General features: G+C 59.1%; 58 protein-coding genes and 1 pseudogene (2 of these 59 cut by a window edge). 13 read left to right on the top strand and 46 right to left on the bottom strand.

Annotated features, from left to right (window positions below; genetic code table 11):
• The 27 genes from ACTG2U_RS14320 to rpsJ form a co-directional block, all read right to left on the bottom strand.
• Positions 1–817: the 5' portion of a DNA-directed RNA polymerase subunit alpha gene (locus ACTG2U_RS14320; RefSeq protein WP_439974645.1), read on the bottom strand. Its footprint begins 173 nt before the window's first position; the window shows 817 of its 990 coding nt (coding positions 1–817); it begins with the start codon at positions 815–817; its stop codon lies beyond the left edge, outside the window.
• Between the two features lie 25 nt (positions 818–842).
• Positions 843–1,463, bottom strand: coding sequence for a 30S ribosomal protein S4 (rpsD, locus tag ACTG2U_RS14315; RefSeq protein ID WP_005340600.1), 621 nt, complete (start codon positions 1,461–1,463; stop codon positions 843–845).
• Positions 1,464–1,502: 39 nt separating this feature from the next.
• A complete protein-coding gene (gene rpsK / locus ACTG2U_RS14310) occupies positions 1,503–1,892 on the bottom strand; it encodes a 30S ribosomal protein S11 (protein WP_005307993.1) in 390 nt (129 codons plus the stop codon).
• A 14-nt stretch (positions 1,893–1,906) separates the two neighbouring features.
• Positions 1,907–2,263 carry a 30S ribosomal protein S13 gene (rpsM, locus tag ACTG2U_RS14305; protein WP_005307991.1) on the bottom strand — a complete coding sequence of 119 codons (357 nt, stop codon included), beginning with the start codon at positions 2,261–2,263 and terminating at the stop codon, positions 1,907–1,909.
• A gap of 139 nt (positions 2,264–2,402) precedes the next feature.
• On the bottom strand, positions 2,403–2,516 hold the full coding sequence (rpmJ, locus tag ACTG2U_RS14300) for a 50S ribosomal protein L36 (protein ID WP_005319705.1): 114 nt from the start codon (positions 2,514–2,516) through the stop codon (positions 2,403–2,405).
• Positions 2,517–2,543: 27 nt separating this feature from the next.
• Positions 2,544–3,872, bottom strand: coding sequence for a preprotein translocase subunit SecY (gene secY, locus ACTG2U_RS14295; protein WP_005340602.1), 1,329 nt, complete (start codon positions 3,870–3,872; stop codon positions 2,544–2,546).
• An 8-nt stretch (positions 3,873–3,880) separates the two neighbouring features.
• Positions 3,881–4,318 (bottom strand): 50S ribosomal protein L15, encoded by a 438-nt coding sequence (rplO, locus tag ACTG2U_RS14290; RefSeq protein ID WP_005340604.1) that lies wholly within the window; start codon positions 4,316–4,318, stop codon positions 3,881–3,883.
• Between the two features lie 2 nt (positions 4,319–4,320).
• Positions 4,321–4,500, bottom strand: a complete 180-nt coding sequence (gene rpmD, locus ACTG2U_RS14285; protein WP_005307985.1) for a 50S ribosomal protein L30 — start codon at positions 4,498–4,500, stop codon at positions 4,321–4,323.
• A gap of 6 nt (positions 4,501–4,506) precedes the next feature.
• Complete coding sequence (gene rpsE, locus ACTG2U_RS14280) at positions 4,507–5,007, bottom strand: 30S ribosomal protein S5 (RefSeq protein WP_005340605.1); 501 nt, start codon at positions 5,005–5,007, stop codon at positions 4,507–4,509.
• 14 nt (positions 5,008–5,021) lie between these two features.
• The gene (rplR, locus tag ACTG2U_RS14275; RefSeq protein ID WP_005340606.1) at positions 5,022–5,375 is read right to left on the bottom strand and encodes a 50S ribosomal protein L18; all 354 of its coding nucleotides are present in this window, start codon (positions 5,373–5,375) and stop codon (positions 5,022–5,024) included.
• Positions 5,376–5,384: 9 nt separating this feature from the next.
• Complete coding sequence (gene rplF, locus ACTG2U_RS14270; RefSeq protein ID WP_005340607.1) at positions 5,385–5,918, bottom strand: 50S ribosomal protein L6; 534 nt, start codon at positions 5,916–5,918, stop codon at positions 5,385–5,387.
• Positions 5,919–5,931: 13 nt separating this feature from the next.
• A complete protein-coding gene (rpsH, locus tag ACTG2U_RS14265; protein ID WP_005307980.1) occupies positions 5,932–6,324 on the bottom strand; it encodes a 30S ribosomal protein S8 in 393 nt (130 codons plus the stop codon).
• A gap of 21 nt (positions 6,325–6,345) precedes the next feature.
• Positions 6,346–6,651, bottom strand: a complete 306-nt coding sequence (gene rpsN, locus ACTG2U_RS14260) for a 30S ribosomal protein S14 (RefSeq protein WP_005340609.1) — start codon at positions 6,649–6,651, stop codon at positions 6,346–6,348.
• Positions 6,652–6,661: 10 nt separating this feature from the next.
• Positions 6,662–7,201, bottom strand: a complete 540-nt coding sequence (gene rplE / locus ACTG2U_RS14255; protein WP_005331162.1) for a 50S ribosomal protein L5 — start codon at positions 7,199–7,201, stop codon at positions 6,662–6,664.
• Between the two features lie 13 nt (positions 7,202–7,214).
• Positions 7,215–7,532 carry a 50S ribosomal protein L24 gene (rplX, locus tag ACTG2U_RS14250; protein WP_005307977.1) on the bottom strand — a complete coding sequence of 106 codons (318 nt, stop codon included), beginning with the start codon at positions 7,530–7,532 and terminating at the stop codon, positions 7,215–7,217.
• An 11-nt stretch (positions 7,533–7,543) separates the two neighbouring features.
• Entirely contained in the window at positions 7,544–7,912 is a 369-nt protein-coding gene (rplN, locus tag ACTG2U_RS14245) for a 50S ribosomal protein L14 (RefSeq protein WP_005307975.1), read from the bottom strand.
• Positions 7,913–8,059: 147 nt separating this feature from the next.
• Positions 8,060–8,308 (bottom strand): 30S ribosomal protein S17, encoded by a 249-nt coding sequence (rpsQ, locus tag ACTG2U_RS14240; protein ID WP_005307966.1) that lies wholly within the window; start codon positions 8,306–8,308, stop codon positions 8,060–8,062.
• Positions 8,308–8,499 carry a 50S ribosomal protein L29 gene (gene rpmC, locus ACTG2U_RS14235; RefSeq protein WP_005307965.1) on the bottom strand — a complete coding sequence of 64 codons (192 nt, stop codon included), beginning with the start codon at positions 8,497–8,499 and terminating at the stop codon, positions 8,308–8,310. The genes rpsQ and rpmC overlap by 1 nt, the downstream gene beginning before the upstream one ends.
• Positions 8,499–8,912, bottom strand: a complete 414-nt coding sequence (rplP, locus tag ACTG2U_RS14230; RefSeq protein WP_005340612.1) for a 50S ribosomal protein L16 — start codon at positions 8,910–8,912, stop codon at positions 8,499–8,501. The genes rpmC and rplP overlap by 1 nt, the downstream gene beginning before the upstream one ends.
• 13 nt (positions 8,913–8,925) lie before the next feature.
• The gene (gene rpsC / locus ACTG2U_RS14225; RefSeq protein ID WP_005307962.1) at positions 8,926–9,639 is read right to left on the bottom strand and encodes a 30S ribosomal protein S3; all 714 of its coding nucleotides are present in this window, start codon (positions 9,637–9,639) and stop codon (positions 8,926–8,928) included.
• Between the two features lie 3 nt (positions 9,640–9,642).
• A complete protein-coding gene (gene rplV, locus ACTG2U_RS14220) occupies positions 9,643–9,987 on the bottom strand; it encodes a 50S ribosomal protein L22 (RefSeq protein ID WP_005319741.1) in 345 nt (114 codons plus the stop codon).
• 10 nt (positions 9,988–9,997) lie between these two features.
• Positions 9,998–10,276 (bottom strand): 30S ribosomal protein S19, encoded by a 279-nt coding sequence (gene rpsS, locus ACTG2U_RS14215; protein ID WP_005307960.1) that lies wholly within the window; start codon positions 10,274–10,276, stop codon positions 9,998–10,000.
• A gap of 22 nt (positions 10,277–10,298) precedes the next feature.
• On the bottom strand, positions 10,299–11,120 hold the full coding sequence (rplB, locus tag ACTG2U_RS14210; RefSeq protein WP_005340614.1) for a 50S ribosomal protein L2: 822 nt from the start codon (positions 11,118–11,120) through the stop codon (positions 10,299–10,301).
• 15 nt (positions 11,121–11,135) lie between these two features.
• Positions 11,136–11,438 carry a 50S ribosomal protein L23 gene (gene rplW / locus ACTG2U_RS14205; RefSeq protein ID WP_005307955.1) on the bottom strand — a complete coding sequence of 101 codons (303 nt, stop codon included), beginning with the start codon at positions 11,436–11,438 and terminating at the stop codon, positions 11,136–11,138.
• Positions 11,435–12,040: a 50S ribosomal protein L4 gene (gene rplD, locus ACTG2U_RS14200; protein WP_005340616.1), complete on the bottom strand. Its 606-nt coding sequence runs from the start codon at positions 12,038–12,040 to the stop codon at positions 11,435–11,437. Before rplD ends, rplW begins: the two co-directional genes overlap by 4 nt.
• A gap of 17 nt (positions 12,041–12,057) precedes the next feature.
• Positions 12,058–12,690: a 50S ribosomal protein L3 gene (gene rplC / locus ACTG2U_RS14195; RefSeq protein ID WP_005340620.1), complete on the bottom strand. Its 633-nt coding sequence runs from the start codon at positions 12,688–12,690 to the stop codon at positions 12,058–12,060.
• 22 nt (positions 12,691–12,712) lie between these two features.
• Entirely contained in the window at positions 12,713–13,024 is a 312-nt protein-coding gene (rpsJ, locus tag ACTG2U_RS14190; protein ID WP_005307944.1) for a 30S ribosomal protein S10, read from the bottom strand.
• 356 nt (positions 13,025–13,380) lie between these two features.
• On the opposite strand from rpsJ, the gene ACTG2U_RS14185 reads away from it, so the two are divergent.
• On the top strand, positions 13,381–14,295 hold the full coding sequence (locus ACTG2U_RS14185) for a DMT family transporter (RefSeq protein WP_106844201.1): 915 nt from the start codon (positions 13,381–13,383) through the stop codon (positions 14,293–14,295).
• Positions 14,296–14,332: 37 nt separating this feature from the next.
• Here the strand turns inward: ACTG2U_RS14185 and envZ are convergent, their stop codons facing one another.
• Together envZ and ompR are read right to left on the bottom strand one after the other, a co-directional pair.
• Complete coding sequence (envZ, locus tag ACTG2U_RS14180) at positions 14,333–15,643, bottom strand: two-component system sensor histidine kinase EnvZ (protein WP_139747017.1); 1,311 nt, start codon at positions 15,641–15,643, stop codon at positions 14,333–14,335.
• Positions 15,640–16,362, bottom strand: coding sequence for an osmolarity response regulator transcription factor OmpR (gene ompR / locus ACTG2U_RS14175; RefSeq protein ID WP_005340625.1), 723 nt, complete (start codon positions 16,360–16,362; stop codon positions 15,640–15,642). Before ompR ends, envZ begins: the two co-directional genes overlap by 4 nt.
• 249 nt (positions 16,363–16,611) lie before the next feature.
• On the opposite strand from ompR, the gene greB reads away from it, so the two are divergent.
• Both greB and ACTG2U_RS14165 read left to right on the top strand, forming a co-directional pair.
• Complete coding sequence (greB, locus tag ACTG2U_RS14170; RefSeq protein WP_005342682.1) at positions 16,612–17,085, top strand: transcription elongation factor GreB; 474 nt, start codon at positions 16,612–16,614, stop codon at positions 17,083–17,085.
• Positions 17,086–17,286: 201 nt separating this feature from the next.
• Entirely contained in the window at positions 17,287–19,596 is a 2,310-nt protein-coding gene (locus tag ACTG2U_RS14165; RefSeq protein WP_439974644.1) for a Tex family protein, read from the top strand.
• A 70-nt stretch (positions 19,597–19,666) separates the two neighbouring features.
• Here the strand turns inward: ACTG2U_RS14165 and ACTG2U_RS14160 are convergent, their stop codons facing one another.
• The 4 genes from ACTG2U_RS14160 to bioH all read right to left on the bottom strand — a co-directional run bounded on the left by ACTG2U_RS14160 (position 19,667) and on the right by bioH (position 21,869).
• Entirely contained in the window at positions 19,667–19,945 is a 279-nt protein-coding gene (locus tag ACTG2U_RS14160) for a hypothetical protein (RefSeq protein ID WP_005355353.1), read from the bottom strand.
• A gap of 85 nt (positions 19,946–20,030) precedes the next feature.
• A complete protein-coding gene (locus tag ACTG2U_RS14155) occupies positions 20,031–20,798 on the bottom strand; it encodes a putative metalloprotease CJM1_0395 family protein (RefSeq protein ID WP_167557245.1) in 768 nt (255 codons plus the stop codon).
• 1 nt (position 20,799) lies between these two features.
• The gene (locus ACTG2U_RS14150) at positions 20,800–21,033 is read right to left on the bottom strand and encodes a flagellar basal body rod C-terminal domain-containing protein (RefSeq protein ID WP_075113715.1); all 234 of its coding nucleotides are present in this window, start codon (positions 21,031–21,033) and stop codon (positions 20,800–20,802) included.
• 71 nt (positions 21,034–21,104) lie between these two features.
• The gene (gene bioH / locus ACTG2U_RS14145) at positions 21,105–21,869 is read right to left on the bottom strand and encodes a pimeloyl-ACP methyl ester esterase BioH (RefSeq protein WP_439974643.1); all 765 of its coding nucleotides are present in this window, start codon (positions 21,867–21,869) and stop codon (positions 21,105–21,107) included.
• Positions 21,870–21,907: 38 nt separating this feature from the next.
• Here bioH and ACTG2U_RS14140 point away from each other — a divergent pair.
• Positions 21,908–22,635, top strand: a pseudogene (locus ACTG2U_RS14140) (ComF family protein).
• 80 nt (positions 22,636–22,715) lie between these two features.
• On the top strand, positions 22,716–23,294 hold the full coding sequence (gene nfuA, locus ACTG2U_RS14135; RefSeq protein ID WP_005340636.1) for a Fe-S biogenesis protein NfuA: 579 nt from the start codon (positions 22,716–22,718) through the stop codon (positions 23,292–23,294).
• A 69-nt stretch (positions 23,295–23,363) separates the two neighbouring features.
• On the opposite strand, the gene gpsA is transcribed toward nfuA, so the two are convergent.
• The 3 genes from gpsA to ACTG2U_RS14120 are packed head-to-tail and all read right to left on the bottom strand — an operon-like array spanning position 23,364 to position 25,323.
• Positions 23,364–24,368, bottom strand: coding sequence for an NAD(P)H-dependent glycerol-3-phosphate dehydrogenase (gene gpsA, locus ACTG2U_RS14130; protein WP_019445045.1), 1,005 nt, complete (start codon positions 24,366–24,368; stop codon positions 23,364–23,366).
• Positions 24,369–24,370: 2 nt separating this feature from the next.
• The gene (gene secB, locus ACTG2U_RS14125; protein ID WP_042054222.1) at positions 24,371–24,841 is read right to left on the bottom strand and encodes a protein-export chaperone SecB; all 471 of its coding nucleotides are present in this window, start codon (positions 24,839–24,841) and stop codon (positions 24,371–24,373) included.
• A 50-nt stretch (positions 24,842–24,891) separates the two neighbouring features.
• Positions 24,892–25,323 (bottom strand): rhodanese-like domain-containing protein, encoded by a 432-nt coding sequence (locus tag ACTG2U_RS14120; protein ID WP_005340640.1) that lies wholly within the window; start codon positions 25,321–25,323, stop codon positions 24,892–24,894.
• A gap of 246 nt (positions 25,324–25,569) precedes the next feature.
• Between ACTG2U_RS14120 and gpmM the strand changes: the two genes are divergently transcribed.
• Complete coding sequence (gene gpmM / locus ACTG2U_RS14115; protein WP_005342668.1) at positions 25,570–27,099, top strand: 2,3-bisphosphoglycerate-independent phosphoglycerate mutase; 1,530 nt, start codon at positions 25,570–25,572, stop codon at positions 27,097–27,099.
• A gap of 9 nt (positions 27,100–27,108) precedes the next feature.
• Positions 27,109–28,461: a murein hydrolase activator EnvC gene (gene envC / locus ACTG2U_RS14110; protein WP_139408821.1), complete on the top strand. Its 1,353-nt coding sequence runs from the start codon at positions 27,109–27,111 to the stop codon at positions 28,459–28,461.
• A gap of 133 nt (positions 28,462–28,594) precedes the next feature.
• Here the strand turns inward: envC and ACTG2U_RS14105 are convergent, their stop codons facing one another.
• The gene (locus ACTG2U_RS14105) at positions 28,595–29,245 is read right to left on the bottom strand and encodes a Qnr family pentapeptide repeat protein (protein ID WP_236374710.1); all 651 of its coding nucleotides are present in this window, start codon (positions 29,243–29,245) and stop codon (positions 28,595–28,597) included.
• A gap of 89 nt (positions 29,246–29,334) precedes the next feature.
• Here ACTG2U_RS14105 and ACTG2U_RS14100 point away from each other — a divergent pair, with 89 nt between their 5' ends.
• Positions 29,335–30,342, top strand: a complete 1,008-nt coding sequence (locus ACTG2U_RS14100) for a substrate-binding domain-containing protein (protein WP_005355407.1) — start codon at positions 29,335–29,337, stop codon at positions 30,340–30,342.
• 84 nt (positions 30,343–30,426) lie between these two features.
• Here the strand turns inward: ACTG2U_RS14100 and ACTG2U_RS14095 are convergent, their stop codons facing one another.
• From ACTG2U_RS14095 to ACTG2U_RS14085, 3 genes are read right to left on the bottom strand one after another with little or no spacing between them, the layout of a single operon-like run.
• On the bottom strand, positions 30,427–31,068 hold the full coding sequence (locus ACTG2U_RS14095; protein WP_005342660.1) for a bifunctional 4-hydroxy-2-oxoglutarate aldolase/2-dehydro-3-deoxy-phosphogluconate aldolase: 642 nt from the start codon (positions 31,066–31,068) through the stop codon (positions 30,427–30,429).
• A 9-nt stretch (positions 31,069–31,077) separates the two neighbouring features.
• Positions 31,078–32,874 carry a phosphogluconate dehydratase gene (gene edd, locus ACTG2U_RS14090; RefSeq protein ID WP_064339166.1) on the bottom strand — a complete coding sequence of 599 codons (1,797 nt, stop codon included), beginning with the start codon at positions 32,872–32,874 and terminating at the stop codon, positions 31,078–31,080.
• A complete protein-coding gene (locus ACTG2U_RS14085) occupies positions 32,871–33,380 on the bottom strand; it encodes a gluconokinase (protein ID WP_005340649.1) in 510 nt (169 codons plus the stop codon). Before ACTG2U_RS14085 ends, edd begins: the two co-directional genes overlap by 4 nt.
• Positions 33,381–33,625: 245 nt before the next feature.
• Between ACTG2U_RS14085 and gntU the strand changes: the two genes are divergently transcribed.
• From gntU to ACTG2U_RS14065, 4 genes are all read left to right on the top strand, one after another.
• A complete protein-coding gene (gntU, locus tag ACTG2U_RS14080; protein WP_069527617.1) occupies positions 33,626–34,966 on the top strand; it encodes a gluconate transporter in 1,341 nt (446 codons plus the stop codon).
• Between the two features lie 150 nt (positions 34,967–35,116).
• On the top strand, positions 35,117–36,466 hold the full coding sequence (gene pssA, locus ACTG2U_RS14075) for a CDP-diacylglycerol--serine O-phosphatidyltransferase (protein ID WP_005342654.1): 1,350 nt from the start codon (positions 35,117–35,119) through the stop codon (positions 36,464–36,466).
• Between the two features lie 190 nt (positions 36,467–36,656).
• Complete coding sequence (recG, locus tag ACTG2U_RS14070; protein ID WP_439974642.1) at positions 36,657–38,726, top strand: ATP-dependent DNA helicase RecG; 2,070 nt, start codon at positions 36,657–36,659, stop codon at positions 38,724–38,726.
• 143 nt (positions 38,727–38,869) lie between these two features.
• Positions 38,870–40,999 carry an AsmA family protein gene (locus ACTG2U_RS14065; protein ID WP_439974641.1) on the top strand — a complete coding sequence of 710 codons (2,130 nt, stop codon included), beginning with the start codon at positions 38,870–38,872 and terminating at the stop codon, positions 40,997–40,999.
• Positions 41,000–41,053: 54 nt separating this feature from the next.
• Here ACTG2U_RS14065 and ACTG2U_RS14060 read toward each other — a convergent pair whose 3' ends face one another.
• Entirely contained in the window at positions 41,054–41,962 is a 909-nt protein-coding gene (locus ACTG2U_RS14060) for a bifunctional GNAT family N-acetyltransferase/hotdog fold thioesterase (protein ID WP_139733571.1), read from the bottom strand.
• Positions 41,963–42,013: 51 nt separating this feature from the next.
• On the opposite strand from ACTG2U_RS14060, the gene ACTG2U_RS14055 reads away from it, so the two are divergent.
• Positions 42,014–42,694, top strand: coding sequence for a spermidine synthase (locus ACTG2U_RS14055; RefSeq protein WP_439975124.1), 681 nt, complete (start codon positions 42,014–42,016; stop codon positions 42,692–42,694).
• Here the strand turns inward: ACTG2U_RS14055 and dtd are convergent.
• From dtd to ACTG2U_RS14030, 5 genes are all read right to left on the bottom strand, one after another.
• Positions 42,683–43,120 (bottom strand): D-aminoacyl-tRNA deacylase, encoded by a 438-nt coding sequence (gene dtd, locus ACTG2U_RS14050; protein WP_439974640.1) that lies wholly within the window; start codon positions 43,118–43,120, stop codon positions 42,683–42,685. The genes ACTG2U_RS14055 and dtd overlap by 12 nt on opposite strands.
• A 92-nt stretch (positions 43,121–43,212) precedes the next feature.
• The gene (locus ACTG2U_RS14045) at positions 43,213–44,085 is read right to left on the bottom strand and encodes a virulence factor BrkB family protein (protein ID WP_005340664.1); all 873 of its coding nucleotides are present in this window, start codon (positions 44,083–44,085) and stop codon (positions 43,213–43,215) included.
• Positions 44,086–44,261: 176 nt separating this feature from the next.
• Positions 44,262–45,503, bottom strand: coding sequence for a malic enzyme-like NAD(P)-binding protein (locus ACTG2U_RS14040; RefSeq protein ID WP_439974639.1), 1,242 nt, complete (start codon positions 45,501–45,503; stop codon positions 44,262–44,264).
• A 254-nt stretch (positions 45,504–45,757) separates the two neighbouring features.
• The gene (locus ACTG2U_RS14035; protein ID WP_151287328.1) at positions 45,758–46,984 is read right to left on the bottom strand and encodes an aromatic amino acid transporter; all 1,227 of its coding nucleotides are present in this window, start codon (positions 46,982–46,984) and stop codon (positions 45,758–45,760) included.
• 168 nt (positions 46,985–47,152) lie between these two features.
• Positions 47,153–47,157, bottom strand: the 3' end of a protein-coding gene (locus ACTG2U_RS14030; RefSeq protein ID WP_439974638.1) for a DUF2867 domain-containing protein. The gene runs 1,429 nt beyond the window's last position; the window shows 5 of its 1,434 coding nt (coding positions 1,430–1,434); its start codon lies off the right edge, out of view; it ends in the stop codon at positions 47,153–47,155.

The following is a 47,157-nucleotide window of genomic DNA, read 5'->3' as shown; positions in this document are numbered from 1 at the left end:
CTGCCTTCAGACAGTTCGCAGAACGAACTGTCAGCTCCAAATCATCGACAGGACGCAGCAGAATCGGATCAAACTCGGGTTTCTCTTCTTTCTTCTCGGGCACGCTGACATCGCGCAGATCCACGAAGGCTTCCAGTTGCTCGGCCAGAATAGTGGCAGAACGACGGATAGCTTCCTCAGGATCCAGGGTACCATTGGTCTCCATGTCGATGACCAGCTTGTCCAAGTCGGTACGCTGTTCCACACGTGCTGCCTCAACATTGTAGGCAATACGAACGATGGGGCTGAACGCGGAGTCCAGCAGCAGGCGACCGATAGGACGCTCTTCGTCATCGTTGTGAACACGAGCAGAAGCAGGCACATAACCACGACCGCGCTGAACTTTCAGGCGCATGCTGATTTCAGCATTGGCACCAGTCAGGTGGCAGATTACGTGCTCCGGGTTTACGATCTCGACTTCATCACCGTGAGTGATATCACCTGCGGTAACGGGGCCTGTTCCAGACTTGGTCAGGGACAGAGTTACCTCGTCCTTGCCTTCCAGCTTCACAGCGATACCTTTCAGGTTGAGCAGGATTTCAAGAATGTCTTCCTGTACACCTTCTTTGCTGCTGTACTCATGCAGTACCCCGTCAATTTCGACTTCAGTAACTGCACAACCGGGCATAGATGACAGCAAAATACGACGCAGGGCGTTGCCCAGCGTGTGACCAAAGCCACGCTCGAGTGGCTCAAGAGTCACTCTCGCATGAGTCGGGCTAACTTGCTCGATGTCAACTAGCCGCGGTTTAAGAAAATCTGTTACAGAACCCAGCATTGTGTCCTCTCTTTAGAAGCTAGCTTTACTTGGAGTAAAGCTCGACGATCAGCTGTTCGTTAATGTCGGCAGACAGGTCGGAACGCTCTGGCAGACGCTTGAAAGCACCTTCCATTTTAGCGGCGTCAACCTCTACCCAAGTCGGCTTCTCACGCTGACCAGCAACTTCCAGGGAAGCTTTGATACGCGCTTGCTTCTTAGCCTTCTCACGAACGCAGATCACGTCCTCAGGGGAAACCTGGAAAGAAGGAATGTTCACAACGCGACCGTTAACCATGATTGCCTTGTGGCTCACCAGCTGACGAGATTCAGCACGGGTAGCGCCGAAGCCCATACGGTAAACAACGTTGTCCAAACGACCTTCCAGCAGCTGCAACAGGTTTTCACCGGTGTTACCCTTTTGACGGGCAGCGTCGCGGTAGTAGTTGCGGAACTGTTTTTCCAATACGCCGTAGATACGACGAACTTTTTGTTTCTCGCGCAGCTGAACACCGTAGTCGGACAGACGCGCTTTACGCGCACCGTGCTGACCAGGGGCGGTGTCAATCTTGCACTTAGAATCAATCGCACGAACACCTGACTTCAGGAAGAGGTCGGTGCCCTCACGACGGCTAAGCTTAAGCTTAGGACCGATATATCTTGCCATCTTCTTTCTCCAACAATCCTAGACCAAGTAGCTACAGCGTTATACGCGGCGCTTCTTGGGAGGACGACAACCGTTGTGCGGGATCGGAGTCACATCAGTAATGTTAGTGATGCGGAAACCAGCCGCGTTCAGGGCGCGGATGGAAGACTCACGACCGGGACCCGGACCTTTGACCATGACTTCCAGGTTCTTGACGCCATATTCTTTGGCCATCTCACCAGCGCGCTCTGCAGCTACCTGAGCAGCGAACGGGGTGGACTTACGAGAACCACGGAAACCGGAACCACCAGAAGTAGCCCAAGACAGAGCATTGCCCTGACGGTCAGTAATGGTCACGATTGTGTTGTTGAAAGATGCATGAACGTGCGCAATACCGTCGCTCACTTGCTTTTTAACGCGCTTGCGAGCACGAGTCGGAGTTTTAGCCATTTTCTACCTTCCCGTTACTTCTTGATAGCCTTGCGCGGACCCTTACGGGTACGAGCGTTGGTCTTGGTACGTTGACCACGAACAGGCAGGCTACGACGGTGACGCAAACCACGGTAGCAACCCAGATCCATCAATCGCTTGATGTTCATGGAAATCTGACGACGCAGGTCACCTTCAACGGTGAATTTACCTACTTGTTCACGCAGACTCTCGATCTGAGCTTCGTCCAGGTCTTTAATTTTCACATTCTCAGCGATACCGGCTGCGGCACAGATGGCCTTGGAGCGGGTACGACCGACGCCATAAATAGCAGTCAAAGCGATGACTGCATGCTTATGGTCAGGAATGTTAATGCCAGCGATACGGGCCACTATTCACTCCTACATATAGTAGATTACGACCACCACAAAGCCCGTGAGCGGATACGTGGCGGTCAACCAATACACAACAAAAGTTGGCTGGCTATATTAGCCAGCACAACTATTTGTTGCAAGTACTAACCGTAAAAAATTAGCCTTGGCGCTGTTTATGCTTTGGCTCGCTGCAAATCACACGCACCACACCGTGACGCTTGATGATTTTGCAGTTACGGCAGATTGCCTTAACGGAAGCACGAACTTTCATTGCTTAACTCCGTAACTACGCCGACCTTTAGCGGCCGTAGCCCTTCAGGTTGGCCTTCCTCAGGACGTCGCCATATTGATGAGACATCATATGGGTTTGTACCTGAGCCATGAAGTCCATGATAACTACCACGATAATCAGCAGCGAAGTGCCACCGAAGTAGAACTGTACGTTCCAGGCAGTCATCAAGAACTGGGGTACCAGACAGATAAAGGTTATATAGAGCGCACCTGCCAATGTCAGGCGAGTCATAACCTTATCGATGTAACGTGCTGTCTGCTCGCCCGGGCGAATCCCCGGGATAAAGGCTCCACTCTTCTTCAGATTATCTGCTGTCTCGCGGGGGTTGAACACCAGCGCGGTATAGAAGAAGCAGAAGAAGATAATGGCTGCTGCATACAGCATCTCGTAAAGCGGTTGACCCGGCTGCAGGACCATAGAGACCTGTTGCAGGATATCAGCTACTTTACCCTCGCCCTGACCAAACCAAGAGGTAATGGTCCCCGGGAAGAGGATGATACTGGATGCGAAAATCGCAGGAATCACACCAGCCATATTCACTTTCAACGGCAGGTGTGTGCTTTGCGCGGCAAATACCTGGCGGCCTTGTTGACGCTTGGCATAGTTAACGACGATACGACGCTGACCACGCTCCACGAACACCACAAAGTAAGTCACTGCGAAAACAATCAAGCCCAGCAACAACAACAGCAGGATGTGCAATTCCCCTTGACGTGCCTGTTCGGCCGTAGCGCCAATGGCATGCGGCAGACCAGCAACGATACCTGTGAAAATAATCAACGAGATACCATTACCAATCCCACGCTCGGTAATCTGTTCACCCAACCACATCAAAAACATGGTACCGGTGACCAGACTCACAACCGCTGTGAAATAGAAGCCCAGACCCGGATTAGTCACGAGTCCATGCATCATATTCGGCAGACCGGTTGCAATACCAATGGCCTGGAAAGTTCCCAAAACCAGCGTGCCCCAACGGGTATATTGGCTAATCTTGCGACGGCCGGATTCACCTTCTTTCTTGAGTTCAGCAAGAGCGGGGTGAACCACTGTCAGCAGCTGGATAATGATCGACGCCGAAATGTACGGCATGATCCCCAACGCAAGAATAGAAGCACGCGAGAGTGCACCACCACTGAACATGTTGAACATCTCAATGATGGTGCCCTTCTGTTGCTGGAACAACTCGGCCAGTACGGCGGCGTCAATACCAGGAATCGGCACATAAGAGCCTGCACGGAAAACGATAATCGCCCCGAGAACGAAGAGCAGACGGCTCTTCAGTTCACTCAGACCACCCTGTGCTTTAACATCCAATCCTGGTTTCTTAGCCATTGTACTGATTATTCCTCGATTTTACCGCCAGCGGCCTCGATGGCTGCGCGTGCACCTTTGGTGACGGACAGACCACGAACGGTCACAGCACGGTCAATGTTGCCTGACAGAACAACTTTAGCGAACACGATGTTCTTAGTAACAACACCGGCTTGCTTCAGAGTGCTCAGGTCGACCACATCACCTTCTACCAGGGCGATTTCGTTCAGACGCACTTCGGCAGAAACCAAAGATTTGCGAGAGAAGAAACCGAACTTCGGCAGACGGATTTTCAAAGGCATCTGGCCGCCTTCGAAACCGTTGCGGACTTTACCGCCACCGGAACGAGAGGTCTGGCCTTTAACACCACGACCACCAGTCTTGCCCAGGCCGGAGCCGATACCACGACCACGACGTTGTTTTTCAGGCTTGGAACCAGCGGCCGGAGACAGAGTGTTCAGACGCATGCTTAGCCCTCCACCTTAACCATGTAATAAACCTGGTTGATCATGCCGCGTACGCAAGGAGTATCTTCCAGCTCAACGGTGTGACCAATGCGACGCAGACCCAGACCACGCAGAGTCGCCTTGTGCTTTGGCAGACGGCCGATAGAGCTGCGAGTTTGAGTTACTTTTACAGTGTTAGCCATGTCGCATTACCCCAGAATTTCTTCAACGCGCAGACCACGCTTGGCAGCGATCTGTTCCGGTGATTGACCGTGAACCAGAGCGTCTACAGTAGCGCGAACAACGTTGATTGGGTTGGTGGAACCGTAGGTCTTGGCCAGCACGTTGTGGATACCGGCAACTTCCAGAACAGCACGCATAGCGCCGCCTGCAATGATACCAGTACCTTGGGAGGCCGGCTTCATGAACACGGTGGAGCCAGAGTGAACACCACGCACCGGGTGGTGCAGAGTGCCGTTGTTCAGCTCAACCTTGTTCAGGTTACGCTTAGCCTGTTCCATTGCTTTTTGAATAGCAGCCGGAACTTCACGGGCTTTACCGTAACCGTAACCTACACGGCCGTTACCATCACCCACCACGGTCAACGCGGTGAAGGACATGATACGACCACCTTTAACAGTTTTCGAAACACGGTTTACTGCAATGAGCTTTTCTTGCAGTTCGCCGGCTTGAGATTCGACTTTAGCCATCTTCGACTCCTAGCTTAGAACTGAAGACCAGCGTCACGTGCGGCAGCTGCTAGGGCAGCGATGCGACCGTGATACTTGAAACCGGAACGATCGAAAGATACGTTCTGAACGCCTTTGGCAATAGCACGCTCAGCGATAGCCTTACCTACAGCGGTAGCAGCATCTGCGTTACCGGTGTATTTCAGAGCTTCACTGATGGCTTTCTCTACTGTGGAAGCAGAGGCCAGAACTTCGGAACCGTTGGCTGCAATAACCTGCGCATAGATATGACGCGGGGTACGGTGAACAACCAGACGGGTAGCTCCCAGTTCCTGCATCTTTTTCCGAGCACGAGTAGCACGACGGAGACGAGCTGCTTTCTTGTCCATAGTGTTACCTTACTTCTTCTTAGCTTCTTTAGTACGCACTTGCTCGTTGGCATAGCGTACACCCTTGCCCTTGTAGGGCTCCGGAGCGCGGTAAGCACGGATATCGGCGGCGACTTGGCCAACCAGCTGCTTGTCGACGCCACGCAGAACGATTTCTGTAGCAGTCGGGCACTCAGCGGTCACACCAGCCGGCAGCGCATGCTCTACCGGGTGAGAGAAGCCCAGAGCCAGCGCAACAGCATTGCCCTTGATGGAGGCTTTATAACCTACACCAACCAGCTGCAGCTTGCGCTCGAAGCCTTGGGTAACACCGATTACCATGTTGTTGACCAATGCACGGGCAGTACCGGCCTGAGCGTCAGCACCAGCGATGCTGCCGCGCGGGGCGAACTTCAGTACATTGTCTTCTTTGGTCACTTCTACACCGGCGTGAATAGAGCGAACCAGAGAACCTTTACCACCTTTGATGGTCAGTTCCTGGCCGTTCAGAGTCACCTCTACGCCAGCAGGAATAGTGACGGGTGCCTTAGCAACACGAGACATTTCCTACCTCCTATTAAGCGACGTAGCAGATGATCTCACCGCCCATGCTTGCTTTGCGAGCAGCACGGTCAGTCATCACACCTTTAGACGTGGACACGATAGCAACACCGAGACCGCCCATAACTTTCGGCAGATCAGTAGTGCGCTTGTAAATACGCAGGCCTGGACGGCTTACGCGTTGGATCAGTTCTACAACTGGCTTGCCCTGGAAATATTTCAGTTCAATTTCCAGTTCCGGCTTCACGTCACCAGCTACGGAGTAGCCAGCGATGTAACCTTCTTCTTTCAGCACTTTGGCAATAGCCACTTTCAGCTTGGAAGAAGGCATGGAAACCGCAACTTTGCTCGCCGCCTGACCGTTACGGATGCGGGTCAGCATATCCGCGATCGGATCTTGCATGCTCATAAGTCTAACTCCCGAGATTCGTTACCAAGAAGCCTTCTTCAGGCCCGGAATTTCGCCCTTCATGGCATGCTCACGCACCTTGATGCGAGACAGGCCAAACTTGCGCAGGAAACCGTGCGGACGACCAGTAATATTGCAACGGTTACGCTGGCGGGACGGACTGGAATCACGGGGCAGCTGTTGCAGTTGCAGTACAGCATCCCAACGCGCTTCTTCAGAAGCGTTCATGTCAACGATGATAGCTTTCAGCTCGGCACGCTTGGTCGCGTACTTGGCTACCAGCTTGGCACGCTTTGCTTCGCGCGCTTTCATGGATGTTTTAGCCATAACCCTAACCTTACTTGCGGAATGGGAAGTTAAAGGCAGCCAGCAGAGCACGGCCTTCTTCATCGGTATTCGCGGAAGTGGTGATGGTGATATCCAGACCACGGACGCGATCGACTTTGTCATAGTCGATTTCCGGGAAGATGATCTGCTCACGCACGCCCATGGAGTAGTTACCACGACCATCGAACGCTTTAGCGTTCAGGCCACGGAAGTCACGGATACGCGGTACGGAGATGCAGATCAGCCGTTCCAGGAACTCCCACATACGCTCGCCACGCAGGGTTACTTTACAACCTATCGGGTAGCCTTCACGAATCTTGAAGCCCGCAACAGATTTGCGAGCTTTGGTGATCAGCGGCTTCTGACCGGAAATGGCAGCCATATCGGCAGCAGCATTTTCCAGCAACTTCTTGTCAGAGATCGCTTCACCAACACCCATGTTCAGGGTGATTTTCTCGATCCGAGGGACTTGCATGATAGTCTTGTAACCGAACTGCTTGGACAGTTCATTTACTACATCGGATTTGTAGTAATCATGCAGTTTCGCCATCGTTAAACTCCAATTACTTCACAAGTTCGCCGGTGGATTTGAAGAAACGGACTTTTTTGCCGTCTTCAATCCGGAAACCAACGCGGTCAGCTTTGCCAGTGGCAGAGTTGAACAGCGCTACGTTTGATACATCGATGGGGGCTTCTTTGGTGACGATACCGCCAGCCTGACCCAGTGCGGGTACCGGCTTCTGGTGTTTCTTCACCTGGTTGATGCCTTCCACGATTACCTTACCTTTTGCAATCAGGACTTGAGTGACTTTGCCACGCTTGCCCTTGTCTTTGCCGGTAAGAACAATCACTTCGTCTTCGCGACGGATTTTAGCTGCCATCGTTCGACTCCTTACAGTACTTCGGGTGCCAGGGACACAATCTTCATGAACTTCTCATTACGCAGTTCACGGGTCACCGGGCCAAAAATACGAGTACCGATTGGCTGTTGGTTGTTGTTAAGCAACACAGCCGCATTGTTGTCGAAACGGATGACAGAGCCGTCCGGACGACGAACGCCTTTACGGGTGCGTACGACCACCGCGTTATACACATCACCTTTCTTCACTTTACCGCGAGGAATGGCTTCCTTGATGGAAACCTTGATGATGTCGCCGATGCCGGCGTAACGGCGGTGCGAGCCACCCAGAACCTTAATACACATTACACTGCGAGCGCCGGAGTTGTCGGCAACACCCAGCATACTTTGCATCTGGATCATCTTAGTGCTCCGCTTTGTTTACTTCTTATCCCTAATGGGATCTGGCTGCCTTCAAAAGGCGCGAAACTATAACACAGGATTTTCAGAAAAGGTAGCCTAAAAAACAAACGGCCCCTGAAAGGGGCCGCTTGGACTACAAAGTACCGATTAGGCCTTTTCTACAACGGCAACCAGAGTCCAGGACTTGGTCTTGGACAGCGGGCGGCATTCGCGGATTTCCACGAGGTCGCCAGCTTTGCACTCGTTGTTTTCGTCATGTACGTGCAGCTTGGTAGTGCGCTTGATGATCTTACCGTAGATCGGGTGCTTTACCTTGCGCTCGATAGCAACAGTGATGGACTTGTCCATCTTGTCGCTGATTACACGACCTTGCAGAGTACGGATCTTGTCAGTCATTACGCACCTGCCTTCTCAGTCAGTACAGTCTTGATACGTGCGACGTCACGACGCACTTGTTTCAGAGTGTGAGTCTGAGCCAGCTGGCCGGTGGACGCTTGCATGCGCATGTTGAATTGCTCACGCAGCAGGCCCAGCAGCTCCTGGTTCAGTTCTTCGACGCTCTTTTGACGCAGATCTTGGGCTTTCATCACATCACCGTCTTAATTACGAAAGTGGTCTGAACAGACAGCTTAGCTGCGGCCAGGGCAAACGCTTCACGCGCCAGAGCCTCAGGTACACCGTCCATCTCGTACAGAACCTTGCCAGGCTGGATCGGGCAAACCCAGTATTCCACGTTACCCTTACCTTTACCCATACGAACTTCGAGGGGCTTTTCGGTGATGGGCTTGTCCGGGAACACACGGATCCAGATCTTACCTTGACGCTTAACGTGACGGGTCATGGCACGACGGGCTGCTTCGATTTGACGAGCAGTCAGTTGACCACGGGATGTCGCCTTCAGGCCAAAGGTACCGAAGGATACTTCGTTACCAGAGGTGGCCAGACCGCGGTTACGACCCTTGTGGGTCTTGCGGAATTTAGTACGCTTAGGTTGCAACATTTACCGAATCTCCTTACTTAGCAGCGCGGCGCTTGTTGTCACGCTTGGGCTTCGCAGGAGCCTGCTCTTGAGCAGCGGCAGCGTTGACAGCAGCCAGACCGCCCAGAACTTCACCCTTGAAGATCCAAACTTTAACGCCGATCACACCGTAAGTGGTGTGGGCTTCAGAAGTTGCGTAGTCGATGTCGGCACGCAGGGTGTGCAACGGCACACGACCTTCACGGTACCATTCGGTACGCGCGATTTCAGCACCGCCCAGACGACCGGAAACTTCCACTTTGATGCCCTTGGCACCCAGGCGCATTGCGTTCTGTACGGCGCGCTTCATAGCACGACGGAACATAACACGACGCTCCAGCTGGGAAGTGATGCTGTCGGCAACCAGTTTGCCATCCAGCTCCGGCTTGCGGACTTCGGAAATGTTGATCTGAGCAGGCACGCCAGCAATAGTGGCTACAGCTTTGCGCAGCTTCTCAACGTCTTCGCCTTTCTTACCGATGACAACACCCGGACGAGCGGTGTGAATGGTCACACGGATGCTCTTGGCCGGACGCTCAATGGTGATCTTGGACAAGGACGCGTTTTTCAGTTCCTTGGTCAGGAACTGGCGTACTTGAAAATCGCTGTACAGGTTGTCAGCGAAGTCTTTGGTGTTCGCGAACCAGGTAGAATTCCAAGGCTTGGTAATACCCAGGCGAATGCCATTAGGATGTACTTTCTGACCCATTGCTTATCTCCCAGCCTTAGCGTCGGATACCACTACAGTGATGTGAGCGGTACGCTTGAGGATACGATCCGCACGACCTTTGGCACGCGGACGGATGCGCTTCATGGAGGGACCTTCGTCGACCATGATAGTAGCAACACGCAGCGCGTCGATATCGGCGCCTTCGTTGTGCTCAGCGTTTGCAATGGCAGATTCCAGCACTTTCTTCACCAGAACAGCAGCCTTTTTCGGGCTGAAGGTCAGGATGTTCAGAGCCTTGTCTACGGACAGACCACGTACTTGATCGGCTACCAGACGAGCTTTCTGGGCAGAAGTACGGGCATAACGGTGTTTAGCGATAGCTTCCATCATTTATCCCTTAGCGCTTCTTAGCCTTCTTATCAGCAGCATGGCCGCGATAAGTACGAGTCGGTGCGAATTCACCCAGTTTGTGACCGATCATTTCTTCGGTAACGAAAACCGGAACGTGCTGACGACCATTATGGACAGCGATGGTCAAACCGATCATGTTCGGGATGATCATTGAACGACGGGACCAGGTTTTAACCGGCTTTTTATCCCCGCTTTCCACCGCTTTCTCTACCTTCTTCAGCAAGTGCAGGTCAATAAATGGACCCTTCTTGAGAGAACGTGGCATGGTGATTCCTCTATGTTAACAATTACTTGTTACGACGACGTACGATGTACTTGTCGGTACGCTTGTTCTTACGGGTCTTGAAGCCTTTAGCCTTCTGGCCCCATGGGGACACAGGCTGCATGCCCTTGTTACGACCCTCACCACCACCGTGCGGGTGGTCAACCGGGTTCATCGCCATACCGCGAACGGTCGGACGAATACCACGCCAGCGGTTTGCACCGGCTTTACCCAGTTGACGCAACATGTGCTCGGAGTTACCGACTTCACCGATGGTAGCGCGGCACTCGGCCAGAACTTTACGTACTTCGCCGGAACGCAGACGCAGAGTTACATAGTTACCTTCACGAGCCAGGATCTGGATGAAAGTACCAGCGGAACGAGCCAGCTGGGCACCTTTACCAGGCTTCATCTCTACAGCGTGAACGGTAGAACCAACCGGGATGTTGCGCATCGGCAGGGCGTTACCTACCTTGATGGCTGCATCAGCACCAGAAGCGATCGCGTCACCAGCTTTCAGGCCTTTCGGAGCCAGGATGTAACGACGCTCACCGTCTGCATACAACACCAGAGCGATGTTAGCGGTACGGTTCGGATCGTATTCCAGGCGCTCTACTTTAGCCGGGATACCGTCTTTGTCGCGCTTGAAGTCGACGATACGGTAGTGCTGCTTGTGACCACCACCGATATGACGGGTAGTGATACGGCCGTTGTTGTTACGACCACCGGACTTGCTTTTGCTGTCCAGCAGAGCGGCGAAGGGCTTGCCCTTGTACAGCTCTTGATTGACGATCTTGACGACGTGGCGGCGGCCCGGAGAAGTAGGCTTGCACTTAACGATTGCCATTTTTGAGAACTCCTCTTACTCGGCTGCGCCCATGAAGTCGATGTCCTGACCAGCTTTCAGGGTCACATAAGCCTTTTTCCAATCGGAACGACGGCCTACGCGTGCACCTGCGCGCTTGGTCTTACCCTTCATGTTCAGGGTACGGACGGTCTCAACTTCGACCTCGAACAGTTTCGCAACTGCAGCTTTGACTTCCGCCTTGGTAGCATCAACAGCAACTTTGAACACGATAGTGTTCTGCTTTTCTGCAACCATGGTGCTCTTTTCAGAGATGTGCGGAGCCTTCAGAACTTTCAGCAGACGCTCTTCACGGATCATGCCAGCATCTCCTCGATTTGCTTAACTGCGTCAGCAGTCATCAGAACCTTGTCGAAAGCGATCAGGCTGACCGGGTCGATACCGGCAACGTCACGCACGTCAACTTTGTACAGGTTGCGAGCAGCCAGGAACAGGTTCTCATCGACTTCAGCAGTCACGATCAGAACGTCAGTCAGTTCCATTTCTTTCAGCTTGGCGATCAGTTCTTTGGTCTTCGGAGCTTCGATGCCGAACTTCTCAACAACGATCAGGCGCTCTTGACGTACCAGCTCGGACAGAATGCTACGGATAGCGCCGCGGTACATCTTCTTGTTTACTTTCTGGCTGTGATCTTGCGGCTTAGCAGCAAAAGTCACACCACCGGAACGCCAGATGGGCGAACGGATGGAGCCAGCACGGGCACGACCAGTACCCTTCTGACGCCACGGCTTTTTGCCGCCACCAGACACTTCAGAGCGAGTCAGCTGCGCACGAGTACCCTGACGGGCACCAGCGGCATATGCAACGACGACCTGGTGAACCAGAGCTTCGTTGAATTCGCGCCCGAAGGTAGTCTCGGAAACTTCAAGAGCGCTCTTGGCGTCTTTCATTACCAATTCCATTACTATCTCCTCAGACGTTACGCTTTGACGGCAGGTTTGACGATCACGTTGCCGTTGGTTGCACCCGGTACTGCACCTTTGATGAGCAGCAGGTTGCGTTCAGCGTCAACACGAACCAGTTCCAGGTTCTGAGTCGTTACACGCTCAGCACCCATGTGACCAGCCATCTTTTTGCCCTTGAATACACGACCCGGAGTCTGGTTCTGACCGATAGAACCCGGAACGCGGTGAGACAAGGAGTTACCGTGGGTCATATCCTGGGTGCGGAAGTTGTGGCGCTTAACAGTACCAGCAAAGCCCTTACCTTTGGATGTGCCGGTAACGTCTACCAGCTTAACGTCAGCGAGAAGATCTACTTTCAGCTCGCTACCAACAGTGAAAGTTTCACCGTTGTTCAGGCGGAATTCCCACAGACCGCGACCGGCTTCTACACCAGCTTTGGCGAAGTGGCCAGCTTCCGGCTTGGTCACACGGCTGGCTTTTTTGGCGCCAGTGGTAACCTGAATAGCGTTGTAGCCGTCGGTTTCTACAGATTTGACCTGAGTTACACGGTTAGCTTCAACTTCGATAACAGTCACCGGGATAGAAACGCCATCTTCAGTGAAGATGCGAGTCATACCCACTTTGCGACCTACAAGACCGATTGTCATTGTTATCAACCTCTTTCCGTAATTAACCCAGGCTGATCTGGACGTCTACACCAGCTGCCAGATCCAGACGCATCAGGGCGTCTACGGTCTTGTCAGTCGGCTCAACGATGTCTACCAGACGCTTGTGAGTGCGGATCTCGTACTGATCACGCGCATCTTTGTTGACGTGCGGGGAGATCAGGACGGTGAAGCGCTCTTTGCGAGTCGGCAGCGGAATAGGACCGCGAACCTGCGCGCCAGTGCGCTTAGCAGTTTCAACGATTTCCGCAGTGGATTGATCAATCAGGCGATGATCAAAAGCCTTCAGGCGGATACGGATTCTTTGGTTCTGCATTGACAGAGCTCCAATAGATAAAAGAACATAAATCAACACCGCCCGACCGAGATTTCTCCCGCCAGAGGTGTGATTTTTCACGTTTCCCCCCATATCGGGAGGACTGTATGGCTGGCTCCTGTAAACAGGAAACTCAGCAGCAGACATATCGTCTGGCTTACCTCATGGGTAAGCGGAGGGGATTATACGGATTTTTCAAATTTGCGCAAGGGCGAGCGAACAGATTATGCGCAGTTCTATGTGACAGATGGATCTCGCCTGCGGCAACGTACTCTGCTGCCAACACCCAGGTAACGACAATGTTACAAGCAGACTGGTAGACTGTGTGCTTGCCTCTGTCAGTGGAACGACATCCCATGCTCAAAGATCAAAAGAAAGCCTATCAGTATGGCCTTTGCGCCGTTGCCCTCTGGTCGACGGTCGCCACAGCCTTCAAGATCTCCCTCGCCTATTTCGAACCTGTGCAACTGTTGCTTGTGGCCGCCTTCACCTCGACTCTCACGCTGACAGCCGTCGTCGCCAAACAGGGCAAACTGCCGCTGCTGAGGAGCTACATCAAAGCCCGCCCTTTCTACTACCTGACTCTGGGCGTGCTGAATCCCTTTCTCTATTACCTGTTGCTGTTCAAAGCCTATGATCTGCTGCCTGCCCAGCAGGCACAGACCCTCAACTACACCTGGGCCATTACCCTCAGTCTGCTGGCCGTCCCCTTCCTCGGCCAGAAGCTGCGTCGGCGTGATGGCGTCGCTATCGTGCTGGGGTATTTTGGCGCGCTGGTGATCGCCACCAGAGGGGATGTATTCGGCCTCCAGTTCGACAGCCCCCTCGGCGTGACGCTGGCGCTGGTCTCGACCCTCATCTGGGCCAGCTACTGGATCCTCAACACCCGCAATCAGGGCGATCCCATTGTCAGCCTGTTGCTCGGCTTTATGATCAGCCTGCCTTTTATCGTCGTGGCGACTTGGTTGCTCTCCGATTTTGCCATGACCGCCTGGCAGGGATGGGCTGGTGCCATCTATGTGGGACTGTTCGAAATGGGCTTCGGTTTCGTGCTCTGGCTGATGGCGCTGCGCCATGCCACCAACACGGCCCCCATCAGCAACCTCATCTTTATCTCGCCGTTTGCCTCACTGGTGCTGCTCAACCTGTTGATCGGCGAAGCCATCCATCCAGCCACCCCCATCGGGTTAGCGCTCATCGTTGCCGCCCTGCTGATCCAGCAGCTCAAGTACGGCAAACGCTATCGTGCATCAGTCGAAACAAAGAGCTGACCATGCAGAAGGGCGTATCCACGGATACGCCCTTCTCTCAATCCATCCACTCCTGTGGCTGATGTTTCGGCAGCCGCATCTCAACCAGCAGGCCGCCGAGCTCCGAACTTCCCAACCGGATAGTGCCATGGTGCTGGGCGACTATCTTGGCCACGATAGCCAACCCCAAGCCACTGCCGCCAACGGTCCGCGCCACATTACCCTGAGTAAACGGCTTGAGCACCCGGGAGTAGTCCTGCTCCGGAATGCCGGGGCCATCATCGGAAAGGCGCAGGCGCACCCAGTGCCCATCGTCCTTCAGCTCGGCATGCAAACGGCTCGCCCCATAGCGCTGCGAGTTGCTTGAGAGGTTGTTCAACACCCGCCGGATGCTGACCGGATTGCAGGCCACCCGCACCGCCTCTTGCGGCAGCGCCAGATCGACCTCCAGCCCCTGCTCCGAGTAGATCAGCAAGGTATCGTGCACCAGCTGGGTCAGGTCGATCGGCTCCAGATCCTGCCCTTCATCCGGGCGGATGTAATCGATGAACTGATCGATGATGGCATTGGACTCATCGATGTCGGCGTTGATGCTCTCCTTGAGGTACTCGTCACCGGAGGACATCATCTCGGTCGCCAGCCGGATGCGGGTCAGCGGGGTACGCAGATCGTGGGAAACCCCCGCCATCATCAGGTTACGCTCTTCGATCAGGCTCTTGATGGAGTGCGACATATGGTTGAAGGTGCGGGTCAGTCGCCTTACTTCCCGTGAACCCAGCTCCCCCAGCGCCTCGGGGAAATGGCCTCTGGCCACAGCAACGGCACCAGCCTCGAGATCCTCGAGCGGGCGCACCAGCTGCCGGGCAAAGCGCCAGGCCGCAAACAGGGTGATCACCAGCAGCACGCTCAGATAGATGATGAGGGGTTCGATATCGTCATCTTCGATCTCGGTCAGCGGGATCCGCACCCAGATTTTGCTGGCCTGCGGCGGCTGGATCCAGATGATGTAGTGATCCTGGATCTCGACCCGCACCTTGGCCGGGCCACCCAGCTCGCGACTGATGTTCTCCTCCAGATAGGGGTATGGCTTGGCCTCGTTGAAGCCATGTTGCACCGCCTCGCTCTGGGTATAGATATCGGTACCGGTCGTCACATAGACCAGCGCCTCGGCATCTTCGCTCAGCGCCAGTTGTTCAGTGTTGACCGGAAAGATCAGCTTGACCTGATTGGCCAGCAAGTGACTGATCTGCTTGACGGTTGGCGCCAGCAGATAGTTATAGAAGGTGACGTAGGAGACTGCTTGATAGACCACCAGAACGGCAGCCAGAAACCAGAGCATGCGCGAGAACATGCTGCCGACCTTTTTCATGCACCGTCACCATCTGGCACGAACACATACCCCAGACCCCAGACGGTCTGCAGATAGCGGGGCTGGGCCGGATCCTGTTCCAGCAGGCGGCGCAGGCGAGAGACCTGCACGTCGATGCTGCGCTCGGTGGCGGTGTATTCGCGGCCACGGGCCAGATTCATCAGCTTGTCGCGGGAGAGCGGTTCACGCGGATGGCTGACCAGCACCTTGAGCACCGCAAACTCACCGCTGGTGAGCGCCATCGGCTCGCCATCTCGGCTCAGCTCGCGGGTCGCCAGATTGAGCTGGAAGGCGCCGAAGTTGACCACCTTCTCTGCAGCAGATGGGGCCCCCGGCAGCTCGACGGTATGACGGCGCAGCACGGCACGGATCCGCGCCAGCAGTTCGCGTGGGTTGAACGGCTTGGGCAGATAGTCATCGGCCCCCATCTCGAGCCCGACGATGCGATCGACTTCATCCCCCTTGGCAGTGAGCATCAGCACCGGGATCTGGTTACCCGCTTCCCGCAGGCGGCGGCAGATGGAGAGCCCATCCTCCCCCGGCAACATCAGATCGAGCACCATCAGGCTGAAGTTTTCACGAGTCAGCAAGCGATCGGCCTGCTCGCCATTGGCCACGCCGCGCACCACGAATCCCTGCTCGGTGAGATAGCGTTCCAACAGGGAACGTAATTTCAGGTCATCGTCCACGACCAGGACCTTGTATTGCTGCTGACTCATTGCTTTGCCTCTTCATTCTTTAGCTGCCCCCAATACTAGGGGGGGATATAGCGGGAGCAAAGCACAAATATGTTACCGGTTATTACCCGTCCCGAGAGCGTGACGACCATCAAGTCACTGCGCTGGCCAGCGACTCCCTGAACGGCGCCAGCCGAACCATCACGATTTCCCTCGACAGCAAGAGGACAAAAGCTAATATTCCCGAGCAGTTAGCGATGAATACCCCTCTTTGACCAGGTCCGCATCACCATGAAGACAAAGCTGATCACCCGCGAAGGCTACAACAAGCTGAAAGAAGAGCTCGATTTCCTCTGGCGCCAGGAGCGCCCCGAGGTCACCAAGAAGGTGGCATGGGCCGCCAGCCTGGGGGATCGCAGCGAAAATGCTGACTACCAGTACAACAAGAAGCGGCTGCGGGAGATCGATCGGCGGGTGCGCTACCTGCGCAAATGCCTCGAAGAGCTGGGGATCGTCGACTATGCCCCCGCGCAGGAGGGCAAGGTCTTCTTCGGCGCCTGGGTCGAGGTGGAAAACGAAGAGGGCGAGACCAAGCGCTTTCGCATCGTCGGCTATGACGAGATCTTCGAGCGCAAGGATTACATCTCCATCGACTCCCCCATGGCCCGCGCCCTGCTCAAGAAAGAGGTCGGTGATGAAGCCATCGTCCGTACGCCAGTTGGTGACGTCTGCTGGTATATCAACGAGATCAGCTACCCCAAATAGCCGGACTACTGGTGAGCTGCTTGCCACATGCACATCCTGAGTCACAGGTGCAATGGCAAGATATGCGCTCTCCCCTGCGACTTATCAGTCTGACTGGTGCAGACCCCGGCGCAGGGTGGCATCCCGCAACACGACCCCATATAGTGCTCACACTTGGCGCCTGATGGCGCGGACTCGACCACAGAGGCCCTCAACAACATCATGATGCAAACCATAGAGAGACAGATTGCCGGTGAGCTCAATGCTCGCCCGGAGCAGGTGCAGGCCGCAGTGCGCCTGCTGGATGAAGGCTCGACCGTGCCCTTTATCGCCCGTTACCGTAAAGAGGTGACCGGCGGTCTGGACGACAGCCAACTACGTACTCTGGAGAGCCGCCTCGGCTATCTGCGTGAACTGGAAGATCGCCGTCAGGTGATCATTCGCTCCATCGAAGAGCAGGGCAAACTGACCCCCGAGCTGGCCCGCGAATTGAATGGCGCCGACAGCAAGACCCGACTGGAAGATCTCTACCTCCCCTACAAGCCCAAGCGCCGCACCAAGGGGCAGATGGCCATCGAAGCCGGGTTGGAGCCGCTTGCCAACCTGCTGCTCAGCGACCCGATGCAGGATCCCGAGCAAGCGGCGGCCGCCTTCCTCAATCCCGAACAGGGCATTGCCGACAACAAGGCAGCCCTCGACGGCGCCCGCTATATCCTGATGGAGCGCTTCGCCGAGCAGGCCGACCTGCTGGAGAAGCTGCGCGACTACCTTTGGCAAAATGCCACCCTGCGCGCCCGCGTGGTGGCAGGCAAGGAGCAGGAAGGGGCCAAGTTCAAGGACTATTTCGAACACGACGAACCCCTGCACAAGGCCCCCTCCCACCGGGTGCTGGCCATGCTGCGCGGCCGCAATGAAGGGATCCTCAATCTGGCGCTGGTCACCAGTGACGACGAGAGTGCCAGCCCCTGCGAAGGGATCATTGCCCACCACCTCAAGCTCAATCTGCAGAACCGCCCGGCCGACAAATGGCTGCAGGGGGTAGTGAGCTGGACCTGGAAGATCAAGTTGTCGCTTCAGATGGAGACCGAGCTGATCGGTCGCATCCGCGAGTCGGCAGAGGAGGAGGCGATCAAGGTGTTCGCCATGAACCTCAAGGATCTCCTGATGGCGGCCCCGGCCGGCATGCGCTGCACCATGGGGCTGGATCCGGGCATCCGCACCGGGGTCAAGGTGGCCGTGGTGGATGCCACCGGCAAGCTGGTCGATCACGCCACCATCTATCCGTTCGAACCGAAACGCCAGATTGATCAGAGCCTCAAGACCCTGAGCGAGCTGTGCCAGAAACACAAGGTCGAGCTCATCAGCATCGGCAACGGCACCGCCTCGCGAGAGACCGACCGGCTGGTCAGCGACCTGTTCGAGCGCTACCCCGCCGCCAAGGCGCAGAAAATAGTCGTGAGCGAAGCGGGGGCCTCGGTCTACTCCGCCTCCGAACTCGCCTCCCAGGAGTTCCCGGATCTCGACGTCTCAATCCGTGGCGCCGTCTCCATCGCCCGCCGCCTGCAAGACCCGCTGGCCGAACTGGTCAAAATCGATCCCAAGAGTATCGGGGTGGGCCAGTATCAGCACGACGTCGGCCAGAGCCAGCTGGCCCGCCGGCTGGATGCCGTGGTTGAGGATTGCGTGAACGCGGTCGGGGTGGATGTGAACACCGCCTCGGTCGCCCTGCTCAACCGGGTTTCCGGCCTCTCCCAAACGTTGGCCCAGAACATCGTCGCCTACCGGGATGAGCACGGCGCATTCAAGAGCCGTCAGCAATTGCTGAAAGTAAGCCGACTCGGCCCCAAAGCCTTCGAACAGTGCGCCGGCTTCCTGCGCATTCGCGGCGGCAGCAATCCCCTCGACAGCTCAGCGGTACACCCGGAGTCCTATCCGGTGGTGGAGCGGATCCTCGCCAAGCTGGAGCAGACCGTGGAGAGCCTGCTCGGCAACAGCAGCCTGCTGCGCAGCCTGAAACCGGCCGACTATACCGATGAGCAATTCGGCGTACCTACCGTCACCGACATCATCGGCGAGCTGGACAAGCCGGGCCGCGACCCGCGCCCCGAGTTCAAAACCGCGACCTTCAAGGAAGGGGTGGAGCAGATCAGCGACCTGGTGCCCGAGATGGTGCTGGAAGGGGTGGTCACCAACGTCACCAACTTCGGTGCCTTCGTCGATATCGGTGTTCATCAGGACGGGCTGGTGCACATCTCCTCCCTGACCGACCGTTTCGTCAAGGATCCCCGTGAGGTGGTCAAGGCGGGCGACATTGTACGGGTCAAGGTGCTGGAAGTGGACGCCCCGCGCAAGCGGATTAGCCTGACCATGCGCCTCGACGAAAAGGCAGGGCAACCCGCCCGCAAGCCGGCTGAAGCGCGCAACAGCAGTGCCGGCAACACCAAGCCAAGAAATGAGCCGCGCCAAAGCCCCCCTGTGGGTGGTGCCATGGGCAACGCCTTCGCGGCGGCGCTCTCCAAAGCGAAAAAGTAACGACACCTTCCAGAAGTCCTCTGAATGCAAAAAGCCCCACAAGGGGCTTTTTTACACGCGAAGCTCAGGATCACTGCGTCAGGGCAGCAAGAATACTCTCGGGCTCTCCATGCTGGGCCAGCACCTCCCGCAGTCGGTTGAATGCCTTGCAGGCCTCTTGCGGATACTTGCCGTAAGAGACGACGCCGGTGTGGCTCCAGCCAGCCGCCAGCATCACTTTCTTCTTGAAACTGGTTCCTTCAGTTCCCCCTCCCCCGAGCTGCATCAGAAACTGCTCCATCTGCAGGTGGGGAGGCGGTACACGGGAGAAGGTGGTGAAATCTTCCGCTTTGACTTCATCGAAATGCATGACAGCTCCTGTGAAATTGGAATGGGCCTGATCTTCAGGTTAGTTGCAAAACAGGCAAAGCAGCTGAAAGTTTGGCGAGGGTGATTCAGATATGCAGACTGAGGGACTGGGTCGAGGCCGGGCTGACAGCCTGTCGATAGTGGCCAGCGATGACGCTGTTGCGCTTGTCCATATAGGCACTCAGCACACCGCCCGATTTCGCGCTCTGCTCGGCCATCAGCTCTTTGCGTGCCTTGGCTTCACTGGCGGCGGCGCTGCGCGCGACGGCCAGATCTTGCGCGGAAGGCTCGGCGGGCGCCAGCGCTGCTGCGCGGATCTGCTGCATCTTGGCGATGGTAGCGGCAGGGTCACCGGGTACGACACTGGTATCGATCTGGACTTCGCCACCCGTCGCATAACGCTTGCCATCCGGCCCTTGCGTAAACTGATAGGTGGGCGAGCTGGCGTACTCTCCACCCGCAGACTGGTGCGCCTGCTCGTGAGTGCGCACCTCCTTGTCACGCTCGACAAGATCCTGAACCTGCTGCTCTTGCCGCTGTTGCTGCTCCTGCTGTTTGGGATCTTGCTGCTTGCGCTGCCCATCCTCGCCGGTGGCCTCGACAAAGCGATTGTCTGGCAGTGTCGTCGGGGCTAATTGCCCGGTTTCACGGCTATTCTGGGAGCTCTGATTGCTGGAGGCCTGACCGGCTTTGGATTTCTCTTTCTGGGAGCCGACTTCGGATTCGGCAACGGAGGCTTGGCCCGCTCGGGCCTGTGGGATCAGTTCTGCCCGGCGATTATCCGTCCTCGCCGCTTCCACCTGGGGTTGCAGCTGTGTCGGGATAAGGGGAGGCAGACTGACATTGATGTTCATCTCACACCCGGATGTCGATCAGGGTTCCCATCATATCGCTGGCGGTCTGCACTACCTTGGCGGAAGCGCCAGCCTGCTGCTCGGCCACCTTGAGATTGACAAGCTCATCAGTCACTTGCACCTGATCCCCGCTGGGGGTGTTGAGGCGGGCGATCTGACTGGATGCCTTGTCGGCAATCTGCTCGGCTCGCTGAAATCCCTGAACCCCGCTGTTGAAAGCAGAATCAATACGCATAGTGTTACTCCTCTGGTCACAGCTTAATTATCCGCCAGACCAGAGGATTAATGAAGCTTGCCGGCTGTTTTTTAGCCAACAAAATCTCGAACGATTTCAATGAATTCGTCAGGGTGGGAGATAAAAGGTGCGTGTGAAGCCTTATTGAGGGTCACGCTGCGGCTGGCAGGGTAGAGATCATCCAGCAGGGGAATGGCCGCCTTGGGTACCAATGAATCCAGTCGGCCATAGATCCGCAACCAGGGCAGATCCAGCTCCCGCAGCGGTTCGCGCAGGTCAATGTCGGCCAACAGCGTCAGCCCGGCCTCAAGTGCGGCAAACTGGGGCGCCGGGCGCTCGGCCAGCCAGTGGCGCAACTGACGGATATCGTCCCGGGCATGTTCACTGCCCATGGCCTGGATCGCCAGAAAGCGCTCTATGGTCTGGCGAAAATCCCCCGCCAGCATCTGGTTGAAGCCGGTCAGTACCTTGGGAGCGATCCCCGGCCACTCATCACGGGCCATGAAACAGGGGGAGCTGGCCACGGTGATCAGGGAGTGCAGCCGATCGGGATGCGTCAGCGCCAACTGGCTTGCCACCAGACCGCCGAGCGACCAGCCAAGCAGATGACACTTCTGCGGCAAGATGGCGACCACCTGCTCGGCAAGCCAGGGCAGGCTGTAATCCACCTCGTCTGCCAGCAGGCTGTTGCCAAAACCGGGCAAATCCACCAGATGAACCCGATAGTGGGGCGCCAACTGTTGGGCAATGCCATGCCAGACCGCACCATTCATCCCCCAACCGTGCAACAACACCAGATCGGGCCCCTGGCCAAACTGCTCTACCGATATGCTCATCTAGACTCAAGATCCCTGTTCATGCTCTTGGGGTCAGCATGTTAAAGCGACTGCTCGCTAAAGCAAGCCCGCTGCTCGGCAGCCACGGCGACTGGCAAGGGAGCTGCCTGCTCTGCCATCAGCCTTGTGACAACGAGCCCCTGCTCTGCAGCTGGTGTCGGCAGGCGTTGCACCAATCAGAGCCAAGATGCCGCCTCTGCGCCGCACCGCTGGCTGACTATATAGAAGAGAGCATATCGGTCTGTGGTCGCTGCCAGCGCAGACCTCCCCCTGGGAGCGGTTACAGGTGATTGGCGACTACCAAACCCCCTATCCCATGTTGATCCCCCGGCTTAAGTATTCCGGCCAGATCCTGCTGGCGCCGCTACTGGCACGCCTCTTGGCCGATCATCTGGATGGCTGCGAGCCGCCGGAGGCGATCATTCCGGTTCCCCTGCACTGGTGGCGGCAATGGCGGCGTGGGTTCAATCAGGCAGAGGAGATCGCGCAAGCCCTTGGCGAGTTCACCGACATTCCCTGCGACAACACCCTACTGCAGCGCATCAAATCGACCCCGCAACAAACAACCCTGAGCGCCGGGCAGCGGCGGCGCAATCTGCGCGGGGCATTTCTGATCCGCTCCCACCAATACCGTCATGTCGCCCTGCTCGATGACGTCGTGACCACAGGCGCCACCGCTGGGCAGCTCAGCCGTTTGCTCCATGAGAGCGGCATCACAAAGGTAGAAGTGTGGGCAATCTGTCGTACCCTGCGGCACAGCAAGTAGCCATCGGCATGCTACCCAAGCATTAATAACCGCGTTATCATGAATACCCTAGTCGTACACTCAGGTTTATGAGGATAGTGATGATCAGCATTTCCGACGCCGCCCAGGCCCATTTCCGTAAACTGCTGGAAAAACAGCCTGATGGCACCAATATCCGGGTGTTTGTGGTCAATCCGGGAACCCAGAATGCCGAGTGTGGCGTATCGTATTGCCCGCCCGATGCCGTGGACCCGGAAGATCAACACCTGCCCTTCAGTGGCTTCGACTGCATGGTTGATCCCCTGAGCGCCCCCTTCCTGGTGGATGCCACCATCGACTTCGTGACCGATCAGATGGGCTCCCAGCTCACCCTGAAAGCACCGAACGCCAAGATGCGTAAAGTGGCCGACGACGCGCCGCTGATCGAGCGCATCGAGTACGTGTTGATGTCCGAAGTGAACCCTATGCTGGCCGGTCACGGTGGCAAGGTCACCCTGGTCGAGCTGACTGAAGACAAACTGGCCATCCTGCAGTTTGGCGGTGGTTGCAACGGTTGCTCCATGGTCGATTACACCCTTAAAGAGGGGATCGAGAAACAGCTGCTGGAGAAGTTCCCGGGTGAGCTCAACGGCGTGAAAGACGCCACCGAGCACCAGCGCGGCGACCACTCCTACTACTGATTTGCAGCCCTTGCAGCAAAGAAAAGGCCCCGCCAGATGGCGGGGCCTTTTGCATGGGCAATCGGCAGATTACTCGTCCTTCTTGTCTCGCGACAGCAGAGCGATGGCCGCCTCTTTCGGGTTCTTACCCTCGTAGAGCACCTTGAAGATCTGCTCGCAGATGGGCATCTCGACGCCGCAGCGGGCCGCCAGCAGATGCACTTCTTTGGTGTTGCGATATCCCTCCACCACCTGACCGATCTCGGTCATGGCGGTGTTCACATCCTTGCCTGCCCCGAGGGCCAGCCCGAAGCGACGGTTGCGCGACTGGTTGTCGGTACAGGTGAGCACCAGATCCCCGAGCCCCGCCATCCCCATAAAGGTTTTGGCATCGGCACCCAGCGCCGCACCCAGACGCTGCATCTCCACCAGACCCCGGGTGATGAGCGCGGTTCTAGCATTGGCGCCAAACCCGAGCCCGTCGGAGAGACCGGCACCGATGGCGATGACGTTCTTCACCGCCCCACCCAGCTGTAGACCGACGAAGTCCGGATTGGTATAGACCCGGAACGAGCGGCCACAGTGCAGCAGGTGGGAGAGATCGTCGGCGAACTCGTCGTGAGTCGAGGCGACCGAGATGGCGGTCGGCAAACCGGCAGCCAGCTCCTTGGCGAAGGTGGGGCCGGAGATGACCGCCAGCGGCATCTCGTCACCCAGCACTTCACGAGCCACATCCTGCAGCAGACGGCCACTGTCCGGCTCCAGACCCTTGGTGGCCCAGGCGATACGGGTATCGGGGCGCAGGAAGGGTTTGATCCGGGTCAGCACATCGCCAAATACATGGCTCGGCACGACCAGCAGCAGCACGGGGGCAGCTTGTACCGCACGTTGCAGATCCGCAGTCAGCTGCAGATCGGCGGGAAAAGGGACATCAGGCAAAAATGCCTTGTTGCAGCGGTCTTGTTCCAGCTCGGCGACATGAGCGGGGTCGTGACCCCACAGCAGGGTCGGATGACCATTGCGCGCCAGAGAAATGGCAAGGGCGGAGCCATAAGACCCAGCCCCCAAGACCGAGATAGCGATCTGGTCAGCCATTATCAGGCTTCCGCAGTCGCCTGCTGGGCCTGTGCTTGCGCCATGTGCTGGGCAAACAGGGCATCGAAGTTGACCGGTGCCAGGTTCAGCTGCGGGAAGGAACCCTTGCTCACCATGTTGGCCACGGCTTCGCGGGCATACGGGAACAGGATGTTCGGGCAGAAGGCAGCCAGGCAGTGAGCCAGTTGCGGCTCCGGCAGGTTACCGATGGTGAAGATACCGGCTTGCTGTACTTCGCACAGGAAGGCGGTTTCGGTTTCCAGTTTGCAAGTCACGGTCAGGGTCAGGACAACCTCGTACACGCTCTCAGCCAGGATGTTGGTCTTGGTATCCATATCCAGCTTGACGTCCGGCTGCCACTCTTTCTGGAAGATGTGCGGGGTGTTCGGCGCTTCGAAAGAGACATCCTTGGTGTAAACACGCTGGATGTGGAATTCCGGTTGTACTTCCTGGTTGTTGATCTCGTCAGCCATTTCGTTTGATTCCTTGTTATATGGATAAGTGGGCTCAGGCCCTGCTTAAATCAGCGTTTCTTGGTTACCGGCAGATTTTCTGCACGCCATTGGGCCATGCCACCGCCGAGCACATAAACCTGCTTGAAGCCAGCTTTGCTCAGCTGACGGCCCGCGCCGCCCGCAGTCATTCCCGACTCGCACACCACTATGATGGGGGCATCTTTATGCTTTTCAACCGGGCCCAGATTATTGCTCTGGATCTGGGTCAGCGGCAGGTGCTGGGCACCGGCCAGATGGCCCTTGGCGTACTCTTCCTGACTGCGAATATCCACCACGGTAGCATTCTCGCGGTTGATCAGCAGGGTCGCAGTGTGGTTGTTGACGGTTTTTACCGGAGACAAACGGGCACGCACCGTGGTGTAAACCAGGGTGCCAGCAAGGCCCAACCAGGCTGCGGTCAGCAGCGGGTTACGGGCCGCAAAATCCAAATACTCTTGCATCTTCTACTATCCAGGGACCAAGACAAGGGCCCGAGTATACATGGGGGTATTGATAAGATCAGCCATCTTGGCGGCAAAGCGCGAGCAGGCTCCCATCAACATTGGGCAGCGAGCATGGCAGGAAAGGCGTGGCTTGCGGGGCCACGGGAGCGCCCCTTGGCTATCAGGTGACTATTTCGGCAGATGTAGTAATATTACGCTAGTTTCATTTCCCGCATTTTTTCCAATCCGAGAGGACATAGTCTTATGTCAACAGCTAAGAAACCTTTGGTTCTGGTCATCATGGACGGTTGGGGCTACAGCACCAAGCAAGAGCACAACGCCGTCGCTGCCGCCAAGACTCCCAACCTCGATCGTCTGGCCCGTGACTACACCAGCACCCTTATCTCCGGCTCCGGTCTGGATGTCGGTCTGCCGGATGGCCAGATGGGCAACTCCGAAGTGGGCCACGTCAACATCGGTGCCGGTCGCATCGTCTATCAGGAGCTGACCCGCATCTCCAAAGACATCCAGGATGGCGAATTCTTCCAGAACGTCGAGCTGGCCAAGGCTGTTGACGCTGCCGTGACCAACGGCAAAGCAGTTCACATCATGGGCCTGATGTCCCCGGGTGGCGTACACAGCCACGAAGAGCACATCATGGGCATGATCGAAATGGCAGCCAAGCGTGGCGCCGAGAAGATCTACCTGCACGCCTTCCTGGATGGCCGCGACGTTCCGCCGCGCTCCGCCCAGTCCTCCATCGAGCTGTTCGACGCCCTGTTCGCCAAGCTGGGCAAGGGTCGTTTCGCTTCCATGATCGGTCGTTACTTCGCCATGGACCGTGACAACCGCTGGGATCGCGTGCAGCAAGCCTATGACCTGATGACCCAGGGCAAGGGCGAGTTCACCGCCAATAGCGCCACCGAAGCGCTGGCTGCCGCATATGCTCGCGACGAGAACGACGAGTTCGTCAAAGCCACCCGCATCGGCGAAGCTGCACCGATGGAAGATGGCGATGCGCTGATTTTCATGAACTTCCGTGCCGACCGTGCCCGTGAAATCACCCGCGCCTTCGTTGACACCGACTTCACCGGCTTCGCCCGTGCAGTCGAGCCGAAGCTGAACTTCGTGATGCTGACCGAATACGCGGCCGACATCAAAACTGCCTGTGCCTACCCGCCGACCGCTCTGGTCAACACCCTGGGTGAGTGGCTGGCCAAGCAGGGCAAGACCCAGCTGCGCATCTCCGAAACAGAGAAGTATGCTCACGTCACCTTCTTCTTCAACGGTGGCGAAGAGTCCTGCTTCACCGGCGAAGATCGCGAGATCGTGGCCAGCCCGAAAGTGGCGACCTATGACCTGCAGCCGGAAATGAGCTCCGAAGAGCTGACCGACAAGCTGGTTGCGGCCATCAAGAGCGGCAAGTACGACGTCATCATCTGTAACTACCCGAATGGCGACATGGTTGGTCACACCGGTGTGTTCGATGCCGCCGTCAAAGCGTGTGAAGCCGTTGACCACTGCATCGGTCGCGTGACCGACGCCCTGGCCGAAGTGGGTGGCGAGTGCCTGATCACTGCCGACCACGGTAACGCCGAGAAGATGCTGGACGAAGAGACTGGTCAGGCCCACACCGCCCACACCAATCTGCCGGTTCCGCTCATCTATTTCGGTCGCAAAGCCGAGGTGGTTGAAGGTGGCAAACTGTCCGATCTGGCCCCCACCATGCTGACCCTGATGGGTCTGCCGGTACCGCCGGAAATGACTGGCAAGCCCCTGATGATTCTGAAATAATCCTTCCCCATGCGGGGATGCGAAGTTATTTCACAGAAAACCAGTCGCGTCGGCCTGTTGGCCGGCGCGCTGTTTTTTTGCCTGTCGTTTGGCGCCAGCACACCGGCTTTGGCCGCCAATCAGCAGCTGGGCACCATGCAGTCCCAGATCAAAGAGCAACAGAAGACCATCAAGCTCAGCAAGCAGGAGCTTGCCAAGCTCAATACCCAGCTCAAGGCTGACGAGCAGGCCATCTCGGCCGCCGCCGCCAAACTCAACCAGACCAGGCAGCAGTTGAAGCAGAACCAGCAGACGCTGGCGACCCTGCAAAAAGACAAGCTAGCGCTGGAAGTTCAAGCCAAACATCAGAAGCAGTTGCTGGCCAAACAGGCGGAGAGCGCCTTTCAGGCGGGCAACCACGACTACCTCAAACTGCTGCTCAATCAGCAGGATCCGGCCAAACTGAGCCGCTCCCTCGACTACTACGACTACCTCAACAAGGCCCGCATCGAGGCCATCGACGCCCTGCGCGCCACCCGCGACAAGCTGGCGAAAAACCAGCAGGCAACCAAAGAGACCGAGACCAGACTGCAGACCCTGCTTGCCGAACAGCAAGAGCATCACCAGACCCTGCTGGCCAGCCAGCAGAGCCGGGCCAAGGTGCGCAACCAGTTGCAGCAGTCGGTACAGGATGACGAGCAGAAGCTCACCAAGCTGGTCAAGGCCGAGAAAGCGCTGAAAGCGCGGCTCGAAGAGTTACGTCGCAAGCGGGAAGAGCAGGAGCGCCGTGAACGGGCCGAGCGGGAACGGTTGGCCAAGCTGAAAGCGGAGCAGGAGCGTCAGCGCAAGCTGGCCGAACAGCGCCGCGCCGAGCAACAACGACTCGCCGCCCAGCAGAACAAAACCGTCAAACCGGCAGAACCGGCCGAAGAGGTAGCCAGCAGCAAACCGGAGCGCGGCTCGGGCATCAGCAGTGCCGGTCACTACAGCGGTCTCAAGACCAATGGCAGCCTGCGCTGGCCGGTACAGGGGCCGATCCTCATCTCCTACGGTTCGCCGCGCACCGCCCAGCTCAAGTGGAAAGGTACCCTGATCGGCGCCAGCGAAGGGACCCAGGTCAAGGCGGTTGCACCGGGACAAGTGGTCTACGCCGACTGGCTCGACGGCTTCGGTATGTTGCTGGTGATCGACCACGGCAAGGGCTACATGAGCCTCTACGGTCACAATCAGTCGCTGCTGCGCCAAGTTGGCCAGAATGTGGAACAGGGTGAGCCGGTGGCGCTGGTCGGTGACAGTGGCGGTCAGGACAGACCGGGCCTCTACTTCGAAATTCGCTATCAGGGCGAGGCGATCAACCCAACCAAATGGCTGGCCAAGGGTTGAGTTAACCCGGCCGACAAACGCGTCACACGCTCACTAGCAAAAGCCTGCCTCACGCAGGCTTTTGTCATTTCAGGAGTACAGCAACCCGCTGTCACTCCCATTTGATGAAAAATTACCTATTTTTTCGCTCGGCTCAGGGGAAGACAACCAGACCGATCTGCTCCAGCAAGGTCTGCTGCTGATCCTCGTTGATCTGTACTCCCTGCAGATCGACCCGGCGCAGATCCAGCCCCGGCAGATCGCACTGGCGCAGATCGCAGCCCTGCAGCTTGAAGCTGGTCCAGTCAATCTGGCCAAACTCGGAACCGCTGAGATCGGAACCCGCCAGCGAGGCACCAAACAGGTTGGCTCCCTGCCAGCGGTTGCCGGTCAGCTCGCACTTCTCCAGCAGGCAGCCCTCGAAGCTGGCGTAGCTGAAGTTGTTGCCGGTCAGATGGGCCTCGCAGAAGTAGCTTTTGGCGGTGATCTGGTTGGCGAAGCTGGCATGGCTGAAGTTGATACCGACCGCCTGACAGTCACGCATCTCCAACCCCAGACACTGGCTGCGGCTGCAATCGGCCATGGTGAGATCGCAGCGCAGGAAGCTGGCCTCGCGCAGATCGCAACCCTGCAACAGGCAGCCCCGTTCACTCTCCCGATCGTAGAAGCTGCAGTCGATGAAGCGGCTATCGCTCAAATCCAGCCAGGAGAAGTCGCAGCCGATAAAGCGGCACTCCGAGAACTGCTCCCCCTCCACATCCTGTCGCTCGAACCGGACATCCACGAACTGCTTGCCTCTGATCATCGGAAAACTCCTGCAAAAACGGCTTCATATGCTGACTTTATCCGCCAAAAACGGTAATGTTACATGTAACATCCACGCTGGACACCCCTATGAGCCCCACCCGCAAGCGCCGCCCCACCCTGCAAGATATCGCCGACCAGACCGGCGTGACCAAGATGACTGTCAGCCGCTATCTGCGCGACCCGCAGACCGTGGCGGAGGGGACCCGCGAGCGGATCGCGGCGGTGGTGGAAGAGCTGGGTTATATCCCCAACCGGGCGCCGGACATTCTCTCCAACGCGACCAGCAAGGCGATCGGCATCCTGATCCCCTCCCTCTCCAACCAGGTCTTCTCGGCGGTAATCCACGGCATCGAGTCGGTGACCCGACCGGCCGGTTACCAGACCCTGCTGGCCCACTACGGCTACAGCCCGGAGCGGGAGGAGGAGCAGGTCGCCTCCCTGCTCTCCTATCACGTGGATGGGCTGATCCTCTCCGACAGCCAGCACACAGAGCGCACTCGCAAGATGATCGCCACCGCCGGCATTCCGGTGGTGGAGACCATGGATCTGCCGCAAACCCCCATCGACATGGTGGTCGGCATGGACCATAGAGCAGCGGCCCGGGCCATGGTAACAGAGATGCTGCACCGGGGCCGACGCAAGGTGGTCTATCTGGGAGCGCGGCTCGACGTGCGTACCCAGCTGCGGATGGAGGGTTACTATCAGGCGATGACCGACTTCGGCCTCACCGGCCAGCACCTGCTGACCGAACAATCCTCCAGCTTCACTCTGGGGGGCGAGCTGCTGGATCAGGCGCTGGTACGCTATCCCGACCTCGACGGCCTGTTCTGCACCAACGATGACCTGGCGGTGGGCGCCCTGCTGCAGTGTCAGGCCAAGTGGATCCCGGTGCCGCAGCAGATCGCCATCGCCGGTTGCAACGCCCTCGACATCGGCCACGCCATGACCCCCAAGCTGGCCAGTATCGCCACCCCGCGGGAAGCGATCGGTCGGGAGGCTGCCACCATGCTGCTGGCGCGTCTCAACGGCCAATCCCAACCCGACACCCGCAAGGATATCGGCTTCTCCCTCTATGTCGGGGAGAGTCTTGGGTAATCCCTTCCCTCACCCACTTAAGTCACGCCGATAACAAACAGGCCACCCGAGGGTGGCCTGTTTGGTTTTCTGCACAACTGACGCTTAGCGTTTAACCAGCTCAACCGCTTCGCGGGAGAGGCGGGTCACCTCTTCCCAGTTGCCGCTCTTGACCGCATCGGCCGGCAGCATCCAGGAGCCGCCGACGGTGGCGACGCACTTGAGCGCCAGATAGTCGGCCACGTTTTTCGGGCCGATACCGCCGGTCGGGCAGAACTTCACCTGGGGCAGCGGCGCGGCAATGGCGGAGAGCGCCTTGGTGCCGCCGTTCGCTTCGGCCGGGAAGAACTTCAGATGGTCATAACCCGCTTCCAGCGCCTGCATCACTTCAGACGGAGTAGCCACGCCCGGGATCAGCGGTGCAGTGCTCTTGGCCGCGTGGGCCAGCAGGGCCGGGGTCATCCCCGGGGAGATGACGAAGCGGGCACCGGCAGCGACGGCTGCGTCAAACTGCTCGCAGTTGAGCACGGTACCGGCACCGACCATGGCATCCGGCATCGCCTTGGCGATAAGGGCGATGGCATCAAGCGCCACCGGGGTGCGCAGGGTGATTTCGAAGACAGAGATGCCGCCGTCGAGCAGCGCCTTGGCCATCGGCAGGGCCTGATCCAGCTCGTTGATAACCATCACGGGTACCAGCGGGGAGGCGGCAAACACCTCGGCCGGGGTCACTTTCCAGTTCTGCATAGCTCTTCCTTAGTCAAAGATGGTGGCGCCACACTCGGCGCTCGATACCGCGCGACGCATCACGCTGAACAGTTCACGGCCCCACCCCTCTTGTTCCAGAGTGAGGTCAATCTCGGCCTGGGTACGGCCACTCAAATCGGTCAGGCAGTCGAGGCTGCCGTTTACCGCGTCAACCCGTAGCAGATCGCCGTCGGCCAGCAGGCCAATGGCCCCGCCGTGCAGCGCTTCCGGGGTGACGTGGATGGCGGCCGGGATCTTGCCGGAGGCGCCGGAGAGGCGGCCATCGGTGACCAGCGCCACCTTGAAACCCGCCTTCTGCAGGTTGCCGAGCACAGGCATCAGCTTGTGCAGCTCCGGCATGCCGTTGGCGGCCGGGCCATTGTGGCGCACCACGATCACGGCATCCTGATTGAGATCGCCCGCCTTGTAGGCCGCTTCCACCGCATGTTGGGAGGAGAAGACCCGCGCTGGCGCTTCGATAACCCGATACTCGGGAGCCACGGCGGAGACCTTGACCACGGCGCGGCCCAGATTGCCCGCCAGCAGCTTGGTGCCGCCAGTGGCCTGGAATACGCTGCCGGAGGGGGACAACACGCTCGCATCGCCGCTCTCGCCCACCGGCTGCCACACCAGCTGGCCATCGACCAATGCCGGACGGCTGAGGTAATCCTGCATTTCGCCAAAGACCGGAGTGGCATCCATGTGGATCAGCCCCTCTTCTGCCAGACGGCGCATCAGGCCGGGCACGCCGCCTGCCTGTTCGAAGGCGTTGACGTCGGCCGGGCCGTTCGGGTACATGCGCACCAGCAGCGGCACCACGTCGGAGAGATCGCTGATGTCATCCCAGGTCAGAACCAGACCGGCGGCGCGAGCCAGCGCCACCATGTGGATGCTGTGGTTGGTACTGCCACCGGAAGCGAGCAGGGCCACCAGACCGTTGACCAGCGAGCGCTCGTCCAGCACTTCGCTCAGCGGGCGATAGGCCGGGGAACCCGAGATCATGGCGCTGATACGGCGGGCCGCTTCGGCGGTCAGGGCGCGGCGCAGCTCGCTATGCGGGTGCACAAAGGCGGAGCCCGGCAGCATAAGGCCCATGGCCTCGAATACCAGCTGGTTGGTGTTGGCGGTGCCGTAGAAGGTGCAGGTGCCTGCCGCGTGGTAGGCGCCGCACTCCATCTCCAGCAGGGCGTCGCGACCCACTTCACCGGCAGCGTACTTCTGACGCACCTTCACCTTCTCGTCATTGCTGATGCCGCTCGCCATCGGGCCAGCAGGAACAAATGCAGTCGGCAGGTGAGCGTGGGAGAGGGCCCCCATGATCTGACCCGGAGCGATCTTGTCGCAGATACCGAGAAGCAGGGTGGCATCAAAGGTGTTGTGAGAGAGCGACAGCGCGGTCGCCTGGGCGATCAGGTCGCGGGAGAAGAGGGACATGTCCATCCCCGGCTGACCCTGGGTCACGCCATCGCACATGGCGGGCACGCCGCCGGCGACCTGGGCGCTGTGGCCCAGCTCGGCCAGCACCGCCTTGATCTGATCCGGATAGCCCTGATAGGGCTGATGGGCGCTCAACATATCGTTGTAGGCGGTGACGATGCCGACGTTGGCACGGGTCATATCGAGAATGCGACCCTTCTCGTCACTGCTGCAGGCGGCCACGGCGTGGGCCAGGTTGCCGCAGGCCAGCGCGGCGCGGGTCTTGCCCTGCTCTGCCTGACGCTGGATGCGGGCCAGAAATGCCTGACGACGGGCGACACTGCGCTCGCGGATGCGGGCGGTGACGTCGGAAATTACCTGATGAATCATTGGGCTTGCTCCAATGCTGTGACGGCGCGGTCAACCACCTGTTCGAAGGTGCCGTCTATATCAATGTGGAATACACCGGCTTCGCCATCCGGGCGCTCCAGAGTATCGAACTGACTTTGTACCATGCTTTCACGCATGAAGTGGCCCTTGCGGGCACGCATCCGCTCGAGGATCAGCGGCTGGCTGCCATCGAGGAAAATGAAGCTGACCGACTCGTTGCCTTCGCGGATCTGGTCGCGGTACTTCTTTTTGAGGGCGGAACAGACAATGATGCCGGTCTCGTTCTTCTGCTCGAGACTGTAGGCGGCGTCGCGGATCCGCTCCAGCCAGGGGGCACGATCCTCATCGTTGAGGGGGTTGCCGCCAGCCATCTTCTGGATGTTGGCCTTGGGGTGCAGGTCATCACCATCGATGAACTTGGCGCCCAGCGCTTCGGCCACTTTCAGACCCACGCTGGATTTGCCGCTACCACACACACCCATCACGATAATGCACTTACCCGCCATAATTTGACCTCTGTCCCACTTTTCAAAAAACCAGCTGTTGATGGGTTCTAATCTAACACGTTACCGGTAACATGTTACCGGTAACGATTGAAAATGTGAAGTCTGCCACAGACTGAGCAAACCCATAGTCACCTGGGCATATGATGTTGAGCCCTTGCCATAAATCTAAATAAATCATAAAGATATGGTTTGCCGACGGATCGGCAAGGTGTCACGACTGAACTTGGAAAAAGGAACGCATAACAATGTCTGACCTCTCCCTGATCATGACAGCCGCCGGCTCGATTGTGCTGCTGCTCTTCCTGGTGATGAAGGCCCGGCTCCACGCCGTGGTAGCCCTGATCCTGGTCTCCATGGTGGCGGGTCTCGCCGCTGGCATGAACCCGGCCGACATCGCCGCCACCATCCAGAAAGGGATGGGCGGCACCCTCGGCTTCGTTGCCGTGGTGGTGGCGCTGGGTGCCATGTTTGGCAAGGTAATGGAAGTGACCGGTGCACTCGACCGAGTGGCTCACACCCTGCTCGGCAAGTTCGGCGTCAAGCGCGCCAACTGGGCCATGGCCCTGACCGGCTTTGTCTGCGCCCTGCCGCTCTTCTTTGATGTGGCCGTGGTGCTGCTGATCGGCGTCGCCTTCGCCATCGTCCGTCGTGGCGGCGGCAGCGTGGTGAAGATCGGTATCGCTCTGCTGGCCGGTATCGCCACTTGCCAGGCCTTCCTTATCCCGGCGCCGGGCCCGATCCTGGTGGCATCCCAGCTGGGTGCCGACTTCGGCTACATGATCCTGTTCGGCCTGATCGCCGCCGTACCGGCGCTGATCCTGGCTGGCCCGCTGTTCGGTGACTTCATCAGCAAGATCGTCGATGTGCCGCTGCCTGCCGATGCCCAGAACAGCGTTCACGATGACAGCAAATCCCTGCCCTCCTTCGGGCTGGCCATGGGCCTCATCGGTCTGCCGCTGCTGCTGATCGGCCTCAAGACCATCGTCGGTCGCTTCGTCGAGGCGGGCTCCACCCTGCACAACTGGCTGGAGTTCATCGGTCACCCCTTCACTGCCATCATGGTCGCCTGTCTGGCCGCCTTCTATCTGCTGGGTATTCGCCGTGGCATGTCCCGCGACGAGGTGATGAGCGTCTGCAACAGCGCCATCCAGCCGGCAGGCGTCATCATTCTGGTGACCGGTGCCGGTGGCGTGTTCAAGCAGGTGCTGGTTGATTCCGGTGTGGGCGCCGCGCTGGGCAATATGCTGGCCGACTCCGGTCTGCCCATCGTCGCACTGGCCTTCATTCTGGCCGCTGCGGTACGGGTGATTCAGGGCTCTGCCACCGTCGCCATGCTGACCGCCTGCGGTCTGGTGCTGCCGATGCTGGAGCCGCTCGGCCTGAACGGTGCCCAGCTGGCTGCCGTCACCATCGCCATCGGCGGCGGTGCCATCGTGCTCTCCCACGTCAACGACTCCGGTTTCTGGCTGGCCAACCGCTACCTCGGCCTGACCGAGAAGCAGACCCTGCAGACCTGGACCGTGATGGAGACCATCATCGGCACCACCGGCGGCGTGATGGCGATGATCATCTACAGCTTCCTCTGACAAGGGCGAAATGCTGACAAAAAGGCCTCACTCGTGAGGCCTTTTTCATCTTTCTGATGATTCTTTCTTTGGCTGAGAGGGCGAGATTGCTAGAATCGCCTATTCATCGCTCCGAGTGGAACGCTTAACCCCGTGATTTCAGGTTTATCTATGCATTCATCGGCCCATTATCGACAACTGCTGGCGCGCCTGCCCCAGATCGCCGTCGCAGCGGATCAGTTTGAAGTGCTCTATAGCGCCCAGGATTTCAAACGCCGCATTCTTGCGCTTATCGCCAGTGCCACCCGGCGCATCTATCTGGTCGCGCTCTATCTGCAGGATGACGAAGCAGGCCGGGAGATCCTCTCCGCCCTCTACGCCGCCAAGCAGCGCAATCCGGCCCTCGACATCAAGCTGTTCGTCGACTTCCACCGTGCCCAGCGCGGCCTGATCGGCAAGGGCAAGCAGGGCGGCAACCACCTGATGTATCAGGCCATGGCTGCCGAACACGAGCACCAGATCGAAATCTACGGAGTGCCGGTCAAGGGGCGCGAACTGCTCGGCGTGCTCCACCTCAAGGGCTTCATCTTTGATGATGTGGTGCTCTACTCCGGCGCCAGCCTCAACGATATCTACCTGCACCAGCAGGATCGCTACCGCTTCGATCGCTATCACCAGATCACCAGCCCGGAGCTGGCCCGCAGCATGGTCAACTATGTGGATGATCTGTTCGTGAAGAGCGACGCGGTGCAGCGACTGGATCACAGCGATATCCCCAGCGCCAAGCAGCTGAAGGGGCCAATCCGCCGCTTCAAGCAGAACCTGCGCCAGAGCCAGTACCGCTTCAGCACCATGCCGGTCAACACTCAGGAAGTGGCCGTCACCCCCATGGTGGGTCTGGGCAAGCGCAACAATCAGCTCAACCTGATGATCCGCAATCTGGTGCGTGCCACCGAGCGGGAGATCTTCATCTGCACCCCTTACTTCAACCCGCCCAAGGAGTTGAGCAAGGATATCGAGGATCTGCTGCAGCGCGGTTGCAAAGTCACCATCGTAGTGGGCGACAAGACCGCCAACGACTTCTTCATTCCGCCGGAAGAGAAGTTCTCCACCATCGGCGGCCTGCCCTATCTCTACGAGACCAACCTGCGCAAGTTTGCCGAGCGCAACCAGCGTCACATCGACGACGGCCGCCTCAACCTGATGCTCTGGTGTTGCGAGCGCAACTCCTACCATCTCAAGGGGATCTTCGTGGATGACGAGTGGGCCCTGCTCACCGGCAACAACCTCAACCCCCGCGCCTGGGCACTGGATCTGGAGAACGGCCTGCTGGTACACGATCGTCGCCACCTGCTGCGTCCCCAGTTCAACGCGGAGCGGGAGAACATCCTGACCAACACCAAGCGGATCAGCCACTTCGATCAGGTGGAACAGATCCAGGACTACCCGGAACAGGTACGCAAGCTGCTGGGACGGATCCACCGGGTCAAGGCTCACCTGCTGCTTAAACGCATCATCTGACCCTAGGCGCCATGCGCCTGCACCTTGCCTGTTGGCAGCCGCACAAAGGCCTCCCGTTTTCGGCAGGCCTTTGCTATATCCGCCGTTCCCCCCGCCTTGGCGGCCCTGCCAGCAGCAACTCGGCTTGCATCGGCCCCGCAACAACCCCTATCATCTGGACATATTTACAGTGTTTTCGGGCATCTAATTGATGAAATTGGATAAAATTCCTCTCGATTGCCTCAAGGGTGTCGGCAGCAAGATGCAGGAGAAGCTCGAGCGGCTGGGGCTGGCCACGGTACAGGATCTGCTGTTCCACCTTCCCCTGCGCTACGAGGACCGCACCCAGGTGTGGCCCATCGGCGATCTGCCGCCCGGCCTGCACGGCGCCGTCGAGGGGGAGATCCAGGACACTCAGCTGGTGATGGGGCGCCGCCGCATGATGGTCTGTCGCATCAGCGATGGCACCGGCACCCTCACCCTGCGCTTTTTCAACTTCACCGCCGCCCAGAAAAACAGTCTGGCGGCGGGCCGTCTGATCCGCTGCTTTGGCGAGGTGCGCCCCGGCAAATACGGGCTGGAGATGGCCCACCCCGAGTACAAGCTGCTCGGCGAGGAGCAGGCCGGTCAAACCGAAGAGGCGCTCACCCCCGTCTACCCGACCACCGAAGGACTGCGCCAGCTCACCCTGCGCAGCCTCACCGATCAGGCGCTGGCCCAGCTCGACCTCTATGGCGTGGAGGAGCTGCTGCCCGCCGGACTCTATCCCCATCAGATTGAACTGGCCGCCGCCCTGAAGCTGCTGCATCGCCCGCCCCCCTCGGTAGCGCTGCCGCTGCTGGAAAGCGGCCAGCATCCGGCCCAGCAGCGGCTGGTACTGGAGGAGCTGCTGGCGCACAACCTCTCGGTACTCAAGGTGCGTGCTCAGGCACAAACCCAGCTGGCTCGCGCTCTCAAACCGGCGCCCGAGCTGGTTGAACAACTGCTCGGCGCTTTGCCGTTCAAACCCACCGGCGCCCAGAGCAGGGTAGTAGCGGAGATAAGTAAGGATCTGCAACAGAGCCACCCCATGATGCGGCTGGTGCAGGGGGATGTGGGCTCCGGCAAGACCCTGGTCGCGGCGCTGGCTGCCCTGCAGGCTATCGGCAACGGCTGTCAGGTGGGCTTGATGGCGCCGACCGAGCTGCTGGCGGAACAGCACGCCATCAACTTCGCCAAGTGGCTGGAGCCGCTCGGCATCGGAGTCGGCTGGCTGGCGGGCAAGCAGAAAGGCAAGGCGCGGGAAGAGTCGCTGGCCGCGATCAAAGATGGCAGCGTCAAGATGGTGGTGGGCACCCACGCCATCTTTCAGGAGCAGGTGGTGTTCCAGCGTCTGGCGCTGGTCATCATCGATGAACAGCACAGATTCGGGGTGCATCAGCGCCTCGCCCTGCGCGAGAAAGGGGAGCGGGAAGGGGTACATCCCCATCAGCTCATCATGACCGCCACCCCCATCCCCCGCACCCTGGCGATGACCGCCTATGCCGATCTCGACACCTCGGTCATCGACGAGCTGCCGCCGGGCCGAACCCCCATCACCACAGTCGCGCTGCCCGACAGCCGTCGCGGCGATGTGATCGAGCGGGTCAAGCTCGCCTGCACCGAGGGCAAGCAGGCCTACTGGGTCTGCACCCTGATCGAGGAGTCGGAGGTGCTGGAGTGCCAGGCCGCCGAGGATACCGCCGCCGAGCTGCAGAACCTGTTGCCCGGTCTGCATATCGGGCTGGTACACGGCCGGATGCGGCCGGTGGAGAAACAGCGGGTGATGGAGGAGTTCAAGGCAGGCATACTGCAGCTGCTGGTCGCCACCACCGTCATCGAGGTGGGGGTGGATGTGCCCAACGCCAGCCTGATGATCATCGAGAACCCGGAACGGCTCGGGCTGGCGCAGTTGCACCAGCTGCGCGGTCGGGTTGGCCGGGGTGCGGTGGCCTCTCACTGCGTGCTGCTCTATCATGCCCCCTTGTCCAAGACGGCCCAGAGCCGGCTCGGGGTGCTGCGGGAAACCAACGACGGCTTCCTCATCGCCCAGCGCGATCTGGAACTGCGCGGCCCGGGGGAACTGCTCGGCACTCGCCAGACCGGTCTGGCCGACCTCAAGATCGCCGATCTGGTGCGGGATCAACCGCTTATTCCACAGGTGCAAAAGATGGCTCGCTTCCTCATGGATAGGCACCCAAGCCATGTCGAACCCTTGATTCACCGTTGGCTCGGCTTACGGGATCACTATTCCAATGCCTGACCGAGGTAGATGCAGAAGATGGGCACATGTCCTTATGGATAGGCATCCGAGTCATGTCGAACCCTTGATACGGCGCAGGCTCGGTCTGCGAGACCACTACTCAAACGCCTGACAACACACCCCAAAACAGGAGGAAAGCAACCATGAATTCCTGGCTACGTGGCCTGCTCTACACCTTCGCCTTCCTGCTGCTCTTTGTCTGGGTTGCCCTCGGCCTGTTCGACGCCGAGCGGGCCAAAGGACCCATCGCCAGCTGGATCAGCCAGCAAACAGGTGTGCCGGTCACCATAGGGCGGCTGGTGTTCAACCCGCTCCACCCCTACACCCTGCTGGCGGAGCAGGTGCGCTACGGCGATGCGGTCTCCCTCGACAAAATCTATCTGGAGATCGAGAGCATCGACTGGCTGAGCCGCGACGTGCGGATCGCCCATCTCGATCTCATTCGCCCCGCCATCAAGCTGCCGCTACCTCAATCGTTATCCAATCTGCTGCCGAGCCTGTCGGTGCACTCCCTCACCATCAGCGACAGCACCATAGACCGGCTCAGTCTGGAGAGCCCCGAGCTGACCCTGCGCGGCCTCAACGCCACCCTGAGCGACTGGGAGCTGATCGACCCGAAACGACAGCCACAGGCCAACCTGAGCCTCAATATCGGCCAGCTGGAGACTCCACAATTCACCTTCGCCCGCCTCAACCTGCAAGGACGGCTGGAAGGGGAAGTGCTGCGCACCGACAAGCTGGTGACCAACCTGTTCGACGGTCTGCTCGAGACCGGCATGGTGCTGGACTGGCCCGCCCGCACCCTGCAACTGCACGATCTCAAGGCACGCGGCATGCGGATGGAGCTGGGTGATCTGACACAGCAAGGCTTCCCGCAGCGCTTCCCGTTGCAAAGCGTATCGATGGATCGCGGCCAGCTGGACGGCGTCAGCCTCAACGACATCAATCAGGAGCTCTCCTTCAACAACTTCAGCGGCCAGCTCACCGCCTTCAACTGGCAGGCGGGCAACCAGCCCACCGGCTATCTGAGCGGCACCCTGGGCGACATGGGCCGTGGCCTGTTCCAGCTGGAGGAGATCAAGGGCAAGCTCGCCTTCTCGCCCCAGCAGATCGATAGCGAACTGCAGGGCAAGGCCTATGAAGGGGAGTTCAATGTCGAGCTCTCCCTCGATACCCAGCAGCAGAAGCTGACCCTGAAAGACGTGGCGCTAAGCGGCATGGATATCAGCCTGCCACAGGGGTGGTGGCAGGATTGGCAAGGCTGGCGCCCGCAGCAGGTCGATATCCGCAAGCTGGCGTTCGACAAGCTTAAGGTGCTCTCCTTCGACGATTCCATCCCTCTGTCGCTGACCGGCTGGCAGCTCTATCTGAGCGATCTCGCCCTGCGCGATAACCAACCCGGCCCGCTGCTCGGCCGCGCCCGCATCGAGAGCAAGTGGTTCGAGCTGGTGTGGGATGGCCTCAGCGCCCGTAACGGCGAGCTGGATGGGGAGCTGACCCCCAGCTCGTGGCAGTTGGGCAAACTCACCAGCTCGCTGCCGGATGAGGGCACCCTCAGCATGAGCGGCCAGTGGGGCCGCGAGCCGGGCCAGAGCAGCCGCCTGCAGTTGCAGGCAACCAAGCTGGATCTGCAGCAGTGGGGCAAGATACTCCACTCCCCGGTCTCCTTTGCCGGCAAAGCGGACGTGAGCGCCGATCTGCAAGCCGAACATGGCAAAACGGCGGGCGAGTGGCGCCAGACCCTGCAGGGGAGCTTTGCCCTCGATGCCGACGAGCCTTTCTGGGACAAGGTGAAGATAGATCCGCTGCTGGATGAGTGGTTCAAGGGCGCGACCCCGCCCACCCTGACGCCGGATCAGCTGTGGCAGGCGATGCAGGAGGGTGACACCCCCTTCTACCGTATCAAGCTGCAGGGCCAGATCGACAAGGGGCAACTACAAGTCGAGCAGGCTGGCGCCTCCACCATCACTCATCTGCTGGCGCTGCAAGGGGGGATCGATCTGGTCAGCGAACAGTGGCAGCTCGATCTGGGGATCCTCAACGGCAACCGCTGCGCCGAGCTGCTCGGCCAGTGGCGCGGGCCGCTGACGGAACCCACACTGGCCTGGAGCTTCCCGCAGAAGCAGGACGCCTGCGGCTGGGAAGTGGGAGTACGCTATCCGCCGCAAGGCAACAGCGCCCCGCTCTGGCGACCGGCTCCCGCGCCGAAAGCCCAAGCCCAAGCCCAAGTGCAGACCCAAGCCGGGCCGACAAGCAACAGCCAGCAGGGGTAAAAACAGACAAGGCCTCATGATGAGGCCTTGTTGTTTGATGGGGAAATGGCGCGGTTACTGGCCCGGACGGCGGGGCGGCTGCACCACGTAGTGACCGCAGAACTCCGCCGCCAGTTTGCTGCCGCTGAACAGCTGGATCTTGAGGCTGAAGGTGGCAGGCTCCCCCCGTTTGAGCGGCTGCAGCACGGCGGGCATCCCCTCGCGGGCCACTCGCGCCTCGGGCTCCTCATCGACCGGGCCATGATATTTGATGGTGCTCTCGGCCAGCACCGGCTCGCCCACCAGTCCCTCCTCTTTAAGCTGCAGCCAGATCAGCCCCCAGCCCGCCAGCACGCACTGGCTGTAGACACTGCCGGCGAACATGCTGCCATGCACGTTGAAGTTGGCCGCCAAATTGGCCTTGAGGTGGAAAGTCTGGCCATCGTAGTGACTGATGTGCATCCCCATCTTCTCGCTGATGGGCACCCCGCGCGACCAGCGGGTGGTGAGATCCTGACACCACTCCGGGCGATACTGGATGGTCTGCAACGGGCTCAGGGATTTGATCATCTGGCGATGGGGAATCCGACCGAAGGAGACGGGGCCGCCCCCCACTTCGAGAAAGCCGCACTTGCGATAGAACTCCACCGCCTCCTGACGGGCGTTCATCACCAGCCGTTTCACCTTCTCGCTGCGGGCCAGCTCCTCGAGATCCTCCACCATTCGGGCGCCCAGCCCCTGGCCGCGATATTCGGGCCGCAGCGCCATGAAGCGGATCTGCGCCTCGTCGCCGCCGATAAAGAGGCGGCCCACAGCGATGGGAGTGCCATCGGGTGCCAGCATCAACCGGTGAATGGCGACGGTGTCGTACTCGTCCCGCTCGGAACCGACGGGCAGATTGAAGGGCTTACGCAGAAGTTCCCAGCGCAACTGGTAGTAGGCATCCAGCTCGGCGACTGTCTGAGGGGTGACTACCCGGTACATAGTTTCATCCTTGAGTTACACTGGTCGGAAACCATCTTGCCGTGCAAATTCATGGACTTCAATCTGCAAGCGTACCAAGCCGATCACTTGTTGCACCTCAGCGTCAAACCCCAGCGCCGCCTCACGGTACAGGAAAATGACCAGCACCGCTGGCTGGAGATAGACGGCGTGGTGCAATCCGCCATGTCGCTCGCCAACCCCGCCGCCCTCTGTCTGCCCCATCAACGGGTCATCGCCTGCCTGCTGCCGGAGCAGGCCACCCGGATCCTAGAACTGGGTCTGGGTGGCGGCGATCTCACCCGCCATCTCTGCCAACGCTGGCCAGATGCTCGCCACGAGTGCGTCGACCTCGACGAAGAGGTGCTGACCGTTTATCAGCAGTTTTTCCAGCATCAGGAGAGCGATGAACGCGCCGCTCCGGCACTCCATCAGGCCGATGCCCTCGCCTTTCTGGAGCAGAGCGAGCAGCAGTACGACCTCATCCTGCTCGATCTCTTCAGTCAGGATGGCAACCCGTTGCTGCTGTTTCAGGAGCGGCTCTACCGGGCGCTGGCTCCCCGCCTCTGCGGCACTCTGGTCATCAACCTGCTGCCGCGCACCGAACTGGAGCTAACCCACGCCCTGACACTGATTGAGCAGTGGATTGGCCCGGCTACCCCCTATCCGGTCGCAGGGCTTATCAACGTGATCGTCCACGTCACACCGCGGGACGAGACATCCTCAGACCTGTAGCCAGAAGGTAACCGGGCCGTCGTTGACCAGCGCCACCTTCATGTCGGCGGCAAAACGGCCGGTTGCGGTCGGGATGCCGCTGGCGGCGGCCTTGGCCACGAAGTAGTCATAGAGGCGTTCGGCCTCGCTCGGGTGGGCACCGCAGGAGAAGCTCGGGCGCATCCCGCTCTTAGTATCGGCCGCCAGGGTAAACTGGGAGACCACCAGCAGGCTGCCACCGATCTGGCTGACATTGAGGTTCATCTTGCCGTTCTCGTCACTGAAGACCCGATAGCCGCTCACCTTGTGCAGCAGTTTGTCGGCCTTGGTCTCATCATCCCCCTGCTCCACCCCGAGCAGCACCAGCAGCCCCTGACCGATGGCGCCGGTCACCTCCCCCTCGACAGTCACGCTGGCCTCGCTGACCCGCTGAATCAGTGCAATCACATCCCTCTCCTCTCAAAACAGAACGACCGCCCCGGCTCGATTGCAGGGGCGGTCGTCGATGCTACCAATAAACCGGTGGGCAAGGCGATGGCTTAGCCAAGCTCCTCGCTCGCCGGCTTCTCGTACTCGCCGAGGCAGGCGGTAGTCTCCGCACCAAGCAGCACCACCAGCCAACTCAAATAGACCCAGACAAACAGGATCGGGATGGTGGCCAGCGCGCCGTAGATGGCCTGATAGGAGGGGAAGTTGGTGATGTAGATGGCAAAGCCGCGCTTGGCCAGCTCGAACAGGGTCGCCGCTACCAGCGCACCGATAAAGGCGTGGATCAGCCGCACCTTGCAGTTCGGCACCACGGTATAGACCAGCAGGAAGGTGAGCACCGAGAAGAGGAACGGCAAACCGCGCAACAGCAGATAACCGATACCGAACAGGCTCTCGGCGCCAAACAGCCGCAGCGAGAAGATATAGGAGGAGATGGCGATACTGGCCCCGATAAGCACGGGCCCCAGGGTCAGGATCATCCAGTACATGGCAAAGGCCTGCGCCAGCGGGCGGCCCTGGGTCGAACGCCAGATGTAGTTGAGGTTCTTGTCGATGGCGGAGATCAGCATCAACGCCACCACCACCAGCGCCCCAATCCCCACTGCCGTGGTGTTGGTGGCATTGGCGACGAAGCCGTCGATGTACTCCTTGAGCATGTCGCCCGCGGTCGGCACGAAGTTGTGGTAGACGAACTGCTCCATCGCCTGCTTGAGACTCTGGAACACCGGGAAGGCGGACATCATGCCAAAGACCACGGCGATCATCGGCACCAGCGAAAGCAGGGTGACATAGGCCAGATAACCGGCGGTCACCGTCAATCTGTCCTGCTGGAAACGGCCCCAGACAAACTGGGCAAAGTGGCGACCATCATGGCGCAAGAAGGAGAGGGCGTGGGCCAAACGGCCGCTGACAGGCTGCTGCATCTTGATTCTCGTTAGCGTCATAGTGGCAATATTGTGTCAGAGGAGAGCGCTGTTTGACCACCTTTGAACCCGATTTGCCTCCATATGCCCCAACCTGTTACCCGGCTGGCGTCTCTGGCTGTCGCCAGAAGCAGAGATAAAAACGGCCCCGCTATGGGGCCGTTTGCAACGCCGGATTACAGCATGTAGTCCGCAGGCAGCTCGATGCGGGCGACGCCGGAGGCCACCGCCGCCAGCGCCACGGCGCGGGCAACCCGTGGCAGCAGACGGGCATCCATCGGCTTGGGAATAACGTAATCCTTGCCTAAGGCGAGCTCGCTCACCCCGGCGGCGGTCAGCACCTCGGCTGGCACCGGCTCCTTGGCCAGCGCACGGATCGCCTCGACCGCGGCAATCTTCATGGCATCGTTGATGCGGCTGGCGCGGGCATCGAGGGCACCGCGGAAGATGAAGGGGAAGCAGAGCACGTTGTTGATCTGGTTCGGGTAGTCGGAGCGACCGGTACCCATGATGAGGTCGCTGCGCACCCCGTGGGCCAGCGCAGGCTTGATCTCCGGATCCGGGTTGGAACAAGCGAAGATCACCGGGTTGGGCGCCATCAGGGCGACCGCTTCGGCGGGCAACACATCGGGGCCGGAAACACCGACAAACACATCCGCCCCTTCGATGACATCCATCAGGGTGCGCAGCGGGGTCTCGTTGGCGAAGCGCTGCTTGTACTTGTTGAGATCGCTGCGGCCGGTGTGGATAACACCCTGACGATCCAGCATGAAGATGTTGTGCGCCCTGGCGCCGCACTTGATCAGCAGATCCATGCAGGCGGTGGCGGCAGCCCCCGCCCCCATGCAGACGATGCGGCTGTCACTGATCTGCTTGCCCTGAATCTCCAGCGCGTTGAGCAGGCCGGCGGCGGTGACGATGGCGGTACCATGCTGATCATCGTGGAACACCGGTATGTCGCAGCGCGCGATCAGCGCCTCTTCAATCTCGAAACACTCCGGCGCCTTGATATCTTCCAGATTGATGCCACCGAAGGTATCGGCGATAGCCGCTACCGTGTCGATGAACTGCTGGCTGGTCTCGTGCTTCACCTCGATGTCGATGGCGTCGATGCCGGCGAAGCGCTTGAACAGCAGGGCCTTGCCCTCCATCACCGGCTTGGAGGCCAGCGGCCCCAGATTGCCCAGACCCAGAATGGCGGTGCCGTTGGAGATGACGGCCACCAGATTGCCCTTGCCGGTATAACGGTAGGCATCGGCCGGGTTGGCGGCGATCTCGCGCACCGGCTCGGCAACACCCGGGCTGTAGGCCAGCGCCAGATCGCGGGCGGTTTCGGCAGGTTTGGTCAGGGCGATGGCAATTTTGCCCGGTACGGGCTGGGCGTGGTAATCGAGTGCTTCTTGACGCAGATCGGACATGGGGGACCCCGATGTGGTTGGTGCAAATGAGGTGCCGACAGGGGGCACGCAGAAGGGCGGGGATCATAAAAGAAAGCGGTGGGCATGCCCAGCAGATCATGCTGCCGCCAGCCAGATCAGACCAGTTATTTCAGCACCTTACCCCACCCACAACTACCACTTTAGTTATAGATTCTGCCGTGTGGGATAAAAATGGCGCAAAAAGGGCGGCAAGTTGGCCTTGCCGCCCTTTCTGTCAGAGCTGTAGACCTGACTCAGTTGCCCAGATAGACCGGCAACAGATTTGCCATCGACAGGAAGTGGAACAGTGCGGTCGCCAAACCGAACAGGATCAGCAACCAGGCCATCAGCTTGCCGCCGGGGGTGACGAAATGGGGGGTCACTTCGCCCCGCTCGGCCCGCGCCCGGGTGCGCAGCACCAGCAGTGCCGGGATGATGCAGGTCCAGATGGTGGCGGCGGCACCGGCATAGCCGATGGCCAGCAGGAAGCCAAACGGGAAGAGCAGGGAGAGCAGCAGCGGCGGCAAGAAGGTGACCGCCCAGGTCTTGCTGCGACCGGCGCGGCTGTTGTCGAACTTGAACAGATCAGCCAGATAGTCGAACACCCCGAGCCCCACCCCGATAAAGGAGGAGAGGATCGCCGCCATGGAGAAGCCGTTGATGGCGCTGGCCACCTTCTCCGATTCGATCACCCCTGAGAGCGCGGAGAGCAGCACACTCACGTCACCCCCCTTGGCAATCACGGGAGCAAAATCCTGACGGGGCAGGTTGCCAAAGATCCCCAGCAGCCAGAGCACGTAGAGCGCCAGCGCGATCAGGGTTCCCCCCAGAATGGCCCATCTGGCCTGCTGCTCGTTCTGGTAGTAGGCACGCAGGGAAGCAACAGAGTGGTGATAACCAAACGAGGTGAGCGCCACCGGCAGCATCGCCATGGCATAGGGAGCGTAGCGGCTCTCGCTGCCCGCCAGATCGAGCAGGGTCGGCAACTTGATACTGCCGAGCAGCCCGGCCACACCGAGGGCGAAACTGAGGATCATAAAGGCGATCAGCACCACAGAGATGCGGTCAACGGCGCGAGTCGAGTGCCACACCACCGCAGAGAAGAGCGCCACAAACAGCACGGATGCAAGCTTGCTGTCGATCCCCAGTATCCCCTGCAGGATGGCACCGGAGGAGGTGATATAGGCGTAGAGCAGAATGCCGCCAACAAAGTAGACCGAGAGGTTGTTGAGGAGATTGAGCTTCTCCCCCAGCAGCTCGCGAGTCACAGTATTGAAGGAGACCCGCATATCGTGGTGCTGGAAGGATTCCAGCAGCATCCAGCCGGAGAGGGTCATCATCACCATGGTGACGGTCAGCGCCAGCACCGACCAGAGGGTCCAGGCCCCTGCCCCCGAACTCGGCAGACCGAGCATGCCGGCTCCCACGCAGACGCTGGCAATGATGCAGGCGCCCCCCAAAATTGACGGTTTTTTCTTCATAATCCCTTCTTTTTCTGACTAATTATCTATCCGCGGTAAACAAGACCGCGGCATGATGCCAGCCTTTGCCATGAGACGCCTACCACTATCTGCCATAACCGGGCATGGCCGCCGCATAAAAAGTGCCCCGAACGGGGCACTCTATCAGCGGGAATGATGTGAAGAGGGTTAAT

The organism is Aeromonas sp. 95A (assembly GCF_051919235.1).
Taxonomy (GTDB): domain Bacteria; phylum Pseudomonadota; class Gammaproteobacteria; order Enterobacterales; family Aeromonadaceae; genus Aeromonas; species Aeromonas veronii.
This window is presented reverse-complemented; position numbering and strand designations above follow the sequence as displayed.

Bases quoted from the DNA above. Each gene is read 5' to 3' on its own strand.
- rpsD (WP_005340600.1), bottom strand. From the start codon at position 1,463: ATGGCAAGATATATCGGTCCTAAGCTTAAGCTTAGCCGTCGTGAGGGC.
- rpsK (WP_005307993.1), bottom strand. From the start codon at position 1,892: ATGGCTAAAACTCCGACTCGTGCTCGCAAGCGCGTTAAAAAGCAAGTG.
- rpmJ (WP_005319705.1), bottom strand. From the start codon at position 2,516: ATGAAAGTTCGTGCTTCCGTTAAGGCAATCTGCCGTAACTGCAAAATC.
- secY (WP_005340602.1), bottom strand. From the start codon at position 3,872: ATGGCTAAGAAACCAGGATTGGATGTTAAAGCACAGGGTGGTCTGAGT.
- rplO (WP_005340604.1), bottom strand. From the start codon at position 4,318: ATGCGTCTGAACACTCTGTCTCCGGCCGCTGGTTCCAAGCCTGAAAAA.
- rpmD (WP_005307985.1), bottom strand. From the start codon at position 4,500: ATGGCTAACACTGTAAAAGTAACTCAAACTCGCAGCTCTATCGGCCGT.
- rpsE (WP_005340605.1), bottom strand. From the start codon at position 5,007: ATGGCTAAAGTCGAATCTCAAGCCGGCGAACTGCAAGAAAAGCTCATT.
- rplR (WP_005340606.1), bottom strand. From the start codon at position 5,375: ATGGACAAGAAAGCAGCTCGTCTCCGTCGTGCTACTCGTGCTCGGAAA.
- rplF (WP_005340607.1), bottom strand. From the start codon at position 5,918: ATGTCTCGTGTTGCTAAGGCACCCGTCACTATTCCTGCTGGCGTAGAG.
- rpsH (WP_005307980.1), bottom strand. From the start codon at position 6,324: ATGAGCATGCAAGATCCGATCGCGGATATGCTGACCCGCATCCGTAAC.
- rpsN (WP_005340609.1), bottom strand. From the start codon at position 6,651: ATGGCTAAAACATCCATGAAAGCGCGCGAAGCAAAGCGTGCCAAGCTG.
- rplE (WP_005331162.1), bottom strand. From the start codon at position 7,201: ATGGCGAAACTGCATGATTACTACAAATCCGATGTAGTAAATGAACTG.
- rplX (WP_005307977.1), bottom strand. From the start codon at position 7,532: ATGGCAGCTAAAATCCGTCGCGAAGACGAAGTGATTGTTCTTACCGGC.
- rplN (WP_005307975.1), bottom strand. From the start codon at position 7,912: ATGATCCAGATGCAAAGTATGCTGGGTGTTGCCGACAACTCCGGCGCT.
- rpsQ (WP_005307966.1), bottom strand. From the start codon at position 8,308: ATGACTGACAAGATCCGTACTCTGCAAGGTCGTGTAATCAGCGACAAG.
- rpmC (WP_005307965.1), bottom strand. From the start codon at position 8,499: ATGAAAGCCCAAGATCTGCGTCAAAAGAGCGTCGAAGAACTGAACCAG.
- rplP (WP_005340612.1), bottom strand. From the start codon at position 8,912: ATGTTGCAACCTAAGCGTACTAAATTCCGCAAGACCCACAAGGGTCGT.
- rpsC (WP_005307962.1), bottom strand. From the start codon at position 9,639: ATGGGTCAGAAAGTACATCCTAATGGCATTCGCCTGGGTATTACCAAG.
- rplV (WP_005319741.1), bottom strand. From the start codon at position 9,987: ATGGAAGCTATCGCTAAACACCGTTATGCCCGTACTTCTGCCCAGAAA.
- rpsS (WP_005307960.1), bottom strand. From the start codon at position 10,276: ATGCCACGTTCTCTCAAGAAGGGTCCATTTATTGACCTGCACTTGCTG.
- rplB (WP_005340614.1), bottom strand. From the start codon at position 11,120: ATGGCAATCGTTAAGTGCAAGCCTACTTCTCCGGGCCGCCGCCACGTC.
- rplW (WP_005307955.1), bottom strand. From the start codon at position 11,438: ATGATCCGTGAAGAGCGTCTGCTGAAAGTTCTGAAGGCTCCGCACATC.
- rplD (WP_005340616.1), bottom strand. From the start codon at position 12,040: ATGGAATTGGTAATGAAAGACGCCAAGAGCGCTCTTGAAGTTTCCGAG.
- rplC (WP_005340620.1), bottom strand. From the start codon at position 12,690: ATGACAATCGGTCTTGTAGGTCGCAAAGTGGGTATGACTCGCATCTTC.
- rpsJ (WP_005307944.1), bottom strand. From the start codon at position 13,024: ATGCAGAACCAAAGAATCCGTATCCGCCTGAAGGCTTTTGATCATCGC.
- ACTG2U_RS14185 (WP_106844201.1), top strand. From the start codon at position 13,381: ATGCTCAAAGATCAAAAGAAAGCCTATCAGTATGGCCTTTGCGCCGTT.
- envZ (WP_139747017.1), bottom strand. From the start codon at position 15,643: ATGAAAAAGGTCGGCAGCATGTTCTCGCGCATGCTCTGGTTTCTGGCT.
- ompR (WP_005340625.1), bottom strand. From the start codon at position 16,362: ATGAGTCAGCAGCAATACAAGGTCCTGGTCGTGGACGATGACCTGAAA.
- greB (WP_005342682.1), top strand. From the start codon at position 16,612: ATGAAGACAAAGCTGATCACCCGCGAAGGCTACAACAAGCTGAAAGAA.
- ACTG2U_RS14165 (WP_439974644.1), top strand. From the start codon at position 17,287: ATGATGCAAACCATAGAGAGACAGATTGCCGGTGAGCTCAATGCTCGC.
- ACTG2U_RS14160 (WP_005355353.1), bottom strand. From the start codon at position 19,945: ATGCATTTCGATGAAGTCAAAGCGGAAGATTTCACCACCTTCTCCCGT.
- ACTG2U_RS14155 (WP_167557245.1), bottom strand. From the start codon at position 20,798: ATGAACATCAATGTCAGTCTGCCTCCCCTTATCCCGACACAGCTGCAA.
- ACTG2U_RS14150 (WP_075113715.1), bottom strand. From the start codon at position 21,033: ATGCGTATTGATTCTGCTTTCAACAGCGGGGTTCAGGGATTTCAGCGA.
- bioH (WP_439974643.1), bottom strand. From the start codon at position 21,869: ATGAGCATATCGGTAGAGCAGTTTGGCCAGGGGCCCGATCTGGTGTTG.
- nfuA (WP_005340636.1), top strand. From the start codon at position 22,716: ATGATCAGCATTTCCGACGCCGCCCAGGCCCATTTCCGTAAACTGCTG.
- gpsA (WP_019445045.1), bottom strand. From the start codon at position 24,368: ATGGCTGACCAGATCGCTATCTCGGTCTTGGGGGCTGGGTCTTATGGC.
- secB (WP_042054222.1), bottom strand. From the start codon at position 24,841: ATGGCTGACGAGATCAACAACCAGGAAGTACAACCGGAATTCCACATC.
- ACTG2U_RS14120 (WP_005340640.1), bottom strand. From the start codon at position 25,323: ATGCAAGAGTATTTGGATTTTGCGGCCCGTAACCCGCTGCTGACCGCA.
- gpmM (WP_005342668.1), top strand. From the start codon at position 25,570: ATGTCAACAGCTAAGAAACCTTTGGTTCTGGTCATCATGGACGGTTGG.
- envC (WP_139408821.1), top strand. From the start codon at position 27,109: ATGCGGGGATGCGAAGTTATTTCACAGAAAACCAGTCGCGTCGGCCTG.
- ACTG2U_RS14105 (WP_236374710.1), bottom strand. From the start codon at position 29,245: ATGATCAGAGGCAAGCAGTTCGTGGATGTCCGGTTCGAGCGACAGGAT.
- ACTG2U_RS14100 (WP_005355407.1), top strand. From the start codon at position 29,335: ATGAGCCCCACCCGCAAGCGCCGCCCCACCCTGCAAGATATCGCCGAC.
- ACTG2U_RS14095 (WP_005342660.1), bottom strand. From the start codon at position 31,068: ATGCAGAACTGGAAAGTGACCCCGGCCGAGGTGTTTGCCGCCTCCCCG.
- edd (WP_064339166.1), bottom strand. From the start codon at position 32,874: ATGATTCATCAGGTAATTTCCGACGTCACCGCCCGCATCCGCGAGCGC.
- ACTG2U_RS14085 (WP_005340649.1), bottom strand. From the start codon at position 33,380: ATGGCGGGTAAGTGCATTATCGTGATGGGTGTGTGTGGTAGCGGCAAA.
- gntU (WP_069527617.1), top strand. From the start codon at position 33,626: ATGTCTGACCTCTCCCTGATCATGACAGCCGCCGGCTCGATTGTGCTG.
- pssA (WP_005342654.1), top strand. From the start codon at position 35,117: ATGCATTCATCGGCCCATTATCGACAACTGCTGGCGCGCCTGCCCCAG.
- recG (WP_439974642.1), top strand. From the start codon at position 36,657: ATGAAATTGGATAAAATTCCTCTCGATTGCCTCAAGGGTGTCGGCAGC.
- ACTG2U_RS14065 (WP_439974641.1), top strand. From the start codon at position 38,870: ATGAATTCCTGGCTACGTGGCCTGCTCTACACCTTCGCCTTCCTGCTG.
- ACTG2U_RS14060 (WP_139733571.1), bottom strand. From the start codon at position 41,962: ATGTACCGGGTAGTCACCCCTCAGACAGTCGCCGAGCTGGATGCCTAC.
- ACTG2U_RS14055 (WP_439975124.1), top strand. From the start codon at position 42,014: ATGGACTTCAATCTGCAAGCGTACCAAGCCGATCACTTGTTGCACCTC.
- ACTG2U_RS14045 (WP_005340664.1), bottom strand. From the start codon at position 44,085: ATGCAGCAGCCTGTCAGCGGCCGTTTGGCCCACGCCCTCTCCTTCTTG.
- ACTG2U_RS14040 (WP_439974639.1), bottom strand. From the start codon at position 45,503: ATGTCCGATCTGCGTCAAGAAGCACTCGATTACCACGCCCAGCCCGTA.
- ACTG2U_RS14035 (WP_151287328.1), bottom strand. From the start codon at position 46,984: ATGAAGAAAAAACCGTCAATTTTGGGGGGCGCCTGCATCATTGCCAGC.